The following is a 42,203-nucleotide window of genomic DNA, read 5'->3' on the forward strand; positions in this document are numbered from 1 at the left end:
GTTTGTATGGATGAATGGATCATGCCGGAGGCCAGCTCGTAGGCCATAATTAATGCCACAGAATTAAATGAGCGATTTACAAAAAAGGTCGCGGCTCCAGGATTGACGACCACCAAGTTTCGAAGCATCGATCCGATACTTTGGGGTAGAGAAGCCATGAACGCCTGTTCCTGCTCAGTCAACGGGACAGTGTTGGCAGCCATCTTTGGCAGTATGCCAGGAGAAGCAGGCATACCGCCCGATCCATCATGACCCAACAGCATTCTTCTAAATAGCTCTGCTAGGCCTATAAAGTTGCTGATGGTCTTGGTGTCACCGCCACTGATATTGCACTCTTCTGGATCTGATGAGCAGTCGTAGACGGTTATATCGCCAGCCTCCATAAGATCTTCAAGGTTTAGCAGGTTGCCGGCTAAGATAGAGATCGCTTGCTCTCCATCGGCATCATACTCACCAATAATCGTTGAACCACTGATCGACATAATGGCTTCCAGTAATGCCAAATCTCCACCAGGGAACCAAGAGTGAACGGCATTCCGGCGCAACTCTTTCCAGACCACATTACCACGCAGCTCAGCTCGCCGGCCTGAGCCGGTGTTATCCAGGGCCTGGCCGGTACTTTGTCCTGTGCGTTCTGAAAAGCTATCGAAGAAGCCGTCTACGAGACCGGCATTTGTTGCTTCGGTCATACCCTGAACATGCTCAGAAAACTGTAGGGCGTTGATCGTGTCATTGACCACCCCTTGCCCAGCCTCACAGGAGTTGAGCATCGCCCCGTTCATGGCCCTAACAACCTTTTGGAAGTTCTCCATCCATTTGGCGCCCATCGGGAATACGGTATCTAGCGCCAGCTGAAATGCATAACCCTGTGCATTTGCCGCAATTGAGCGTAAGAGCTGGACCATCTGGTCAGAGTTGATAAACGAGAATGATCCCATGTGCATATCGACCCCCCCGCAACCTGCAGCCCAAGAGGGGGGAGTTACTCTGACTAGGTTCTCGGTCATGATGCGGCTTTTGGCGGTAATACGGCCGCCAGAAATAACCCCACGACGCTGGGTGTTCCAAACGCCAGGAGGCGTCGAATGGGTCATGCCACTAAAGATTCGATCCATTTGAGTTTGTAGACCGCTCGCCTGCGCACCCGTGCAGGGTACGATCAGTACAGTGGCGAAGGTAACAGCCAAGGCGGTTTTACGCAGTGCGAACCTGATCGGTTTAAGGCTCATTTTAGTATTTCTCCGGGGCGGATCGTTCTGACGACTGACGTAAGGCGTCAATCACATCCGAGGGCTCTATAAATCCAGTGGGGTCATCTGCTGGTGCTTGAAGATTTAGAGAACGATTGGTCAAGTTCAGGTGTAGGTTGTTGACAGTCCGCGTGCGGTTGTAATCGTCCTGACTCACCAGTCCCATTTGCATAGCGCCTAGTACTATCCGCTCGCGTAGATCGGTCAGCGATACGGCTCCTTGTGCTAAGGGAATAAATTCTGCATCGGGGGATACAAGGTAGATAGCGGGAAGTGATTGCACCCCAAGTCGCTCTGCATGACCTTCATCTACCCGCATACTCGGGAAGGGGTTGCCAGGAAGGTCGGTACCATCCAGCGATATTGGGGTCATTTCAAACTGTCCGTCTAAATGCTTCAGTACGGGCGCCATTGTCTGACAAAGCTGACATTGACCCGTGTAGAAAACGAAAAGACCGGCCTGAGTGGATATATCTTGGAGTATGACATTACGGTTCTGACCTGCGATACGGTCCAAGTCTTGTGCCGCCGACGTCGAGAACGGGCGCCGACTGGACTCATCGAGCATGGCGTTACCCATGGTCACTTGCTGAGCGACTTCAGCGAATTCCCCGCTCCGGTCCATGGCATAGCGTTGGAGATAAAAGAAGGCCTGGACGTTTTCAGGAGAGGGATCGTCCCATGCACGGTCCATATACTTCGGTAGGTTCTCTCTCATCCATTCGGCAGATAGCGCTTGCGGTGGAGGCGCCGAAGGAGGTTCCGGGGGCAGCGCTGGTGCTGGTTTTTGTTCAGGGGGAGGAGTAGCCGTGACCGTTGGTTGAGGGTCGAGTGGCTCATCAGGCTCTATGACCTTCTCCTCAAGCTCGTTGTAGAAAAACCATCCCTCCGATTTACGATCGGTAAAGTTTGTTTCTTCAGCTGTGCCGTTACCAGAAATCAGTAAGAGAGCAAGAGCCAATCCCACCATGGACATCGGCTTGACGTATGTTTGAGCTAGCATGTAATTTCCGCGCGGAATTTGCAGTTCTCCACATGCTAGAGTAGGAGGAGCCAAAGCAAGGGGTCGCTAACGAGCCCTTAAGGGACTCATTAGGTCCGCCATGGAAAAAAGAAAGCGTCCGCCATGTTCGACACTTTTAGTTATACCGGTGGGAAGTTGAGTTAAGTGGCGACAGGGATCGAATGGGGTGTTTCTAATTGGAATTGGCTGACACGCTTTATGACATCGAGCGCACTATCGTTAAGTACCAACATTTTGGCAGCGCGGGTGACTGCCACGTACATCAGATTTATTTCCTGCTCCAGTTCGGCGTCTGTGTACGGTTGATCCTCATCGAATAAGTCTGGGAAGTCATCAGTCAGGTAAACGGTATCAAACTCCAACCCCTTTGATTTGTGTACGGTGCCCACCATGATATCGCACAGTTCAGGGGCGGTGACTTGCTGCCGTAGATCGGCGAGCATGGCCGGGAGGAAGGGGTAGTCGCTAATGATGCGACATGTACGAAGCATTTCATTATCACGTGTGTCTTCGGCGAAGGCTTCGTACTGCTGGTAGGTTGGAAACTCCCGAAGCAGTCGGGTGCCCTTAAGTTTATCCATTTGTCGCATGAACAAGTAATGCACCTGCTCAATGTAGTCAAAGCCATAGGACTCAAACCCGCCAACGAACCCTACCTTTTTTCCTTTCGCTGAGAAGTATAGGGCCACAGCTAAAACAGTGGCCACTTTACGGCTCAACAGGCATACCTGGCCTTGGTGCTTAGCCCAAGAGAACTCTTTATGGGAGATCGCCTGATCTTCCCCACCTAGCCCCTTAACCCTGCGCTGTTCACCACGAAGTAGCAGAAAGGAATTGGCCACAGTGGCCACCGCACTTCCAAACCTGAAAGACTCGGTCAGGGTGAGTTGCGTTGATTCGGCAAGCGCCGGAGAGGACAGGGCGTCTACAGCATCCCGAAAAAGGTAAATGGACTGCGCAGGATCGCCAATTATGATGACCTGACAGCGCTGGCGCGCCAGAACACTAATCGTAGAAGGAGGGGAATCCTGGCCTTCATCGTAGAGTATGCCGTCATAGGTGCTGGACAGATCCGGGGATGATAGTTCGAAGAGCTTTGAACAGGCGTTGTGGTGAATCGAGGTAGGGTGATCTACATCGATCATCTGAGCCCACAAGCCCAGGGCCCCGGCGACTACCTCACGCATATAGTGTTGACTCACTCGTTTCGCGCTTGTCCGGAAGTGTTCCAAACCCAGTACGCCATCATCGCTGTTACAGAAACAGTCAATGGTATTGACGACATCCCGAGCTTCTATGGCATTGCGAAGGCCCAGCGCTCCCACTACTTCGGTCAAGCGTAGAGAAGACACCAGCTTACCTCGATAACGGATTCCCACCTGTTGATAGCAAAGCTGATTGTAGGTCATGCAGTCTACGTTTGAGGGGAATTTCTGGACCGCCTCATCGCGCACTGACCGGTTGAAGGCCAGATAAAGATAACGTTTATCGGGATTGGCAAGCGCATATTGGACCATGGTAAAGGTCTTGCCGGTACCCGCGAAGGCCTTAACTATCAAGCGATGACCTTTGAAATCAATGATGGCCTTTTGCTCGTTCGTAAACGTTATGGAATTCACGGGATAGTCCTTGGCTAAAATATAGTGATGATACGTTATAAACAGAGCTACTCCCGTGCGTGCTCAGTACCTTAATAGGGGCTCGAACGTAGTTGCGTCATAAAAAAACTGTTCACAATAATTTCTACTTGTAGGTCGGGCACTATGTAAGGTTGTGGCATTTTAGCCAATCGCGTAGGATAGAGGAGTGATGGTTTAAAAACCTCTCTTAGGTTTGCTCAGGATGGGCTAACCGAAGTCGTAACGAAAAAGGCTGGCGCCGTTAAGGCGCCAGCCTTTTTTTATATAATCTTGGTCAGTAATTTATTTGAGTTTGCAGGAAATTTCGGTATTTCACGGGTTTTGCCTTTAAGGGCCTTTTCCCTGCCGTGGTCCTAGGACAGCAGGCACGTAAACTATGTCTCAATACGATATAGCCAAGGCACTAATACGTGAATTCAATTAGCAGTTTAGAGAATCAGCTCAATTACACCGCCAGTCATCGCGTAATATTAATCAATGCCGACGATTATCATCGTCCGAAAGAACTCGCTTACCTTAATGTTGAGCAGGATATCATCATCATCGCTGGCGATCTTAGCCGCTTACATCGCTGGAGCGGGTTGCATTACCCCAAGTCTGATATTTTCCGGTTTGTCGTAAGGGGGTGTGACATGACCACGCCAATGGCCCTAGCGGCCCAAGGGCTGGCATTGGTTGCTAAACTTCCCCGGATCGCGACGATGCCCTGGCTAGTTCTCAGCAAAGAATGTGGTGCGGTATTGGAGACCTTGAAGATCAATGGTATCCGTCACTGCAAAGCTTGTTTGCTAGATCAGTCCGGTGGAAATGTAGAGCCATACAAAAATGTCGCTACGGTTAGGACTGGCCCGTCTCAGGTTACTCCACTTTCGTCCTCGAAACCTAGCAAGATAATCACACAAACGAAAAGCGACAAGCTAATGGGTGGTGGCGGTGCCGAAAGCCGTAGGGCTTTCAAGTACTCTTACCCTGAAGCGCTAACAGACATTGGGGAAGTCCTGAGCAGGCTCATAGTGCAAAGTGGGGGCGGCTATCCTATTACGTTTCAAAAATTAAACAAGTTGATCGATCAACAAGCCAGCTCACTGCCAGATAGCGTACTCACAGCGGTCCAGGAGCAACGCCAGCGCTACAACACTGTTGGACCAGCCATGCGATTGTTAGCAAAGCAACATGGCTTCATCACCGGAGACGTACAGGTAGTTGGTGTCCCGGATGCATAGAGACACACTTTAAGGCAAATCGAACACTTATACAGGTATATTATACCGATATCATCATTAGGGCTAAAAAGTGGCCAACTTATGAAAAGAGTCATCAGCGGGCAACGAGCCAGTTATCAGCCTGATATGGCCGGCACCGTAATGCTGGATTATTCGATTTACTTTGACGACATTCTGAAGGAAACCATCGACGTTTGTGTGCTTTTTTCTCCAGAAGGACATGAAGGTACCAAAATATGGGGGGCGTTCCAGTGGTGGCTTAAGGACTTCGACAGTCGCTGGTTGGCTAAATTCTGGGACCAGTTCCTGTGTAACGAAGTCTTCAGACGGCAGGTCAAACGGTTTTATGGAATCAAGTCTCCTAAATCCCGTGCCAGCTACGAGCTGTTGATATCCGAACAGTTGGATCGGGCCGCTTTGATGATGAAAGCTCAAGGGTTCCCACCCCTGAGATACCTGATAGGCGGAGCTTCAAGCAGCACAGTCATTTATGCGGAATCCCTACCCAAAGAGGTGCTAAAGGCATCTTATGATGCATCGTTCGACGTGCATAAAGACCGAGTTGCGGCCGGCATTTTCCAATGTCAGCCGATCGCAAACCTCAAAGCAGGTGAGGAGCTGGCCCGTCTTATGGATGACTGGTGTGCCGGGAGACTCCAGCCGGGCTGTAGTTACTCTGGCTGGCGCCAGGAGATACGTTCGATGTCTTTAGTGCCAAGTGATATTAAGATAGCGGAGGTTAGTCGTGTAGAACAGGTGCAGCGGATCATAGATCAAAGCAATAATGGCACCATAAGCTATGCAGGGCTTTCTCGGTTGCGTTCTGGCAGGGACCAATACTCGACCGCCGATACAGAGTCCATGTTATCAATGCTCGCGCTGAAAGAGAAAACCGAAGTTATGGCGGCTTTCAATGAAATCGACCAGCGCAAAATTTTACGGTGGATGTGCCGCGGATTGCCTGAGGGGTTGGCTATTCAGAAGGTTCTCATCGACAACCATGCGACCGAGAATCAAAGACTGCGTTCTAAAGCGGCTGCAGCAGCTAAAGAGCATGAGGATAGTTAGAGAAATAGCTACGAAATTTGAGCGACTGACTGGGTGTGAAAGGAGCAAGTTATGGAGGCTGAAGGTTGTGGCACAAATGAGCCGGTGGACTATTTTTATCAAGGCCGTGAAGCGTTCCAGAAGGGGAAAGGCAAGTGTGATATGCCACAAACCCTCACTCATGATGAGCAACACTACTGGTTAGCTGGGTTTCGTAATGCTGAGCATCTGGCAGAGAATCCATTCCTTCCCGTGGAGGAATACCATCGGATCGCGGAATTAGCGTATAGCGCGGGCAGGTCTGACCGGCAAAATGGCACTGTGCGCAACAATCCATTTGACGCTGACCGGGAGCCAGAGCAAAACGGTATATGGGCATCAGTCTATTTCGATGGGTTTGGCAGTGGTTACGAAGATTTCAAAGTGCTAGGTCGTCCCAGGAAAGTCATTGATGTGCAGTAGCTTGAATGGTGTATCGCGGCTATATCTAAAATTACGCAACTTAATAACCTCCGGTCCTCCGGAGGTTTTTTTTGTGCTTTCACAGCTTATGTCAGTTGAAATGAGGCGCTCTCGCTCACTCATCGGTGGAGAGCTCTTCTGGCTCGGACATGAACGTACCACCGTCCTTATACCGGAAGACACGGATCGATGGCAGAAAAGGCTCAGCCTCCAGCTTGACATCGTTCCTGACCGATCGAACCCTTTCTTTTCTCGGCTGGGGTGGCGGCTGGTTATGACTAGGTAAGTCGCCAGTGCTGGAAGGGATAAATAATGGAAGAGGCAAGTTCATTGCCCGGCGCAGGCGGCCATCCGGTAAAGGGGCTGCGTAGAATATGTTGGCTCGCATAGAGGGAGTGTGATCCTGGACAATTGCCAATGGCTCTCCCGATGGTATTGTTGCCAGCGCTGAGAGCTGCTGCTGAATATGCGCAGCCTCTGTATTGAACGAACAAAGCTTCTCTTCACACTCTTGAACAGTGGTGCGTACGATAGAGCGACCACTAGTGTACCAGGCCAAACGCACCCGGCTTGCCGCTTGTTCCAAGGTAGGTAAATGCCGCCACGTTTGTTTAAGGTGTAGCCGAACGAGGCCGGAGCGCCGTAGGTGCTCATTCAAGTAGGGATAACGGGTTTGGCGCTGAGCAAGCTCATATTTCATGACACTGATACGGGAAGGTAAGCGTGCCTTAATTTCGGCCATGGTGTCGAAGAAGTCATCCTTGGCAGCGTTGGCGGTTATCACTGCCGCCATCAATTCTGGTTGTGCAGCAATGAGGCCTACATAGATTCGTGTAGATCGGCCGTCCTGATCATCCTCGTACCAGAAGTCGAAAAGGGCCTGCGCCAGCCAGTCGGCATCGGGCGTGGGGTGATGCAATGCCCATGCCTGGCCACTTGTGGTCCTGTACGCTTCTATGACCGCCGCGATTGCGTGGACCACATTGTCGAAGGCGTGCTCACTCTCTTTAATCAAGCGATACTCAAGGTCCATGGCTTAATCCTCCTGATCTATGTCACTGCGCATCCTATACAACGTACGCTGGGTGTTGCGAAGCTCGGTTGTAAGAGCATTCAACTGGCCCGTCTGTTCGGCATGCCGCTGCTGCATATCCTTGAGCTCATGGTCGAGTGTAGTATACGCCTCTTGGCTCTCGATAAGCTGCCGCTCGTATCCTTCCGAAATCGCCTCGGCTTTAGCGATTGCTTTGTTTGCTGCGTCAAGCTGTGTACCCATCGTTGCCAGCTCTTCTTTTTGGAAGGCCTTTTGTTGCTCAATGTCCGTAATGCGTTGCAGCTGCAGCGCACTATCTTCACGAGCTTTGTTCAAATCGTCCTTAATAGCTTCGATAGTTTTCAGCGCAGTGTCGCGCTGATCGGCCTTCTCTGTGCACCGGTTTTCGAGACGGTCAATGTCACGATGAAGGTGCGTGATAGTGCCCTTAAGGTCGGCACAAGTCTCCTTAAGAAGCTCATTGTTGGCCTGGTGGATTCGGGCTTCGGCCTGGGCAGATGCCAACTCTTCCTTCAGTCTTTTATTGTGAGCCTCAGAAGTATCAAGCGCTTCGCTACGAGCTTCGAGATCGGCACGAAGTCTTTCGTTTTGGGTGTGAGCTTCATCGAGTAACTCTTCGCCTTCCCGTTTTTGAGCCAGCGCCTTATCAAGTTCCTGTCGGGTGGAGACGAGGCGGTCCCTGTAATCTTCCTCTTTTCTACGGGCTGTCGTTACTTGTGCTTCAAGGTAATTCGTGTGTTCCTTCTGAGCTTCAGCGGTGGCGATGGCGCGATCAGTTTGCTTGTGCAAAGTCTCACGATCACGAACCAGTTCAGATTTTTCAGCCTCAAGACAATTATTCGCTTCTGATTGGGCAAGCTGCCAAAGCCTGGCGGCGAATGGAAAAATGAGATCCGACACCAATGATGATAGAGAGCTGGGAAGGTCGCCTCTGGTTTCTATAGGGTGTAGTTCTTGATTTTTTTTCCACTCCTCCAGCATTGCCTGAATAGTTGTGTAGGAACCTCGGCCGAGGACAGTGCGCACGGACGCGGCTGAAACAGTTTTATTATCCGCGACCAATTGATTAGCGGCATTGTAAACCTCTTGCTCAGTGATGGTCGCGCGGCTCATATCAGTACGTTCCTTTAGTTTTGAAAGATGGTGTAACTACCGTATTATTGATAATACGAGTTTGGCATATAAGGGCATGTCTCGCCACCTTCTTTTCTAAGAAAGTGTGCCTGGAGGTAATAAACCCCATAAGGGCGCCGTATTGGCGGGGCTGTCATATTTGCCGCTGCTATGATCCAGCAATTAATTTTGGGGAAGGAATCATCGATGAAGGGATGGTTGAAAGCGGTTCTCGCCTTAACCGTAGCTGGCAGCATGACGGGCTGTGCGAGCAAACACCCACTTGGCATGGACGAAACCGAGTGGAATAGCCTGACGTTTGAAGAGCAGATAGAGGCGAATCAGCGTCAGGTGGCACTAGACGCTGCAGATCGATATCAACGTGATAATCGTCGGCGAGAGCTTGCTCGCTTGAAGATAGCCAGTTCTTCAGAGCCCAAGTTTGGTCACATGGCGTACATCCATACGGACTACTTCTACAGCGACAATAACCAGGCAGATTGCCTAATACAGGGAGAGGTGCGTAATAGTTTCGCCTGGCAGAAAGCTTACCCAGTCCATTTTGTCGTTCGAAATGGATTCCCACAGGTCATTAACATTGAAGCTTGGGACGGTGGCTTTTCGCGTCGCGCAGTTGTGGCCTTCGACACTATAGGCGTGCAGCTCTGTGAATCGCATGACGACTTGGGTCCAGCCAGCAATCGTTGTCTGGAGGCTGAGCGTTCTAGCAAGTGGCTGGAGGGGGGCGAAATTGTTGCCGGCGAGGCCTATGGTCTGTTTCGTGGTACCGCACAATGCCACATCTATCAAGATGTTTGGAAGCCTAATCAGGGCACTGGAATATTCTAACCTGGCCATGGCCTATCCGTTGTCCCTCCACTGACCAAGGGGCAAGGCCGGAAGCGACAGTCCGCGTATACAATCCGAGAGACAACATGCAATCCAATATTCTGAGAACGGCCAACTCACTTGTCGTTATTACTTTTTTCGCTAGCGCCAGCCCATTGATGGCTGATGTTCGTATTGGCACCTGGAATTTAAAAAATCTAGGCTGGGATAACGACAAGGATATCGCCACGGTAGCCGAAATAGCCAACTCGTTTGACCTGGTGGCCGTGCAGGAGATTATGAGTGAGGAGGCAGCCGCACATCTACACCAAGAGCTTGAGCAGATCAGTGATTCATCATGGGGATACATGGTCTCGCGGCTTATAGGGCGGGGTAGCTACCAGGAGGCTTATGGTTACTTTTATCGAGAGGATGCCATCACTTATGAAGATGGCGCCGTGGTGTTTCTTGACTCCAGCGATGTCTTCGCACGCGAGCCATTCTCAGCCAGGTTTCGAACCCTAGAGGACGATAACATCTATGCGATCGGGAACATACACGTACTCTATGGCGACGGTGTCAGTGATCGACTTCCGGAAATAGACGCACTTTCAGATTATTGGCAGTGGATGGGTGAGATCTACCCCGAAACGCCGAGGATACTGTTAGGCGATTTCAACCTCGATAGTCGGCACCCAGCATTTCAGGAGTTATACGCCCAGGGCGCAACTGCGGCAGTACGTGATGGTGATGGGACTACCATATCCAGCATTAATGGTCGTTACGCCAATCACTACGATCACATCATGGTAGAGGAGGGCGCATTCAGTTATGACAGTGGAGTTTTCCGCTTTCCGGCCGTCCTTGGCATGCCACATGAGCAAGCAAGAAAGACAATCTCTGATCACGTCCCTGTATGGGTGTCGATTCATACTGCTACGGATGCAACCGTCACTGATCGACGTAGCCCGCGAGCTCCTCAGCCCCAGGTCAGACAGTATCGAGGCACAACTGCAGTCGATGCTGGCGCCACCAAGGGTAGCGATGACTGCATCGACTTGAACCAGAGCTCAGCGGAGCAATTGGTCAAGCTTCCTCATATTGGAGTAGCTCGATCCCAGGACATAATTGGTGGGCGCCCATGGAATAACACGAGCGCCCTGACTGCAGTCAAAGGGTTGGGTAATAGCAGAGTAGCCGATATTGCGAACAGCGAACTGCTATGTGATGCGTAATAAGGTGGTTCTGGAATGACGTAGCACGTTACAGCAGTTTTGCGCTGGCAGGGTTCATTTTTTTGGCTAAACTTACAATGGACGTCGCTGGTGCCGGATGTTGAAGGTAGATCGGAGCTGAGCGACTCGAATACAACTGCGTTATGCAGTCCAAGGCTGCCGTCGAGTGAGCCAGGCGGTGCGGCCAAGATGAACATGCCATATTGGCGTTAAAACCTATGAGGAAGGCAACAATGCAGCACGATGAAGAAGAGTACCAAAAACGTAAGGCAGCCTTTATGGAAGCCTCCCTCGCAACTATTAGTGCGGCATATGATCGTGGGCACTACGAGGGGTACGGGAAGGGTATGAATGATGGTAAAGCTGTCGGTTTTGTAGCCGGCGTCCAAAGCACCCAAGCGGCTCTGTCCGAAGGGCTTCGGCTTGGTTCTTCAGAATGCGGTAAGGCCCTGAATGGTATCAAAAAACTGGGCATCGATCGCGACTTTAGTGAATAGCTCTACCTGAACGGCCATCTAGGCACTCTCAGCCTGACTAAAGCCCCGTGGCACATGGCCACGGGGCTTTTTTATGCGGATAGGTGAGGGTAATTGGAATAGCCATTCCTAATAACAGGAATATCTGTTCACGAAAGCGACACCAGCTAGTAATGCCTATTCTCGCCGGGCGGGTTTGTTTTAATTCAAAGAGAGAATAATCTTCTGGTCAGATATAAACACGGCCAGAATCACTCAATCACAGTAGTCCGCATGAACCAAGCGCGATGACGACCAGGGCTGCTACGATAGAAAGCGGTTTTATGATCATACAACCTGAGCTTCATCCCTCGACGGCAGTGCAAACGCCTGGTTGAAAATTTCGGCCGCATCGTCCCGGTATCCAGCGGTGTCATCGAAGAGGTAAGCTTCCGTCGTCGCAATGCTGGAATGACCTAATAACTTCTGAATGGCTCGGAGCTGCAAGCCAGCTTCCAGAAGGGTGGTTGCGTAGGTTCTACGATAGTCGTGAGGTGCTATCTCTATGTGCTGACTGCCCAGCTGCTGCGAGAGGCGTTGGTTCACCTCTTTGCAGATCGCCTCCAAACGTTTATTCACCATGGCCACCGACAGGGGGCGGCTAAGGTTTTTCGGCCGGCTGCCGTTGCGCCAAATCGCTGAAAATAGGTAGCCAGGATCTCGACCGCGATAGTTATCGAGGTGTTGGATAAGTCGCTGCCATGTACCGTCGGAAAGCTTGAGCGTCCGGTCCTTATTTCCTTTGCCGGTGACGTGGACATCACGGGTGGCCATATCGATGTCCTTGAGCTGGATACCGCAAGCTTCGGCCCGACGAAAACCACAGGTGGCCAGCATGGAAAACATCAGGCCGTCTCTAACCCCCATAGCAGAGTTTAAGCTATCGCAGTAGCTCAAGATTGCCTCCAGCACAAAGCGGGGGTGCGCCTTGCCACGGCTAGATTTCTGTGACTTGGCCAGCTTCACCGATTTGATGCGCTCCAGCTCTTCGCGCTCCATGGCACCGAGCATGACGGCTTCTTGGGCAACACCACGGAGCAAAGCGCGATAAGCGTTTCTCGATGCGGCGCTCAGCTGATAGTCAGGGTGGTCACGGAGAAATTCCAGCACCAATTGAGCCAGGTTCCCGGTCAGATCTTCCCAATGTACAAAATCAATGCAGTGAAGCTGCTGGGGATACACCTTACGCTTATCTGGTTTTTCCTCGCCCGGTGGTACGTATCGAGGAGGCTTCGGCACGCCAAAAAAGTGCTGCGCTATCCGGTTAAGCTGGCTACGCTTATTATCACGCGACACTTTAGATTCTTGCGCCTGGATATGTCGCCACGCAGGATTACGGTTTCGCGGTATCGGTACCTGAGATATCCGAATGGGAATGGCGTCGTGAGTAATGACGGCATGATCGCTGGCGCCAGCAATAACCGCCGTTCCCGGAACGCCGGCATTATACTGAGTTGCAGTTGTAACGATTGAGGAGCTCATTAATAGCTAGCCCTATATGTCTTTTTCAAGCACATCAAGATCCGTACCGCATGCGGGACAGAGATCCAGTCATCGTCGTTGCAGCTGGAAGGATGCCGTTCAGAATGATCGTCCATCTTGCGAAACCTCAAAGTATCTATTAGGAGTATTATATATAATTTGAAAGCTTCAGCAACGGGGACTCCCCCCTTAAATGTCCACGCAAAGTACTTAATTTCCACATAAAGCGCTTAAGCTGGCATAAATGCATGCCGCAAGGCCCTAGGTATTCAATTTCGACGTCACTCATATTTTGTATTATTAACGATAATCGCAGTATATTCAGACACTTACCTTAAGAAACGTCAATTAATAGGTCGCCAGATTTAAAATCTGGGAAAAAATGCTGGCATTGCCCCTGCTTCTGGGCAGAAATAGGTGTCTTATGAAGTGCGTTTTCAAGCTAAATCTAGGCGTTGCCATGGTTCGGCTACCCTTTGGGGTCAAGCTCAATCCGGATTTGTTTTTTCCGAGGCGCCGGCTCAAGCTCTGGGTTGCTCTTTGCTTGGGTCATTTCTCGCCAAGCCTCTTCTTGAGCCTCACGCTGCAATGTTTTTTGGCGCGCAGTGACAGGTTTAATGTTGGCCTCAAAGCATGTCGCAAGGACCTTTGAGCCAGGCTTAATAATCATTATCAAGTAAAGATGGCTACCAGGTTGCTTCCACAATTCAACGGGATCGTTAGGACCGTACTGTTTGGCTTTATGGGCCATTACAGAGTCAGGGAAATCCATTTTCTTGAAATCCTCGCGCTGAAGGAATTTCATCAAACTCCGGCGAGGCGACTTTATAAAATCGGCATTTCTTTCTTTATACCTTTCGACAGCATGTGGTGTTATCCGCACCTTACCAAATGTAGGGAATTCAAAAAGAACGTTACCAGAGTGATTATATTCATCGAACTCTAAACGTGTTTCAGCTCCCCGAAGAGCTACATCTAACAGCGGACTAGATGGGTCAACAGGAAGGAAGGTGGCACCTGGTAAATCGTCGATGAGATAACGCGCGAACGGCAGAATATGTTGACTAATTCGCCCGCATTGGCCGTACTCAAAGACCTCCTTTTCATTTGCCTGAAGTGTAAATCCCTCCCCGGATAGGGGTAAGCGATCAAAAACTTGAACAACAAACATTAAGTGACGTATAGCCACGCATTCAGCAATGGCGCGGTAGCTGGCCATTGGTTGTGGGAAATCGACAACGATAGTTCCGCCATTTTTAGAGCCAGTAGACCAAGCAAGTCGAACTGACTCCAAAGTAGATTCGAGAATCCAGGTATTGAGAAACATCATGGTGTAATCCTCTTCTAATTCTGAGAGCAGTAAGGTGTAACCACATAACTGCCCTGCTTATGTATTAAAGAATTTAATAATTTATAATTCTAACACTAATTGCATTAGCAACTAATTTAATGTCGGGTATTCATCTATAATAGACACGACTTCATGCTTTCGTTTACGATTAGCCTGTAAATTCATATTAGTGAGTATCCAATGTCCCTTATAGAAAAATATCTGTCGAAAGAAGAGCAACTAAAGAATTTGCGTGCCGAACTTGAGTCACTCGCTAATGATCCGAGGTTCCAACATGAAATGGAATTCAAAAATAAGCTCGAAGCGCTTATGAACGAGTATGATAAAACCCCGCGCGATATCATCGTTCTATTGCACCCAGAATACTATAATTCAGGCGATTTTAAGAATAAAGCTTCACTTGGTGCAAAACGTAAGCTCCAGATCTACAGAAACCCCAATACTGGCGAAATAATTGAGACGCGCAGCGGCAATCATAAAGGTCTTCGCGCTTGGAAGGAAAAATATGGCGAGGAAATGGTAAAAAGCTGGTTAGTCGAGGCTGCTTGAGTGTAGGAACTGCCCGCCAAAGGCTACTCGGCTCAATGCGCTAACGATCGCGGCCACCGAGCCAAGACCAAAAAAAACCTCCCAAACGCTAAGCGCTGGGAGGTTTTTTATGTGCAGTTAAGCGTATCGCCTTACTGATTGTTGCTTCAAAAATCGTAGGTCGGGAAACCCCAGAACCCCCTGACTTTTGAGAACATCGTTCCAATCGACGCTTTTGTGGCCTTTTGGAATTGGTATTGACGGTTCAAATACAATCACACGGTAGCCTTTGGCTTCCAGTTTTTCTTTCAAAGCGGCAGCGGCAGTCATTCCAGCTTTTGAAACATCCTTATCAGCCCAGATACAGAAGGTATGAACCTCATCAGCAATATCATTGGGTACTTCGTAGCCTTCCATCAGAGATGTGTTGGCCAGGCTGTAAAGCCCCATGCCTGTTGCCGAAAGAACGGACCATCCCGTTTCCTTGCCTTCACAAACGCCAACAATGCCACCAGTGGGCTCGCTGAGCTTGATAGAGCAACCATTGACCGGTAGGTCACTAGGCGGCACCATCATCTTACGAGGCGAGTCAACCGGAGCTTTGGCGCCAGCATCGGTAAGATAGGTGCGGTGAACAGTTACCAGTTCCCCCTGAGCGTTACGAAGCGCGCCCAAAATGGCCGGAAACTCCCCTAGGCACACCCATTTAGATACCTCTTCGCCATCTTTCTCGACGAGAGTTTCTTCGTAGTAGCTCAATCCAGGATGAAAACGCAGGTTATCCATGTGAAAGTGCTTAGGATTAAGGCGAAGCCTTATTCCCCGATCGTTTTTTAGGTAGCGAAGGAAAGCGACTGCCTCTGGCGAACAGAGCGAAATGCCCTCCTCCCAAACTTTCAGGATTTTGCTTTTAGCGCGCTCAGGTGAAAGAGCTTTGCTGCTCGACATGCGGTTTTGCAGACGTTCAGCCCACTTGGGCACGGCTGGAATAACAATGCTCGGCTTCACAGTGCGTTTCTTACGACTCGTACGAGGCTCTACTTGAAGAAACTCACCTACGGCCGTAAGAGCTTCAGTAAAGTCCCAGCCATTGGCCCATTGGAGCACTTCAAGTCCATCACCGAATGCACCACAGCAATTACAGATCGCAGAACCACGCTCGTTCAGTGTATCTCTGAAGAAGCGGAAGCGGGTCTTACCTCCATTTACAGGACATGGAACTTGCTTGCCTGGTCGTTCAAGAGCGTCCTTGAAATTATCAGGTAAAAGCGTTCCTAGTACGGTTGGCCAACGACCACGAACCACTGGTTTGACGTCTTCAGCGCGGTAGTATTGGTTATCATCTAACATTTCGGTTCTCCAGAGCATGATGGGTATGGGACTTCCCTTAGCCCAGCAATGCATAGCCGGGTTAAGAGAAGCCCCATAGCCCACGGCAAAGAGAACGCGCCCCTAGCGGGAGACGTTCCCTGCCAGGGTGGGTATAAGTAGCAAAAAGCCAACAAAGCAATACGCCTAAACGATTGCTAAGTAGGTATTTGCATAGAGAATGCGACGGATGTCGCTAGAAAATACTGATTAGTTTACAAGGCCAGTGCTACCTTGATTACTCTATCATCGGATAGAGAATGGAGTAAGAGTGGCATTTCCGCTACAGCTTGTAAAGCGATAAGGAGTGTTTTTAGTGGTAGGCCATGGAATAGATATCGGTATAATTTATCAGTATAACCTGAGTGTGGCTTGTACTACTTGGCATAAAAAAAGGGGCCACACAAACGTGTGCCCCCTTTGGATTTTTACGCGATCATGCCGCGCTTCGTTCTAGTTCTTGAGTGTTCTCTTGGTAGATCTTGTTGATGGCCGTGATCATACCTTCGAACGTAATTTGCCCAGAATTGAACAAGTCCCTGATGCTTTGGGCTTCAGTTCCCAAGCGCCAGCTAACAGTGTCACTCAAGGCCTCCAATGCACCGGGGGCCCTAACAGTATACCCTTCGAAAATGGCCTCCCTGAGGGCCCTCTGCGGATCGGGGTATGTTGAGTGGCCACTAAAGCCTTTCGGGTCAAAGTATTGAATGCGATACTGCCCCACCGCGCTAGGGTCAGGAAGGATGGCAATATAGCGTTCACTAAGGGGTGATTTTAGCTGTACCCCTATTGGTTCTTGACTCAATTTATTATAAAGCTCTTTGCGTTCAACGATACGCTGATAAGCAGCTGTATTGGGGTTCATAGAGGAAAGCATAGATATCTCCTAAAGTTAGCAGCCAGCTACCAAAAGGTAGCTATCCGCTTGGATGAACGAATGTTAATGTTCGCAGTAAGATAATGGCTATTACCTAACGTAAAGCCATGTCGTTTATTCTGAGTCGGGCTTTCTTAATAGCCCTAATAGCGACAGCGTTTACATCCTTATTAAGGTCCATCCTAGTTAGCGTGTTAATACTAGAAGGTCTCGGAACATAACAATTGATGTGTTCAGCGACGCCTATAACCTTAGCTTGATTCCAGACGTCAGTGACCTCGGCTTTCAGTGTGAAAAGCTCGCCATTACCAAACGCCTGTTCCTCAAGATGGAGTTGAGAATAGCCACGGACCCTTTCAGAGGTTTCTTGCCAATCAACTGGTACGGCAAATACTCTTACCAAATAATTCTGGGTTTCAAAGGACCAAAGAATTTTACTATCCGTTCTGCCGACATAGGACCTGATCAACTGCTTAATCTCATCCTGTAGCGTCTTTTGAACAAACTCTACATCTTTGATCAGCCAGCCAAGATAAGAGTTTACTAGCTCAATGCTTGATTTAATCCGCATCAACTCCAAAGCTGTAGGTACTTTATTACTCTTACCTAGAGCCAGTGAGTTCAAATCGTCTATCGGATTAAACTCATGAATGACATCTACATGTGGAATACCGTAGTTGTCTTCGATATAGAGTACAGAAGCATTGAGCTTGCTCTTAGGAAAGACATCCGTCAAAAGGTCGTTCATAAGGTTCACTTTGAACTGGTCTCTTAACTGTCCATATTTACCTTCACCACTAGGGTTATGTCGAAGGAAACGTTCACACACGACCGAGCTTAACTCTTCTATGCTTCCTCGTAGTCCAATAAACACTTCGTCATCTTTGACGATAAGCACTGCGTTTATATTCGGATAACCATAGAAGGTAAGCCGTCGCGTCAAGTAGAGCTCTAATAAAGACATGGTAAAGACCTATTCGTTATCAACGGTTCGAATTAACAGCCTTCTCGCGTACGATTGATCAATTGCAACCTGAATTGACTCAAGCATTGCAATAAGCCTCTCATCGAGTTCAGCGGGTGAATTGCTTTCTAAGCAGTAACCGCTGATGGCAGACAGTACATTCCGCCCTTCACTCATGTAGTTACCCTGGAATATGAATTGCCCATCACCAGAATACTGCAGGTAGAAGTGAGCGGTTTTAGGTCCGACGGCCGTATCGAACTCACGTGTGGCCAATAGACCTGTAAGGCTCTGTTCTTTAGGACTAGCTGGTAACCAGCCTTGTCGTTCTAGTGTGCTAGTGAAACACTGGGGGGAAAGTGCTGTGTTCATGGTAGGGTCTCATAGTAGACGAGCTCACCTACCCATGGGCAGATGAGCCCAGGAGGGTTGGAAAATACTGATTGGTTTGCGTGGCCAGTGCTACCACGATTGCTCACGAGGTGAGAATGCCTACACTATACCCCGGCCGGGCGGTCATGAACAGTTCGAAGCTACCCCTTCTCTGTGGGTGTTGAACAAAGCATCCGTACAGGATTCTGGCCTGCTTATTTTTTTAGCCGCAAGCGTATGTATTTTTCAGAGGTCCAGAATAGACATTGCCGTCGATTATATCAGCGGTGATACCAGGCCAAAAAAAACCCCGCCAAGCGGGGTTGCTTTTGGGATCGACACGCTTTAAGCGGCCATGATGTTGCCAATACGAGAAGCGAAAAGCCGAGACATACGGGCTTCGCGTTCCAAGGCATCGGCATGAGCTTGAAGCCAGGCTACATGCGCTGTCTTCTCACGTAGATCGGAATAGAAGGGTTTCTCATCCTTGAGCCGACGATTAAAGGCATATTCGAACTCGGTCAGGAATTGGCTGATCCTGTAGCTGTTCAGCCCCCCTACTGGTTTCTCTGGGAGATCATAGCACCAGTCCTTCCCCCCTTCTGTATAGCAAATACGAACAACATGAGGCTCGGGCTCCATGGAGCATTGTTCGAGCGGTTGCATGCTTTGAAGCGTGGTAAGTGAAATTTGCATAGAGTAAGTCCTTGAAGATTTACCTAAGCCGCTACTCCAAAGGAATAGCTGGCCCTGGTGTAATGAGCTATCGCTCAATGGAAAGCTACGCTTGTGCGTAGCGAAGTAAGGTCAGTACTAAAGAGCATTGGCCATTTTGCGTATCAACCGCTCCATCAAGTCACGCTCCGCAGTACGTACATCATCGTGTGGGCCAGCCATACTTTTGAGTACGCCATCTTGAGGAAGGATGCCGGTGTTCCATAAGTCAATCAGCTCTCTGCAAGCCGATTTCTCAGTGGCGGACAGCCCAGCTTCAATTTCCGGTGTCGGGCTAACAGGCACAGTCGATGACGCCTCAGATACTGTTCCGGTAACCCATTGCGTACTAGTAGGCTCAAGGCCTTCCATCAGGGCTCCCAGCTCGTCTTCAGTTTCACGAAAGGTCAAGTTAACTGCCTCGGAGTGCTCAAGCTCGATAACGCGCTTGAATACTCGAACCTCGGTTACTTCGACGCTCATTTTCATCATCATAGACATGGTTTTTCTCCAGGTAAGGATAGACACAAGGAGACAGCCCAAAGGCAGCCCTTGTGTGAGATAAGGCGCTAAGCGCCAGGTGTGGGTTAGAGTGAGTCTATGCCGCGAGGGTATAAACTCCGGTTTCAACGCGCTCGAAATAGCGCTCATCTTGCAAGCATTGGCGAACCTTAGCTTGCCAATGCTGGTTGCCCCGCATGGCTGCATAAGGGCCCATAAACATGGAGATTCCTATTTACACGCACAGCTAACAGCCAGAGCCGAACGGCCCAGCCTGATATCAATGCGAGAGGGTTTAAACAGCAACAGCTGATTTCAAGAGAGCCGATAGCCATATCCACTAAAGGCAGCTTTCGTGTTTCATTAAGTGCTAGGCACTAGGTGGGATTTGTAACGATACTTGATGTTACTGTGATGTTTCCAAAGTATCAGCGAGTCGAAGCCCCGTCAGTTGGTAGACATCTGTCCAGTCTTCATCACAATCCAGGCACATTACCCTTTGCGTGGCTTCACCAGTGTTAATGGTTATGTCCCGCCCTTCCAGTAAGTCGCTCCCACAATGGGGACAATGCGTGCCATTGCTCGCTACGTAATTTGCTTGGGACGTTATTGAAAGCATGGTCTTTACCTTTTTTACACGCACAAAAACAGCCATAGCCAAAACGGCACGGGACTGATATCGATGCGACATGGAGGAAGTGAACAGCAAGGTTGCTGTCGAGTATAGAGAGCCAAAATACAGTGCCACAGTATTGGGCAGCTGCGCGGCATAGGGAGAGAATGCTGGTTGGTTTACGTGGCCAGCGCTACCACGATTGCTCACGAAATGTGAGAATACGTTCAATATACAACGCATTATGTTTCAAGGCCAGACTGCTGGATTGCACGCATAAAAAAGCCACCCATAATGGTGGCTTAATTTGTGATAAAGGCTTTCAGGTCTTATCGAGGCCCATTAACCCGACTACGCTAACGTCAGGATGCTGGCTATCAAACCATTGCCAAACGGACTCACGGTGTGTTCCCGCGGGGAAATGGCGCCAAGGGTTTTCCAGAAAGTCATCCGTATCAACGGGTGCCTCTCCAAAATGTTCCCATAATAGCGTCAGCTCTTCTCGGGTGAGTAGGTTAGAATCTTCACGGTTTTCAAACCTCAGTTCGCTTGGAGATACAGCGAACCAATAGCAGTCCCAGTCCAGATATACGTAGGATTCGGGTCGAAAATTCGGGTCTATTTCCGGGACAAACCCGATTATCTTCTGGCCCGGAAATTCCACACCATAATCGTTTGTCACTGACACGATATCACCACGTATAAATTCACATTTAACGGGTGAAAAATTCGCGACCTCTTTTTCGATAAAAAGGGCCTTTTTTCTTTCTCTTATAGTTTCATGAAACATATCGACTCCAGATACACACGCAGACTTGTCCCCTATTACCGGGAAAGTACTGATGGTGTTATATGCGGTAACCACACCCACGTCCGCTAATCCTATTGCCTAGGGCGATAGAGTTTCCGATCCGCTTCGGGGTGAGTGAGTAGTGGCTCAATAAAAGCCATTGAATGGTTTATCTCCCAATAACGCTGGGAGAAAACTCAGCTAGCTGGCGCCAGCAGTGAAAACAGTTGAAGTGAGTTCAGAGCAGCATGCCTAATTGGCCATTCGCACCTGTAATCACGTCATCAACGATCAGACTGGACTGATGACTTTGGGCATCTTCATAGGGAAGATCATTTCCAAGAGTCATAGTCGCGATATGCCCATCTTCTTTACGATAGTAAAGATGGCCATAAGCCCCGAGTGTTACTGGGTGCCCTTTGTAGCTTTTCCAGACATCCGATTGGTCCTGGTGTGGCAAGACCACAGCATCTTCGCTTTTGGCTTCCATAAGCGAAATCGGAAACTCCGGGAGCCCTTTCACCAGGATGACCAGCTTTGAGCAAACCCATTCGTGACCACGGACCCGCACAACTAAGCCGGTATGGTCACCCCTTTCCTGATCATTGCGCTCATAAGCGCTCATGAGCTGTTCATGATCGTGGACACGACCTTGGTACTGCTCACGGGGAGTTAATTCCCATGCGAGCAATTCTGAAGAGGCTGCCTCAGTATAGAGCCGATAATAGATGGCAAAGCTAGTAAACAATCGCCCTTGATATCTGGCTGAAAAGACACTCGGCACCGGCTTTTTGGATTCACTGACCAACATGGCTGAATAGATGTCAGTCAGTGATTCCCACTGGGGCGCGGGGACGATTAAGCGTTCACTGGATGATTTCATGGTTTATTCCTGTTAATGAGCCCACCTCACCCGAATGGGAGAGGTGGGCGCGGATTGAAGGCCATTTGGCCTTTGGGGACAGAGCGCTTCTTGTTAGAGGCGCCCTCGATAAGCGTTTAAGAAGAGATTATCGCTTCAGGCCAAAGTTACCGGCCAATTCCGAAAGCTTGATTTCTTCTGTGAGCCAAATAGATTCAGGGCCAACATGCTTTTCGTAGCCTACGAATTTGACAGTCTCCGTTGCGATACAAATCTCCAGTCGACCAGCCTCTGGGCGAAATGAAGACTCTGTATCGCTATCAGGTAGAGAGCTCAAGTCGACCGTATCATCGAGCAGGTTGAGAAACTTATTGGGCGAGTCATACAAAGTCAGAGAGGCCACTTTGTTCTCCTTCCCCACCTTATGAAGCTCGCTCCAACGATGGTAATCCTGAACACTGATAGCTACCGAGACATGTGTCACGTCAGCACAGTACTCGCCCTCAAATATCACGGGCAAAATAACGTTTTTCGTGCTGGACTCTTTGTCCTGCTTAGCGAACAGATCGCGCCATGCCGCTATGCGCGCATCTAACTCGCTTGAGTAGTCTTCGGACCCGCATGAATCAGTCTCAAAATACCAAGCAGGACCATATCCTTCATGGGGTCGACGATCATCGCCGGGGTGATGAAAGGTTACTTGGTACCCTTCCGGTTCCGGGACTTCAATTCCGACGTACACGAAGGTCTGCGGTCGAGGTTCGGCATGTCCATTCGTCTCAGCCAAATCCCAGGCAGCACAATAGGCTTCCGAGGCGTTTGGCCAATCCGAATGAATATCGAGCAACGGAGTAATGACGAACCATTACTCTGTTCGCGGATGAGGTCTGACAACATAACCTTCTGCAGGGGAGTTATCCGGAGACAAATCGTTAAACGGTTTATCCGACAACGTTACTTTGTCGAAGAAACCATCGATAGCTTCAGAAATATCCAGCTCGTTAAGGCCCTGAGGGAAAGTACCCACCAGGGCCTTACGTTTGCATAGCATCTTGTAAAGCTCCTGATAGGAAGTTCGGGCATCGGCCGGCAGCTTGATCATGTCCTGCATATTGCAGAGGTTTTGGGTAGCTTCGAAAAAGCTCATGATAGATAGCTTAACGGGCACCGAACGTTCTTCGCAGTGGGCAGTATGGAGTTGCATAGGTCTATCCTCTTAATATGCCCTCTCTAGGCTGCGAACAACCAAAGGTTGTGTCGCTGCCTAGATCAAGCGATTAAAGCCGCTGAATGCGGCTCTGAAAGGTTTACGGGCTATGTCCGATAAGGGGCAGAAACCCAGAGTAGGCGCCAGCTATGCCGCAAGTGTTTGAGTGAGGTCCGACCGTAAGGCCTGGATTACTTCGTACACCAAATCCGCAAGATAACCGGCTGTTCGGCCGTTCGTCTCGCTTAAGCTGGCGTCACTGTGGATACCGCCAACGGAGACGCTGTTGAGAAGACTGCCTGTATGGCGGCAGAATGCTGTTACCGTCAATGAGTAGATACATCCCTCACCTCTAGCAAAATTGCGCAAGGTATCAATCGACAGAGAAGTGTCCCAATTATCTATAGCATCCAGGTCACCACATAACTGCGCACGAAACCGTACGTTAGTCGTGGTCCGCTCCCAGACTGTTCGTGCCTCAGAAGTACCAGCCTCACTGATCGCGTAGCCTTCACGTTCAAGCTGGCGCGACGTGGTTTTGATATCTTCCTCCAGCCAGTCCATGAACTGCTCCCATAAAGGCTCACCGTGTTTCAAAGCACGCAGCGTCCCATCGAAAGCATCCTCGTCTTCAAACTCCTCAATGAGCTCCCCCACCGTTTTGGCATCGTGAGATAACTCCATCGAATTGAAGTGGTTGTAATGGTGGGAACCGATTCGCGCAATCGTTAGATCCGCCGTGTCCCAATTCTGATAGACCTCAAGGAACTGTTTGAGCAGTCCTCCTCGTTGGCGGGAGCGTAAGCGCTGATAGATGGGCATGTCGGATGACTCTACGCCGGCGAACCGACATATGAGTTTATCCAGATCGTTGCCTTCCAGAGTCCCATAAAACGCGAGACCGTCGCCTTGGCAGTAGGATAAGCTGTAGTGAACATCAAGCTCACTGCTATACCCCATTTCTTCCAACCGGTGCTGGAAATAAGTCTGTAGTGCAGTCATAAGCCACCTTTACTAAAAAGGCGGACTACCCCCAGACGGGAGTTAGGCCGCCAAAGGGATCGCGACAAGCGCGTGTAGAAAAGCCGTTACTTACGGAGTTCGGCGATAAGTGCAGAGTAAGCTTCTTTATTCAGCAGACGCTGGCGTTTATCCAAGTCTTCCTGGGTAAAGCCATCAGAGTCCTGTGCCTTGAAGGTTTCTATATCCGTCATACCTTCATAAAGAATGTACTCGATGTCCTCCCATAGTGTTTCTGGCAGGGTCACCGTCCGGTTAGTCACAGCGCCAGCATAAGCCGGTACTTGATAGAAGCCTTCTTCAGCCTGTTCAAGCAATTGATCAGAATCGGTAGTTTGAGAGGTTGCTTTGATTGACATGATTTGTCTCCATAGGTCATAGGTGAGGCGATCACCCCATAGGGATTAGCCTCAGAAAATCGAGATGAGACCAATCGCAAAGCCCAACAGTCCCAGGCCGGCTCCGAGGAGGCCTAGCTGGATGCTGAGTCGAATTGAAAGGTCAGGGAAGGTCGCGAGCCAACGAATTACTTCGAGGCGTCGCGCTCGTCGAACAACGATATTACCGGGTTGATTGATCCGTAGCCCGAGGGCATCAATCCCATCGTAGTCCAGACCAACTACATCCTTACAAAGGCCTTTAACACCCCCTCCGCCCATGGCGTAACGGATGATCCAGGCATGGTTATCGGTATTCGTGATGCATAACGCTTCGCGTCGAAAAAACCGAGTGCGATCCTGTCGTTTCGAGTCGATGTAATGGTTATGCAATCGCGCTATGCCCAGCTGCAATCCGGAATCGGCTGCGGGTAGCTGGACGACACGCTCAACATTGAGCATTGCAAACTCCTCATTAGGAAGCTAACAACTGAGCCTCTTCCATGGCGTTGAGCAGATCATCTGCCCGCGCCTTGGGAACGGCACCAACATAGATAACATCAGCACCAGATTGGCTTTTGGAAAGAAACTCCGGGAGCAAGGGCAACCACTTTGCACGTTTGAAACAAAACTTGGTGTCTTGTTTAAGCGTACACATTTCATCGTGGGTCACGATCACTTCGCCAGGGCCTCGGACGTCGAGTCGTTGGGTTGTGCCATAAGCTATCAGCACTTTCTTTGCGGCAAGATCAAGATCAAGCACGTAGCCAGGACGATATTTCGGACCAGGTCGGTTCGGATATTCGTCCTCTGGCCACCACACGAGCAATATTCCGCCCACTAGGGCGGATAATGGGCTGTTGGCCATATAGTCCACCCAAGTGTCTATAGGATGAGAGGAACTACTAGGCCGCTAATGCACCATTGCGGACCAGAAGATCTTGCATGGATGTGCCGAGCGAGCCAGGCTCACCGTGTTCTGGCGCATGCTGGCGCATCCCTTCACTGATGAAGCGATGAACCAGCTGCTCAGCCGTGATCCCTAAACGAGAGGCATGTTCGTTCAACCGTTTCGGCATAGTTGCCTTAGGGTGAAAAAACAGCTCTAACGTAGGTTTCTGAGGGCTTTGGCGCCGAAGTGTTACGGCAGATATAGATGTCATGGGGATGTCTCCAAAGTAACGGGACACCCCCCATACGGGAGTGTGGCCCGTCGGGGTAGGAACTGCGATATGCAGGTTGAGAATACTGATTAATTTGCGTGGCCAGTGCTACCACGACGATCGCTAATGCGATTGAAGGTTGAATATACCACGTCATTGAGAGGTTGCCAGCCCCCCGCCGCCAAACACTCAGTGTTCACGGGTGCTATCAGGGCCTGCCAGCGAGCTTGCAACTGGTAGTCATCAATGCAGTTATCAAGGTTAATGCATCGCTTGCACCGGGTAGCCGGCCCCCGCCTGGCATTCATCCAGTTCGATCATTTCTGAGGTAGAATTAGAGCGCCAGCATACCAGGAGCATAGGAGAGCGTACCGGCGCAGTCGGCTCTGAATAATACACATGACCCAGCCCCAGCATCAGATCCCCTACGGCCTCAAGGACGGCCGTTGTTACCATATCAGCGAGATCCAGGCATCCGCCCGCGGACTAGATTGCGGTTGTACGTGCCCTGCCTGTGGCCACCCACTCATCGCGCGAATGGGCGCTAAGAACCGTCATCACTTTGCGCACCATCGACAAAGTGACTGCGCCTATGCGGCAGAAACCGGTATCCACTACCGCGCAAAGGAGATCCTGAAAGCTCGCTTGGCCTTGCGACTACCCGAGAAAATGGTCAGCGTCGTACGCCAGTACCAGCACAAACAAGTCAGCGCTGAACACCGAATTGTTGAAGAAGGCATGAAGGTACGATTCGATCGTGTCGACCTCGAAGCCAGTGAGGCAGGGTTTCGTCCCGATGCCACCGGCTACCTTCAACACCGCCGGCTATTCATCGAAATACGGGTTACACACGCGGTTGATGATCAGAAGCGGCTCAGGATCGGCCAGAGTGGTACGTCCTGCCTGGAGATCAATCTAGGGGGAATCGACCGCTTCGCCACGCCGGCTGAAATTGAGTCGGCCATGAATGACACCAGAAACAGCTCCTGGATTTTTCATGGACGTGAGAGCGGGTTGCAGCAAAAGCTACATCATGATCTTGAAAGCGAGTATCAGGCGCTTGTCAGGGAGCTGGAGAAAGCTCAGCGGGAGCTGCAAAGGGAGCAGGCCCGCAAGGACCGGTTCAAATCACGGCTTACGGAGCTGGCCAGTCATATCAGCCATCGCCTGGCCGAGAGCCCGGTCATCCTTGGTCACCTCGCCCCAAAGGACGTACGTGCTTCTTTGACGCATTTTGACGAGACAATCAATACCGCCTTCTTTGAGCTACACACACAAACTACCGGGTTTAAGGAAACTGTAGCCATTGCATGGGGCTATAAGCAGGCACCCCGGAAGGTACATCGTGAGCTTCGACTTGAAAAGCTCCCCTACTGCACCTTCGATTTGGCACCCGTGCTGACCAGACCGCCGTCGATCGACGAATTTTTGATGGACGTCGTGGCGCCAGCGTTGGGTAAACCAGCGACTTGGCACTACCCACTCGGCTGGATGCGGCAGCTCGAACGAGATAGACGAGAAAAGCAGCGGCGTGAACAGGCAGAGCGGGACCGAATTGCCCACGAACGTCGCGTTGAGGGCGCTCGCCAAAGCCGTTTGAAAGCGGTCGCCATTAAGCATGAAGAACTTGATGGTATTGAGAAGCGACTTAACGCACTGGTGATCGAAACACGTCGTCGTGCAGAAGAGATTGAACTAGCGCGAGGCCTTAGTGATCTTTCCGTACAGCAACGCTGGGCGAGTTTGACGCGCAGTGCTGATATCAGCGTTGAAGCCTTCAAACATATAACGCCCGCTCAACTCGACAGCGATTTACAGCCCTTATGGTTCCCCTATCACCATGAGTGGGCCTACGCTGTACATCTGGATTACATTAAAGCCAGGCTGCTCGATGAAGTGATTGAACAGACACAACATGATTGCACTATCTCAATCCGACAGATTAGGACAATCCACCTTGGTATACTTGCCTCACTCGCCCCCCGCCCAAGCTACCTGGTTAACGGCGCGTCATCAGTGGCTCTTTCGTGGCATGAGCTTGCCGAGGGGGTTCATGATCTGTCCCAAAGTTGTTTATGGCTTGATGATGACAACCAGAGCGTGAGCAATCGCGTGCACCAGATTCGTAAGAAAATGGTCCCTTTCCGAGGGGCTGACAACATGGACATCATGCCTGGTGACCACCAGGTCCAAAGTGAGTTTCTCGCTCTATGGTGCCAGGACCTGCAGCAAGCTGGCATATTGTTGGCGCAACCGCGCCAGCGCGAAAACGATGTTCAGCGCTTCCTATACGGTGGCTTTGGTCGCGAGTTACACCCCTAGCCTGACCTGGATAGATTACTTGGGTCGTACTGACTTGGTCGGATCGGCACATACCCGAAGGATATCTCCCCACCCCAGCTTCACGGTGGGATTGCTTTCCGCACAGATCCTTCTGGTTATCTCCGCACACGTAAAGGCAAATGCCGGCCCTATCCAGAGGTGGGGCAGGTTCATGAACAAGGCCAGCGCGAAGATGACGATGGCGAGAGCCAACAGACCGACCAAACGGCGATACCAAACTCGCGCACGAGCGGCGCTCATGCCTTGAGGGCTTTTATCTTCAGTGCAGGAAATATGTTCCGAGCCGGATTTTTCTTCGATCATGCACTACTCACAATTCTGCCTGTCATTATCAGCAATTGATGTGACATAAGTTATTTTGCATCAATTGCTTACGCTATGGTTTTCAGAATATAAAGCGATAAAAAAACTAGAATTTGCAGCGACTGTCCAGCGAAACTTTAGAAATTGGTGCGACGAAGGCACCAGTAGCCTTTTCCTATCAGTTTGTTCTATTAGCTTCTTAGCTTCAGCCAACCCGTGCCGTATCCATCACGGAGAAATCGACCGGCGCTTGATCACCATATGACTCGATGACCGTGCCATCGGCCTGGACATCGACATAGTGCACTCGGCGCATGCCGGTGGCTCTCGCGCAGTAGAGCACGGATACGGACTTGCCGGCATACTCGCGCCGGAGTGTCTCCTGGAGGGCGGCGATGCTCGGGCACTCACGGTCGTTACCGAACTCTCGTATCTGGTACATCACACTACCTCCTCCGGTTGTCGCAGCATTTAAAAACCTCGCAACCATTACTGAAAATGACACAGCCACGTTGGAAGATACGAGAGCGCCATCTAATAGCTCTCCCAATCGATGATATAGGTAACAATAGGCCAGCCGGCATCAAGTGCTGCCTTTCTTGCTTCTATCTCAGCCTCTAATTTAGAGACTTTAAGACTTTCGTGGACAAACTTTTCATCGGCGGCTAACTGCTTTTTCCGGACACAGAGGGTTACTTTGTGGTTGGGCTTTGGCTTCGAGCGCCACGGTTTCTTTTTATCTTTACACTGTGTCGATGGTGCCTTTTTATCGGACGGTAAACTTTTGGCCTTAAATATTTGTTCGGAATTTGTTGAATGGCTTTTCGTAAATCTATCGATATCAGCCTGGAGGGTTTTCTCGAAATCTTCATGCAGTGACATGTTAAATTCTCGGGTTCATGTTGGGATTGAAGAGATAGACTGCGTGTGAACACGATCGCCCAATCCCAAACATAACGGTGAAGTCTCAAAAGCAGCGTTACGATACAATAGCCCGGATACGAGGGTAAAGGCACGGCTTGCCATGCACATGTGATGGTTACCGGATCGGCTTGTTAGACATACCCAAGTAGCAACCTGCCCCGGCCTGCTTGGGCTGCTCACCTTCCAATGAAACGTTAGCGACCGCTGCGTAGAAATCGGAGAGATCGCTGGCCCAACCGCTTAAGACATGCCCCAAAAGCTGTTTTTGAGTTTCCAAATCTACTTCGCGTGACCACACGGACACGCCAGCTATGTAGTGACCGGCAATTGGCAGGTGGGTGATGCTATCTCGCCGAAAAAAATCCTTTCCGCCACGTGGGGTTCTATCGCCCGTAAATAGAGCAACAGCTGAAGGGTTGCCTGCTTGAAATTTATGCCAATGTATTAATTGAGTGGGACTGTTCTGATTGTCGGGTATGCAGGCGACAATCATGCCTTTGTCGTTTTCAGACTGTACGTAGTGCTTCTGCGCATGCAATGAAATAGTGCCACTTTGAGACAAAGCGGCCGTGACGCGATGTACAAAGGGCTCAGGGGTGGTGAGGTTATTCATTAGGGTCTTCGGCCGATTGCGCAGGGTTACTCTTGAGCGATTGTTGCTTCTCTTTCTTACGCTGCCGAGCCATGGCTAGCCTTTCATGGTTCGCCTCATTGTATCGCATGCCTTTAAGGCTCACTTCCTCACCGGAGGTGATCGTTATCTTAATCATAGATACCGGAGCCGGCGTATCGTCATCAAACCTTTTCTCCAAGAGTAGAACTTGCTGAACAACGCAACGCTTATTGTAATTAACCGCAAAAGATTTAGCTGCAGAGGATATCCGAGCAACACTCAGTTGGGTGCGACCATCCTCGTCTCGTGCAGGTACGTACAAGCCGAAGGTGCCAACAGGACTTTTGGGCAGATCTTTGAGGGGAACAGATTCAAGTTCTATGTGTTTGCTTCTTGACGGTGTCATATTACCAATCCTGAAAACGGTTGCTGACTCTATTATACCCGTCAAGGGTATAGACCCTAATTAATGGCGAGCCGAGAAGCTGGCTAGGGGAATGGCACACGTTGCATATTCGCCCCCCAGTTTCAGGCAAAAAAAACGCCCCACTAGGAGGCGTTATAGAACTGATTGTGTTGAATCCAGTAGTGGTTAACCTAGACGGATCAGACAGGGTTGATGATGGGCTGTCGCTTGAGCGCAGAAAGTACTTCGGTCTCTCCGTTCTCATGCAAAGCCTTAGCCAAGAGCTGACGCGCGCGCCCTCTACCAGATGATTTACGAGTCGAGTAATGCCTTGATCGTTTGTCACTGGATGTAGCGAGCACAACTCCAGTGGCGACATCGATTAGCCAGGTTTGACCATAGCCTATGAATGTCGCGAGAAGTCTTTGTTCATCACCAACAAAGTCCTTGAAGGTGTGAGCGGTAACAACCCTAGTCGTGTCACCGAAGAGAACCGTAATTTTCATACGTTCCTCCTACGATGCAACGGCGAGGGAGCTGCCGGCAGCAATCGGCGAAGTCGCAAAACAGCTTGGCTGTGGGGGAGTACGGTGCTGTAACCCGTCAAAGAACCCAGCCCGATAAATCCGCTCCAGGGGAGTGGCATGGAGAGCAGCCGGGATACAGGTGTAAGGTGAGGAGGATACAACGCCAGCAGCGAATGCTTCGTTATGCACGTCGCTCTGTAATTGCTCCCACAGGGTATCGACCGTTGAGTCCTGTTCAAGCATTGTGAGTGCCTGAAGATGGCTCAGGGTCTGATTTACACGAGCGTTGAGATTGAAACGTGATGTCATGGTAGTGCTCCAATTAAGAACGAGCACTACCCCCTGACGGGAGAAAGTGCCCGTAGGGGTATGCCGGCAAGCCGGTTAGTGGAACTGACCCGTGTGCAGGCCTGGTTTCAAGGTAGGACCGATAGGTACCTGTAGATCGGGTGTCAGGTCGTTATGACCTTCTCCCAATATCCGCGGTAGGTTTCGGATACTTCATCCTCACCGGACCCAGTAGTGACCCGATAGCGCTGGAAGAGCTCGCCTTCGCGGTACCCGTCCTGGATCATCGAGAAGATACGTTCATGAGCAAGTTGTTCAAGGTCCTCAACATGATCTTCATGAACCTCTTGCCCCGATACGGTCTGGATTTGATAGCGAACCTCGAAGCTACGTTTCATGAAGAAACCTCCGATTGTTGGTTATGAAATTCGCATGGTTTCAACCACGTGTCAGGGTCTTTGTAATAAACGAATCTACTAAGGTAGATATCGTTCTTTACACCGCACATGCGATAAATACCCTCTTCAACGGGCTCTGAAGATATGAAGTACTCCATACCATCATCGTTGCCCATGCGAAGAACCGGCAACATGCCGAGGTAATCGTGATAGTCAACGCAGTCGATCACTTGAGCAGGCACATCGAAATACGTCTTGCGGTAATACTTCAAGAGCAGTGCTTGATAGCCGGCTTCGTCCAGTACGGTTAGATGCTGCTTATCTTGGTCAGGTCCAAGCTCAATGTACTCGGCCAAAGTGAGGTTGCGATCGGCGCCAGGGGAATGGTGCCGGGTGTATAACACTAGCCCATCTTTAACAAGGGAAACGGGTATGCCCGTGAAATTCACAGGATCAACGAGATAGCCATTAGCAGAAATCATGGTGGTGCTCCAGAAAGTCGAGGCACCTTCCCCAAAGGGGTAAGGGGCCCCAAGGGGTAGAAGGCTACAGCGCCGTTGCGCGACGTTTAGCCAAGATAAAGAATCCGACACGGGCGATGCATCTTAGTAAGACACATCAGTAAGCGAAGGATGAGTTAGGTTTGTGACTAGTAGAGAGCTGTAGTCATCGACTACAGTGATGGCCTCATAGGGTCAAAGGCAACCGCTCAGAGGTAAGGAAAATGCTGATCAGGTGTCGTGGCCAGCGCTACCACGTCAGTACGCTCAAGAGCGAATGAGGGCCCAATATAGCATGTTCAAAAGGCGATTCCACCCTTGCTTTTGTACTCTTGGAGATTCGGGTGAGGCGGGCTTACTTTTCGGGAGCTGGGCCACCTGGCGTAACAGCAAACGACCCATCACCCTCTTCTAATTAACATCACTAAGCGTTTGTTGGGGCTCGTCTACTGTTGCCCAGTAGATACAAGATGGGCATGAACAAGGTCTTTAAGCTTAAGCGGCTTAGAAGCATTCGCGATGATCTTGTCATAGGCGACGATATCACCCTTTAGTTTCACGGCATCTTCGCGAAATGATCGTATATCATGGTCAGTCGCCTGGTTCTCCTGCATAGAGATCAGCTGTTGCGCTGCCTCCTCCCTAATTAAAAACCACCGTAGCACAATGCAAGAAATGACCATGAGTAGGGATAACGCCAAGACAATGTAGAGCACGGGCAGCGGTATAGCCTCGGGCAGCTCATAATAAAGCGTGAGGGTTATTAAAGCCGGTAATAGGCCTAACCCCGCCATGCGTGTTACACGTGCCTTCTGTTCTTTAAGATGACGAATTTCTTTGGAATCGGTAGTATCCATCATCCGCTTTTCTAATATCCGATATTCTACTCCATGTACCTTTTGGCAAGCAGCTTCTAGTGCATCCAGCAGGTTTTGGCTGTTCGGAGATTCCAGCTTTGAAGTTTCTTCAAGGTAGGCTTCTAAGACATCTACTTCAGATGCTCGTTGTTCAAAGTGGTTTTTTGTTTCCTCATCGGGATTAAAAAGGCGCTTCTCAAAGTTACTCCACTCTTTATTAATTTTTTTTGCCAAGACAAGCTTAGTGATTGTAGCTAGAACGGCTACCACAAATATAATAATGGCTAGAGTATTAAAATTGAAGAAGTACAGAACCAAGGAAAGAATGAAGCATAGGTCTCTAAGAATAGAAATTCTTTTAGAGGCAACATGTAGTAAAAGCATATAGTACCTATTCGTATCTACTTAGGAGGTTATGAGAAAATAAGTTATATTGGGTTAATAGCTAACGGTTAGCACGTCAAAAAACAATTTAGCTGTTAGCAACATACCGACGATGACAAGCACTGGAAGAACAATCGGCATCTTCGAGTGTTCCCCTGCGTTTTCTACCTTATTCATACCGGCAAGGGCAATCCATCCAGTTAGAGCCAATGAATACACAGCCGTTACCAGGTCAATTGCTAGCTTCTTATCAACTGTATAGAAAAGGATTGCGGCCACGAGGATGGCAAAACCAAGAACTTTAAAAAAGAAAAACTTCAAGATATCTAGCATTCATCACCTTTTATTTAATCGTGTAGTCTGTAAGTCGTCTTAAAATTTGTGCCTGAGTTAGTTACTCGCATAGGGTTTTATTCTCACCCATCACAGCACTGCCCATGGCGGTGGTAGATGCTTCACAGGCTGTGCCGGGTGCTCGTTTGGCTGAACCTCACCTCTATCTCAATGCACATGAGCTGTCCATCCCATTCAGCCTCCATAAGCCTCAAAGCCGCCCTCCACTTGCCGTACGATCATCGTCAGATAGGGCTCATTCTAATTGATTCGCCCAGTCATCCCTAATTTATTCGGGATCGTCAACAGCATTATTAGAGCAATTGGAAGCCGGCTCCACGTAATAGTGGAGGTTAACGAACACTGGGTGATATCGCTCACAAAAAAACCCCGGAGCCGAATGGCTCAGGGGTTTTTATCAAACTGCTTATCTTTCAAGCTTTTTTTTCGTAATGAACGTGCTTATCTTTATGACGCGCCCAAAGATAACAAGCTCCGAAGAGGGCTAACGCAGAAACCAAGATACCTACTGGTAGTACAATTTCCGCCGAAAAAGGCATAGCTTATTCTCCCCTATCATTGTACGACTTACGTTTAGCATAGGCTTTGTAGGCCACAAAAGCAAAAATCAGGCTAACAGTCATCATCAAGCCTGCAACAAGCAAGGATGAACCACCCACATGTTGGGATACCGCCGTTAGAAAGGTTGCAATCGCAAGATCAATTGCCAAATCAGTTATACCAATTAGCATAGCTATTGTATAACGATTGGCGACCTCCCTTTCACGAAGACGTTTAGTTTCCAAGCGAACAATATTCGCAAAAGCTATTGTCATCATGACGAATCCCAAAACCACAAGCATGTAAAGCACAGGGTTTAACTTATGGAGCAAGGATGTTACTAATCCAACGATAAGCATTCCTTGACCCAGAACACCCATCTTACTAAGTACTTTATTCATAATTACCTCCGTTTTTGTTGTAAGCGAAGGCAATTTCCCCAAGAGGGCATGATTGCCCCCGCAGGGTTATAACATCGGTGGAATTACCGATGTTGTATAGAAGATTAAAAGTTGAGTCAGCCTTTAATCATCCTGTTCAGCGAATAGCTCTGACTATTCCGGGAAAATAGGGAGAGCATCCAAGTACTCACCGTCAGCATCGAATAACACCCAGGGGTAACCAGCATTGCCGGCTATCTCAAGCGCCTCTCGTAAACGTGGCAATGGACACTCACTGATCTGGGTATAAAATAGGTAGCCTTCATCACGCCTGGCACCAATCACCCATTCTTCTTTAGTTAAGAATGCCTGCTTTATTTGATCGATCTCAGTCATGGGTAAATGCCCTGTACTGGCTACAACCATTTCTTCGACGGGAAGGCCTCCAGTGGGCATAAAGTAGAAGGTTTTCCGATGGAGCGTAGGTTCACCGACTACCTTAGCCACAAGCTCTTCCGGTACATACGGTGTCGGGTAAAGTGTCGCCTCCTCCTCCGTTCGCAGCTCAATCCCTTGCGCGCTGATAAACAACGCGGTCACTGTTTCACGGTGAATGGCAGCTTGGCGCATTAATGCGTAAACCGTACCGATCATAGGATGGGTTGTTTCGCCCAGCAGCGCCTTTTGGCAGTACTTGGCTGAAACATCCTCTCCCTGGTAATCAGCAACAACACCACGAAACTTGCATCCCTTACAAACGCAGAGTGAATTATCATCCCACTCATGTTCAAAGGTCTCCTCCACGCCGTCGTCATAAACAACCGCGCGACACGTAACAACAATTTCAAACGCTTGATGATCGCCACAGGACGGACATTTGAAGTCGCTTAGGGAGTTACTGGGTAGTGTCATCATTGTTTCCTCGTGTGATATAGGCCGAATGGCGCTATTGAGCGATCCGTTTCCCGCTACGGGAAAGGAACGCAGTAATAAGCTCGGTGAGCAGATGGTCTAGCAGTTAAGCCGGACTAGTCAGCGACCCAGACCCAAGCCTGCACGTAGCACCCTGCATCTTCGCCACGGCTTACCAGGGCATTATCGTCAATCTCTATTTCCCCATCACTGTGATGAAGCTGTTGAGCCTTTTTGATTGCTGCAATATCCAACTCCGAAAGATCTTCTTCGGAGTTATCATTCTTTGCGTCGTCATTTTCGAACATAAAGTTCTCCTTATTGGTAAAGCTCGCCTATCGCGAAATGAGATCTCATCCGGGTGCGACGACAGTCGCGTACGCTTAGGCTGCCTGGTCGGAAGGCAGACGCTGGATCGATAAGCTTAGCTTTAAGCTCAGGAAATCAGCCTCTTCACGCTTGCGTTTTGCAGAAGCATCACAGTCATTACGCATATCTTCAGCCGCTTCGCGATGAAGTGACTGAATTTTTTGCTGCGTCTTTGACCATTCCAGGGCAGTCATGCACGGCTTGCACCACTCCCCTTTTTCATACAGCGCGATGACACCACCACCAGGGGCAGTGATACTGATGTAAAGGGGGTAGAAAAGTCCGTCATGCTCTTCGTGCTGACTGTACTCTCTACTGAGTTTTCTAAACTCGCGATAACTTACATCACGAATCTCATGGAACTCTGCATAGTCGGGCACTGCCACGTGTTTAAGAGCACATGTCTCGTAATACGCCAGGCCAGGGGCATGATCGTACATATCGTTCAAGCGCCAGCCATGTATGGTGGCGTTAACATCCACCATCGGCTCAACGTCTTTCCCTGTAATTTCATGAAAGATTTTTGCGCACTGAACCCGAATATCGCGTTTAAGCGTTTTCAGGAAAGCGCGATCTTCACTTGTCAGGGAATCGTAATGCTGGGCCTCAAGAGACTCATAATCAGTTAAGTTCATCATTGTTTGCTCCTTCGGAAAGGAGTCCACCCCAAGGGAGTGGACCCTTAGGGTGGTAGTGGGGAATCGTTAACCGACAGTGGGGGTAACGGTTGCACTGGTGGCTACCGGTGCGTACTGCAACACAAAGTCCTTACGACACTCCAGGCACTGCCGAGTATGCTCAATGAACAACGTCTCGGCATTTAGCTTAGGTGCATCGTCAGACGCTTTGTGCTTATTTGCGCCGCAATGCGGGCACAAGTTCGGCAGCGTTGATAGTTCCTTCGCAAGAATGACCTGACGCGCTATCGTTGTGACATCAGAATCACCCGGCAGGGCTTTTTGCTGTGCTACGAAACGCACGAGCCGATCGCCAACAGGGATCACTACATCCTTCGTGTAGTCACCGGCAAACTCTTCTATTGAAGAGATACTGGCGAAAGTCTTTGCTACCGCATCGGAAGTATCAACCAGTGTTTCTACCAGGTCAGCTTCAGACATGTTGTACTTGCTGCTAGCAACATATAGAGCACTATCCCAGCAGGTTGATTGCATGGCACCAATCGTGAGGTAGGCACCTGTTACTTGAGAGGAAATAGGCTTAGTCATGGGACGTTCCTTGGCAATGCCAAAGACACGTATCCCGCAAAGCGGGAACGTGCCCGCTTGGCGAGTTTAGAAAAAATACTGGTTGTTTTACGTGGTCAGATCTACCACGTCAGATCGCTATAGAGCGAATGAGGCTAGAATATACCACAGAGGAACTTGTATGCCACCTGCAAGGGTTACTGTCGAACATCATACGGCATCACCCGTGACGAACATCTTCAGCATAAGTGGTTTCTATAGGCAGCGGAGTCATGCAAAGATAGCCATCCATTTGAATCATTGCTATCTGTGCCACCTGTGCACGTTGTAGCGCATGGACTAGTCGTACAATAGCCCCATAAGAAGATTTTATATCAGCTCTTATGAAGAATTGGATTCGTTGATTGCTATGAGTATCGTAGAGCGCCTGACGAGTCACTTCAGGAAGCCGGAGTCTCTCTGTTTCTGAATCCCATCGAGAATAGTAATAGTTATCTTCAAGGTCTACAGTTAAGGTGATGACGTGTCCCATCATATCATCAGGGCTTGGCAGGCATTCGTCTATGTGTTGCGCCTCCGCCATTCGAAGCCCGACTGTAAGAATGATTAGGCTTATTGCTGGTAAAATTTTCAACACTGATATGTACCTTTTACTTGACCATCGCTTAACGAAGGCACTCAGGCATGTACTTAAATACACGTCCGAAGTCTTTGCTGTGCATTTGCTGACGTTTGGGCCTCAGCGGTCAGTTGGCGTTGCATCCTGCTTTGATGGGCAACACAAATAGCGTAACAAACACCGCCGTACCCGCGCTTAAAGCAACGACCCATGCGCCTGCTATATATTTACCCATCGGCGTGAACTACCTTGCTGCAGCATCGAGCAGATAAAAGTCTACTCAAATGCTCAGCATCATTGGCTGCATCTACACAGTCGCGAGTTATCGCTTGTTCTAAGCTTTGGCGAAACCAAAAACTGGTCACAGGGCAAGCTAGCACCTCTGCAATATCATCGGTTTCATCATTCATAAAGCTGCTGCATCGTGCAGCTAAAAGATTACTCAAATGCTCAGCGTCGTTAGCTGCGTCTACACAGTCGCGGGTTAGCGCTTGCTCTAAGCTTTGGCGAAGCCAAAAACTGGTCGTAGGGCAGACTAGTGCTGCTGTAATTTCATCGGTTTCATCGTTCATAAAACCTCCTCAGCTGAGGCGTCGTAAAGGAATTGAGCTGGTAGCCAAGCCAATGACTACCCGAATATCGTGTCGCTCATCGCATGTTTCTGCTGGTCCCGGCCTGATAGTTTTGCATTCATCCCTGCGCATCATATGCCGTCTTGGAAAACGCTCTTAAAACTGGGATTCATCTTGAACCCAGGCTCATCTTGAAAAAGTAAGGCCCCGCCGGCAACGTACTCTGCCATACACTCAGTCGTCACCCAATGGCGGTTCAGGGATTGAGCTGCTTTGCCGGTCATTCCTCGGCCTCCGCAACTATCAGCTACCAAATCCCCCTCTTCTGTCAAAAATGAGATCAAGAACTCCGGTAAACGATGCGGCATGCCTGCGCCGTGAGTCGGCAGGCCGTGTTCGATACATTGTTGGCGATGTTTACGCCCTACGGGACAGGAATGGCCCATCTGAAGCACATTTTTGGGTATAGCGCCCGGCGTTGCGGTGGCGTAGGCACCGGGGGTGATTCGATAGGCACCATCGCCATAATTGGTGTAGCGCTGCTCTCCGCCTTGAGCAATTAAGCGCTGCTGGCGCTGGGAGTGCGGCGCCAATACTCGTCGGTTATCGGCTTTGCAGCGTAAGGGGTCTTTGGCGAACCACAAAACGGGCTCCCAGCCAACGTTAAGTTGCTGACGTGTGCCAGAGGCATAGCGGATAGGTCCAGGTGGTTTGGAAGAATTTACCCACGGTATACGATCCATGAGCGAGAGCCCCAGCTGATCTTCCAGTGCAATTACCACACGCTCAATATATGTCGATCGCGCAGGCGACTGTGGCATAAAAATATCTTGGCTAAGGTTAAGAACCACACTGCCTTCAGGTGCCAAGCGCTCCACAATGGGTGCCAATATTTCCAGAAGAAAGCCGACCATTTCAGAAGGCGCCGGGTTGCCGTACCGCCGCGCCGATGCGAGCGGGTACGGTGGTGATGTCAGCGCCAGCATGATGGGCTCATTGCTTGGCCACTGGCCGAACACATCCTGGCCGTACCCCCATATTGCGACGCCGGTATCTGTGCTAAATGCGACCAATGACATCGGCCGACGAATCGGGTGCAGGCCTCGCTTTGCCTGATCGGTCAACTCCCATACCCCTCGCTTTCCCTGGGTTCGCTTAAGGAGTCCCATATCGCGTAACGTCTGCTGATGCCACCGCAAACGGCGTTTGTAGACATTACGTGCCGCCCCGGACGTGCCAATAGGCTGGCACTCCTGGGTTTGTTGAGCTGTGAGGCTAGCGCGTTGGGCGACCGCACGATATAGATATTGATTATCAACTGGTCTGTCCGCAGCTCGATATGCATTCAGGGTTTCTGCAAGCAAATCATATTGCTGGGGTTGTTGTGGTTTGGTCATAGCGACTTTTTCAATTAGTGAGGTTTCCTAATAGGGTAACGAAAAGAACAGATTCACCTAATTAATTCCCATCTACGGCGCAAAAAAAACCGGCCCCTTAAGTAAGGGGCCGGTAAGCGGTAATACGACGTTATGCCGCGTCAAACATGTCCATCATACCGCGGTCATTACATTGGTCTTTCTGTAACGACGCCAGTATCAGATCATGTTCTTTGGCTGAAATAGCCCCCGACTGAAGGACCTCTTGAACGTTGGTCGGCCACGAATGAAACGCTAAGCGTTCAAAGTAGTGCTTGCGCCGCGCCAGCGAATCAAATATTGAAGCTTTACCCTTTGGGAGTTTCACGATGCCCTGATCTAAATAGACGCGGGCACTATCGACTCCTGGATAAAACGCTGCTGCCAGGTAACGGTCTTCATCAAACGCATCAACAAACAGCATTGCCTCCATCGCATCAATCGTGAGCTCATCAGCTTCCTCGAAAAAGACGCTTTTGGTGGGTTGGCCGGTATATCGGTTTTGAATCGTTCGTGACGCCAGCGCTCCAAATGAGTCAACTCGATCAAACGGGGTTAGGCCCATTTCATAAGCTGGCCCTTTGCCGTCCGGGATTGGATACCACACCATCGGCGGAACGCTCTGTTTCTCGACAGGCGCTACGTCTGGAATGGGGTAACGCTTACCCATCACACGCACTTCGTACCAGACTTTCAACGCAGGGAATGCCGTTGGAAAGCCATACGATAGCGACCATGCGAAATCAATTGCTATTAGCTGACGCGGAGTGATGAACTGAAACGTGCGCCCAGAAAGCACATCCTGAGCTTCCGAAGTCGCAGCCGGCAATTCACCATTGGCCCGTGCTCCATCATGCTCAATCGCACGCTCCTCTTCTTCAATGTCCAGCGTCAACAGGTACCTAAGCAAATCGAGTCTCATTTCAGCTGAGTAGTTAGTCGGTGCTACACCGATATACCCTGCGTCGCTGACCTTCCTGCCAAGATTTTCACGTCGAGACATATCCCATCGTGTATTGAGCAAGAATTGACGTAGCCGATTAACGCCTGCCAAGTGGCCATGCGTTTCAGGTGCCGAACTAATCATCGCTTCCATGCTCCGATCGTTACTTCCCGTAGCAAGACACAAGGAGCATCCAAAGCGTGCCTGGCACGGTGATCTCTGGGTCTGCTCACCCGCTAGCAGGCCACAAACACCCTCATTCCCATCACGATAAAGCTCGAAGGTCCAGGAGAAGTCTCGGCAAAACGTCGGGTATAGAGCATCCCTCCGTCGATCAGCCGCAAGTAACAGGCTCCAAACATCACCCACTTCCCAATCTGCAATTGGGGCGAAGGTGAAATGCCCGCCGGGCTGCTGAACAAGGCTGGATTCGTTCTCGCCACGTTCAACCATGCGTTTCTCTCGATCAGCACTTTCGGCATATCGAGTACCAATCAGCACGACTAGATTACCCGGAGACTGCTGGCGCGAAACGAGCTGCTTGATTGCTTTCTGCTGCGGACGCAACTTCCAGTCAATCGAACATGACCGGGAAGCACCAGCAAACACAGGCAGCTGTCCACGGCCGATCGTTGAGTATGCAAAACTCGATGCTATAGAGGGTTCTACTTCAACGACGGTGACCGGAAGGCCCTGGCGTTGGCAGTAAGAATCGAGTTCAGCGTTCATAGCCTCGGTATAGACAGACATCGCGGGGTTTTCGATTCCTGTGTTGGAATTCGTGACGTAATGGTGCGTAGTCACTTCTCCGGCCGCCTGGCAGCGCCTGAGAGCTTCCAGAAATAACACCAGGACAGTCAGCGAGTCTTTACCATAGCTCTCGGCGACACCCAAGGTGTAATTCTGCTGTATCAGCGCCTGTATGCGTTGGATGACGGCTTCCGCCTTGTGATGGATCGCTGCATGGCGCGTTGCTGCATTTGCCGAAACGGTAGTTAAGGTTGCATTCATCATGGTTTCTCTCATTGGAAAAGAGCCCCGCTGCCGGACGGCATGAGGGCTCAATAAGTGGCAATGGCCACAAAGGATTAAAAGTATGGCCAGGCTTAAGTATTGGGTTGGACAAGCCGGCGACATGCTACACGGGAGGAACTATCACACCTGAGGAGACTGTTTTAGCAATCTCTCCGGAGCGGTCCCGTTGTAATCGACCATCAAGCCATGATCACCTTCGACCAACATTAGCGACAGCATAAGGGCGCTCTGGTACGTGAGGTGGCTCATATAAGAGGCCTCTCGGGCCTTATGGGTGAACTCTCTCATCAAGTACTCAACATTGGCCCGCTCAGCTGGGTTCTTCACAGGTTTGACCCACTGAATAGCACTAGCCTGATCCGTCAGGTAGCCACCCAGTAGATACTGCCCGTGTCGATAGAGACGTACGGCCTTCAGTTCGCAATACGCCAGACGTTTGCCGATTTTCACCTGCTCTTGGACCCAAGCCAGTGAGGGTTTCTTGAGCAGTCCGAGTATTTCACTGGCCGAACTTACCTGGCCTGCTTGATATCGAACAGGGTAATGGGTTGAGGTTCCCGAATAGGAGCATTCGGCAACGACTTCAGCATCACAGTAAAGGTCAAATTGCATGGATTTCTCCTTGGGGTTGGACCGTGGGCCGGCCTCCCCGAAGGAAGGACGGCCCACCATGTGGGTAATAGGAGCATTCGGCAACGACTTCAGCATCACAGTAAAGGTCAAATTGCATGGATTT

Annotated in this window: 50 protein-coding genes (1 of these 50 cut by a window edge); 8 read left to right on the forward strand and 42 right to left on the reverse strand. The window is 50.0% G+C overall.

Translation table 11 applies throughout. The features are described from left to right. The 3 genes from ACT3T7_RS08780 to ACT3T7_RS08790 form a co-directional block, all read right to left on the reverse strand. Positions 1 to 1,229, reverse strand: the 5' portion of a protein-coding gene (locus ACT3T7_RS08780; protein WP_444630754.1) for a conjugal transfer protein TraH. Its footprint begins 205 nt before the window's first position; only the first 1,229 of its 1,434 coding nucleotides appear in the window; it begins with the start codon at positions 1,227 to 1,229; the stop codon falls past the left edge of the window. Position 1,230: 1 nt separating this feature from the next. Beyond that, complete coding sequence (gene traF, locus ACT3T7_RS08785; protein WP_444630755.1) at positions 1,231 to 2,253, reverse strand: conjugal transfer protein TraF; 1,023 nt, start codon at positions 2,251 to 2,253, stop codon at positions 1,231 to 1,233. A gap of 161 nt (positions 2,254 to 2,414) precedes the next feature. Further along, entirely contained in the window at positions 2,415 to 3,893 is a 1,479-nt protein-coding gene (locus tag ACT3T7_RS08790) for a 3'-5' exonuclease (protein WP_444630756.1), read from the reverse strand. A 431-nt stretch (positions 3,894 to 4,324) separates the two neighbouring features. Between ACT3T7_RS08790 and ACT3T7_RS08795 the strand changes: the two genes are divergently transcribed. The 3 genes from ACT3T7_RS08795 (at position 4,325) to ACT3T7_RS08805 (ending at position 6,646) form a co-directional block, all read left to right on the forward strand. After that, positions 4,325 to 5,137, forward strand: a complete 813-nt coding sequence (locus ACT3T7_RS08795; protein WP_444630757.1) for a hypothetical protein — start codon at positions 4,325 to 4,327, stop codon at positions 5,135 to 5,137. An 81-nt stretch (positions 5,138 to 5,218) separates the two neighbouring features. Continuing rightward, positions 5,219 to 6,205, forward strand: coding sequence for a hypothetical protein (locus ACT3T7_RS08800; protein ID WP_444630758.1), 987 nt, complete (start codon positions 5,219 to 5,221; stop codon positions 6,203 to 6,205). Between the two features lie 51 nt (positions 6,206 to 6,256). Then, entirely contained in the window at positions 6,257 to 6,646 is a 390-nt protein-coding gene (locus ACT3T7_RS08805; protein WP_444630759.1) for a hypothetical protein, read from the forward strand. A gap of 115 nt (positions 6,647 to 6,761) precedes the next feature. Here ACT3T7_RS08805 and ACT3T7_RS08810 read toward each other — a convergent pair whose 3' ends face one another. Together ACT3T7_RS08810 and ACT3T7_RS08815 are read right to left on the reverse strand one after the other, a co-directional pair. After that, positions 6,762 to 7,679, reverse strand: coding sequence for a DNA replication terminus site-binding protein (locus ACT3T7_RS08810; RefSeq protein ID WP_444630760.1), 918 nt, complete (start codon positions 7,677 to 7,679; stop codon positions 6,762 to 6,764). 3 nt (positions 7,680 to 7,682) lie between these two features. Then, positions 7,683 to 8,813 (reverse strand): DNA-binding protein, encoded by a 1,131-nt coding sequence (locus tag ACT3T7_RS08815; RefSeq protein ID WP_444630761.1) that lies wholly within the window; start codon positions 8,811 to 8,813, stop codon positions 7,683 to 7,685. Between the two features lie 207 nt (positions 8,814 to 9,020). Between ACT3T7_RS08815 and ACT3T7_RS08820 the strand changes: the two genes are divergently transcribed. The 3 genes from ACT3T7_RS08820 (at position 9,021) to ACT3T7_RS08830 (ending at position 11,373) form a co-directional block, all read left to right on the forward strand. Further along, entirely contained in the window at positions 9,021 to 9,662 is a 642-nt protein-coding gene (locus ACT3T7_RS08820) for a hypothetical protein (protein ID WP_444630762.1), read from the forward strand. 86 nt (positions 9,663 to 9,748) lie between these two features. Then, positions 9,749 to 10,876, forward strand: coding sequence for an endonuclease/exonuclease/phosphatase family protein (locus ACT3T7_RS08825; RefSeq protein WP_444630763.1), 1,128 nt, complete (start codon positions 9,749 to 9,751; stop codon positions 10,874 to 10,876). Between the two features lie 233 nt (positions 10,877 to 11,109). After that, positions 11,110 to 11,373, forward strand: coding sequence for a hypothetical protein (locus tag ACT3T7_RS08830; protein WP_444630764.1), 264 nt, complete (start codon positions 11,110 to 11,112; stop codon positions 11,371 to 11,373). A gap of 306 nt (positions 11,374 to 11,679) precedes the next feature. Here ACT3T7_RS08830 and ACT3T7_RS08835 read toward each other — a convergent pair whose 3' ends face one another. Beyond that, a complete protein-coding gene (locus tag ACT3T7_RS08835; protein WP_444630765.1) occupies positions 11,680 to 12,873 on the reverse strand; it encodes a tyrosine-type recombinase/integrase in 1,194 nt (397 codons plus the stop codon). A 469-nt stretch (positions 12,874 to 13,342) separates the two neighbouring features. After that, positions 13,343 to 14,203 carry a hypothetical protein gene (locus ACT3T7_RS08840; protein ID WP_444630766.1) on the reverse strand — a complete coding sequence of 287 codons (861 nt, stop codon included), beginning with the start codon at positions 14,201 to 14,203 and terminating at the stop codon, positions 13,343 to 13,345. 201 nt (positions 14,204 to 14,404) lie between these two features. Here ACT3T7_RS08840 and ACT3T7_RS08845 point away from each other — a divergent pair, with 201 nt between their 5' ends. Continuing rightward, the gene (locus tag ACT3T7_RS08845) at positions 14,405 to 14,773 is read left to right on the forward strand and encodes a histone-like nucleoid-structuring protein, MvaT/MvaU family (protein WP_444630767.1); all 369 of its coding nucleotides are present in this window, start codon (positions 14,405 to 14,407) and stop codon (positions 14,771 to 14,773) included. A 117-nt stretch (positions 14,774 to 14,890) separates the two neighbouring features. Here ACT3T7_RS08845 and ACT3T7_RS08850 read toward each other — a convergent pair whose 3' ends face one another. From ACT3T7_RS08850 to ACT3T7_RS08915, 14 genes are all read right to left on the reverse strand, one after another. Further along, a complete protein-coding gene (locus tag ACT3T7_RS08850; protein WP_444630768.1) occupies positions 14,891 to 16,102 on the reverse strand; it encodes a DUF7146 domain-containing protein in 1,212 nt (403 codons plus the stop codon). A 454-nt stretch (positions 16,103 to 16,556) separates the two neighbouring features. Next, on the reverse strand, positions 16,557 to 16,997 hold the full coding sequence (locus ACT3T7_RS08855) for a hypothetical protein (protein ID WP_444630769.1): 441 nt from the start codon (positions 16,995 to 16,997) through the stop codon (positions 16,557 to 16,559). Between the two features lie 94 nt (positions 16,998 to 17,091). After that, positions 17,092 to 17,961, reverse strand: a complete 870-nt coding sequence (locus ACT3T7_RS08860; protein WP_444630770.1) for a hypothetical protein — start codon at positions 17,959 to 17,961, stop codon at positions 17,092 to 17,094. Positions 17,962 to 18,678: 717 nt separating this feature from the next. Next, complete coding sequence (locus tag ACT3T7_RS08865; protein ID WP_444630771.1) at positions 18,679 to 19,029, reverse strand: hypothetical protein; 351 nt, start codon at positions 19,027 to 19,029, stop codon at positions 18,679 to 18,681. A gap of 117 nt (positions 19,030 to 19,146) precedes the next feature. After that, on the reverse strand, positions 19,147 to 19,548 hold the full coding sequence (locus ACT3T7_RS08870) for a hypothetical protein (protein WP_444630772.1): 402 nt from the start codon (positions 19,546 to 19,548) through the stop codon (positions 19,147 to 19,149). A gap of 935 nt (positions 19,549 to 20,483) precedes the next feature. Continuing rightward, positions 20,484 to 20,849, reverse strand: coding sequence for a hypothetical protein (locus tag ACT3T7_RS08875; RefSeq protein WP_444630773.1), 366 nt, complete (start codon positions 20,847 to 20,849; stop codon positions 20,484 to 20,486). A 340-nt stretch (positions 20,850 to 21,189) separates the two neighbouring features. Next, a complete protein-coding gene (locus tag ACT3T7_RS08880) occupies positions 21,190 to 21,834 on the reverse strand; it encodes a hypothetical protein (RefSeq protein WP_444630774.1) in 645 nt (214 codons plus the stop codon). Between the two features lie 127 nt (positions 21,835 to 21,961). Next, positions 21,962 to 22,660 carry a hypothetical protein gene (locus tag ACT3T7_RS08885; protein WP_444630775.1) on the reverse strand — a complete coding sequence of 233 codons (699 nt, stop codon included), beginning with the start codon at positions 22,658 to 22,660 and terminating at the stop codon, positions 21,962 to 21,964. An 18-nt stretch (positions 22,661 to 22,678) separates the two neighbouring features. Continuing rightward, positions 22,679 to 23,017: a hypothetical protein gene (locus tag ACT3T7_RS08890; protein ID WP_444630776.1), complete on the reverse strand. Its 339-nt coding sequence runs from the start codon at positions 23,015 to 23,017 to the stop codon at positions 22,679 to 22,681. A gap of 150 nt (positions 23,018 to 23,167) precedes the next feature. Further along, entirely contained in the window at positions 23,168 to 24,022 is an 855-nt protein-coding gene (locus ACT3T7_RS08895) for a hypothetical protein (protein ID WP_444630777.1), read from the reverse strand. A gap of 86 nt (positions 24,023 to 24,108) precedes the next feature. Further along, a complete protein-coding gene (locus ACT3T7_RS08900; RefSeq protein ID WP_444630778.1) occupies positions 24,109 to 24,399 on the reverse strand; it encodes a hypothetical protein in 291 nt (96 codons plus the stop codon). Positions 24,400 to 24,450: 51 nt separating this feature from the next. Further along, complete coding sequence (locus tag ACT3T7_RS08905) at positions 24,451 to 24,879, reverse strand: hypothetical protein (protein WP_444630779.1); 429 nt, start codon at positions 24,877 to 24,879, stop codon at positions 24,451 to 24,453. Between the two features lie 13 nt (positions 24,880 to 24,892). After that, positions 24,893 to 25,285: a hypothetical protein gene (locus ACT3T7_RS08910; protein WP_444630780.1), complete on the reverse strand. Its 393-nt coding sequence runs from the start codon at positions 25,283 to 25,285 to the stop codon at positions 24,893 to 24,895. 37 nt (positions 25,286 to 25,322) lie between these two features. Then, entirely contained in the window at positions 25,323 to 25,580 is a 258-nt protein-coding gene (locus ACT3T7_RS08915; protein ID WP_444630781.1) for a hypothetical protein, read from the reverse strand. Between the two features lie 399 nt (positions 25,581 to 25,979). On the opposite strand from ACT3T7_RS08915, the gene ACT3T7_RS08920 reads away from it, so the two are divergent. Beyond that, positions 25,980 to 27,902 (forward strand): competence protein CoiA family protein, encoded by a 1,923-nt coding sequence (locus ACT3T7_RS08920; protein ID WP_444630782.1) that lies wholly within the window; start codon positions 25,980 to 25,982, stop codon positions 27,900 to 27,902. A gap of 15 nt (positions 27,903 to 27,917) precedes the next feature. On the opposite strand, the gene ACT3T7_RS08925 is transcribed toward ACT3T7_RS08920, so the two are convergent. From ACT3T7_RS08925 to ACT3T7_RS09025, 21 genes are all read right to left on the reverse strand, one after another. Then, entirely contained in the window at positions 27,918 to 28,226 is a 309-nt protein-coding gene (locus tag ACT3T7_RS08925) for a hypothetical protein (protein WP_444630783.1), read from the reverse strand. Positions 28,227 to 28,431: 205 nt separating this feature from the next. Beyond that, positions 28,432 to 28,668 carry a hypothetical protein gene (locus ACT3T7_RS08930; RefSeq protein WP_444630784.1) on the reverse strand — a complete coding sequence of 79 codons (237 nt, stop codon included), beginning with the start codon at positions 28,666 to 28,668 and terminating at the stop codon, positions 28,432 to 28,434. Positions 28,669 to 28,760: 92 nt separating this feature from the next. Next, positions 28,761 to 29,108 (reverse strand): hypothetical protein, encoded by a 348-nt coding sequence (locus ACT3T7_RS08935; protein WP_444630785.1) that lies wholly within the window; start codon positions 29,106 to 29,108, stop codon positions 28,761 to 28,763. Positions 29,109 to 29,265: 157 nt separating this feature from the next. Further along, complete coding sequence (locus ACT3T7_RS08940; RefSeq protein WP_444630786.1) at positions 29,266 to 29,763, reverse strand: hypothetical protein; 498 nt, start codon at positions 29,761 to 29,763, stop codon at positions 29,266 to 29,268. Then, positions 29,756 to 30,169: a hypothetical protein gene (locus tag ACT3T7_RS08945; protein ID WP_444630787.1), complete on the reverse strand. Its 414-nt coding sequence runs from the start codon at positions 30,167 to 30,169 to the stop codon at positions 29,756 to 29,758. Before ACT3T7_RS08945 ends, ACT3T7_RS08940 begins: the two co-directional genes overlap by 8 nt. A gap of 200 nt (positions 30,170 to 30,369) precedes the next feature. Beyond that, complete coding sequence (locus tag ACT3T7_RS08950) at positions 30,370 to 30,675, reverse strand: hypothetical protein (protein ID WP_444630788.1); 306 nt, start codon at positions 30,673 to 30,675, stop codon at positions 30,370 to 30,372. Positions 30,676 to 30,684: 9 nt separating this feature from the next. Further along, the gene (locus ACT3T7_RS08955; RefSeq protein ID WP_444630789.1) at positions 30,685 to 31,005 is read right to left on the reverse strand and encodes a hypothetical protein; all 321 of its coding nucleotides are present in this window, start codon (positions 31,003 to 31,005) and stop codon (positions 30,685 to 30,687) included. A gap of 143 nt (positions 31,006 to 31,148) precedes the next feature. Next, entirely contained in the window at positions 31,149 to 31,382 is a 234-nt protein-coding gene (locus ACT3T7_RS08960) for a hypothetical protein (RefSeq protein WP_444630790.1), read from the reverse strand. Beyond that, complete coding sequence (locus tag ACT3T7_RS08965; protein WP_444630791.1) at positions 31,379 to 31,864, reverse strand: hypothetical protein; 486 nt, start codon at positions 31,862 to 31,864, stop codon at positions 31,379 to 31,381. The genes ACT3T7_RS08960 and ACT3T7_RS08965 overlap by 4 nt, the downstream gene beginning before the upstream one ends. 464 nt (positions 31,865 to 32,328) lie before the next feature. Further along, the gene (locus ACT3T7_RS08970; RefSeq protein WP_444630792.1) at positions 32,329 to 33,123 is read right to left on the reverse strand and encodes a hypothetical protein; all 795 of its coding nucleotides are present in this window, start codon (positions 33,121 to 33,123) and stop codon (positions 32,329 to 32,331) included. A gap of 54 nt (positions 33,124 to 33,177) precedes the next feature. Then, entirely contained in the window at positions 33,178 to 33,456 is a 279-nt protein-coding gene (locus ACT3T7_RS08975; RefSeq protein ID WP_444630793.1) for a hypothetical protein, read from the reverse strand. 563 nt (positions 33,457 to 34,019) lie between these two features. Further along, on the reverse strand, positions 34,020 to 34,418 hold the full coding sequence (locus ACT3T7_RS08980; protein ID WP_444630795.1) for a hypothetical protein: 399 nt from the start codon (positions 34,416 to 34,418) through the stop codon (positions 34,020 to 34,022). A gap of 153 nt (positions 34,419 to 34,571) precedes the next feature. After that, complete coding sequence (locus tag ACT3T7_RS08985; RefSeq protein ID WP_444630796.1) at positions 34,572 to 35,312, reverse strand: DUF5983 family protein; 741 nt, start codon at positions 35,310 to 35,312, stop codon at positions 34,572 to 34,574. 113 nt (positions 35,313 to 35,425) lie between these two features. Beyond that, positions 35,426 to 35,617: a hypothetical protein gene (locus tag ACT3T7_RS08990; RefSeq protein ID WP_444630797.1), complete on the reverse strand. Its 192-nt coding sequence runs from the start codon at positions 35,615 to 35,617 to the stop codon at positions 35,426 to 35,428. Between the two features lie 75 nt (positions 35,618 to 35,692). Beyond that, on the reverse strand, positions 35,693 to 36,316 hold the full coding sequence (locus ACT3T7_RS08995) for a hypothetical protein (RefSeq protein WP_444630798.1): 624 nt from the start codon (positions 36,314 to 36,316) through the stop codon (positions 35,693 to 35,695). 66 nt (positions 36,317 to 36,382) lie between these two features. Further along, the gene (locus ACT3T7_RS09000; RefSeq protein WP_444630799.1) at positions 36,383 to 36,904 is read right to left on the reverse strand and encodes a hypothetical protein; all 522 of its coding nucleotides are present in this window, start codon (positions 36,902 to 36,904) and stop codon (positions 36,383 to 36,385) included. Positions 36,905 to 37,103: 199 nt separating this feature from the next. After that, positions 37,104 to 37,520 carry an ExbD/TolR family protein gene (locus ACT3T7_RS09005; protein ID WP_444630800.1) on the reverse strand — a complete coding sequence of 139 codons (417 nt, stop codon included), beginning with the start codon at positions 37,518 to 37,520 and terminating at the stop codon, positions 37,104 to 37,106. Between the two features lie 209 nt (positions 37,521 to 37,729). After that, positions 37,730 to 38,074, reverse strand: a complete 345-nt coding sequence (locus ACT3T7_RS09010; protein ID WP_444630801.1) for a hypothetical protein — start codon at positions 38,072 to 38,074, stop codon at positions 37,730 to 37,732. 131 nt (positions 38,075 to 38,205) lie between these two features. Continuing rightward, positions 38,206 to 39,471, reverse strand: coding sequence for a DNA methyltransferase (locus tag ACT3T7_RS09015; RefSeq protein WP_444630802.1), 1,266 nt, complete (start codon positions 39,469 to 39,471; stop codon positions 38,206 to 38,208). A 130-nt stretch (positions 39,472 to 39,601) separates the two neighbouring features. Next, positions 39,602 to 41,446, reverse strand: coding sequence for a phosphoadenosine phosphosulfate reductase domain-containing protein (locus ACT3T7_RS09020; RefSeq protein WP_444630803.1), 1,845 nt, complete (start codon positions 41,444 to 41,446; stop codon positions 39,602 to 39,604). Between the two features lie 141 nt (positions 41,447 to 41,587). Next, on the reverse strand, positions 41,588 to 42,203 hold a 616-nt coding region (locus tag ACT3T7_RS09025), incomplete at its 5' end, for a hypothetical protein (RefSeq protein ID WP_444630804.1).

The sequence above is a fragment of the Halomonas sp. 111 genome, from assembly GCF_052379685.1.
GTDB classification, from domain to species: Bacteria; Pseudomonadota; Gammaproteobacteria; order Pseudomonadales; family Halomonadaceae; genus Vreelandella; species Vreelandella citrativorans.

What these genes read in the sequence shown, in the direction of transcription:
- traF (WP_444630755.1), bottom strand. Translation starts at nt 2,253, where the DNA reads ATGCTAGCTCAAACATACGTCAAGCCGATGTCCATGGTGGGATTGGCT.
- ACT3T7_RS08800 (WP_444630758.1), top strand. Translation starts at nt 5,219, where the DNA reads ATGAAAAGAGTCATCAGCGGGCAACGAGCCAGTTATCAGCCTGATATG.
- ACT3T7_RS08805 (WP_444630759.1), top strand. Translation starts at nt 6,257, where the DNA reads ATGGAGGCTGAAGGTTGTGGCACAAATGAGCCGGTGGACTATTTTTAT.
- ACT3T7_RS08810 (WP_444630760.1), bottom strand. Translation starts at nt 7,679, where the DNA reads ATGGACCTTGAGTATCGCTTGATTAAAGAGAGTGAGCACGCCTTCGAC.
- ACT3T7_RS08815 (WP_444630761.1), bottom strand. Translation starts at nt 8,813, where the DNA reads ATGAGCCGCGCGACCATCACTGAGCAAGAGGTTTACAATGCCGCTAAT.
- ACT3T7_RS08820 (WP_444630762.1), top strand. Translation starts at nt 9,021, where the DNA reads ATGAAGGGATGGTTGAAAGCGGTTCTCGCCTTAACCGTAGCTGGCAGC.
- ACT3T7_RS08825 (WP_444630763.1), top strand. Translation starts at nt 9,749, where the DNA reads ATGCAATCCAATATTCTGAGAACGGCCAACTCACTTGTCGTTATTACT.
- ACT3T7_RS08830 (WP_444630764.1), top strand. Translation starts at nt 11,110, where the DNA reads ATGCAGCACGATGAAGAAGAGTACCAAAAACGTAAGGCAGCCTTTATG.
- ACT3T7_RS08835 (WP_444630765.1), bottom strand. Translation starts at nt 12,873, where the DNA reads ATGAGCTCCTCAATCGTTACAACTGCAACTCAGTATAATGCCGGCGTT.
- ACT3T7_RS08840 (WP_444630766.1), bottom strand. Translation starts at nt 14,203, where the DNA reads ATGATGTTTCTCAATACCTGGATTCTCGAATCTACTTTGGAGTCAGTT.
- ACT3T7_RS08845 (WP_444630767.1), top strand. Translation starts at nt 14,405, where the DNA reads ATGTCCCTTATAGAAAAATATCTGTCGAAAGAAGAGCAACTAAAGAAT.
- ACT3T7_RS08850 (WP_444630768.1), bottom strand. Translation starts at nt 16,102, where the DNA reads ATGTTAGATGATAACCAATACTACCGCGCTGAAGACGTCAAACCAGTG.
- ACT3T7_RS08855 (WP_444630769.1), bottom strand. Translation starts at nt 16,997, where the DNA reads ATGCTTTCCTCTATGAACCCCAATACAGCTGCTTATCAGCGTATCGTT.
- ACT3T7_RS08860 (WP_444630770.1), bottom strand. Translation starts at nt 17,961, where the DNA reads ATGTCTTTATTAGAGCTCTACTTGACGCGACGGCTTACCTTCTATGGT.
- ACT3T7_RS08865 (WP_444630771.1), bottom strand. Translation starts at nt 19,029, where the DNA reads ATGCAAATTTCACTTACCACGCTTCAAAGCATGCAACCGCTCGAACAA.
- ACT3T7_RS08870 (WP_444630772.1), bottom strand. Translation starts at nt 19,548, where the DNA reads ATGTCTATGATGATGAAAATGAGCGTCGAAGTAACCGAGGTTCGAGTA.
- ACT3T7_RS08880 (WP_444630774.1), bottom strand. Translation starts at nt 21,834, where the DNA reads ATGAAATCATCCAGTGAACGCTTAATCGTCCCCGCGCCCCAGTGGGAA.
- ACT3T7_RS08890 (WP_444630776.1), bottom strand. Translation starts at nt 23,017, where the DNA reads ATGCAACTCCATACTGCCCACTGCGAAGAACGTTCGGTGCCCGTTAAG.
- ACT3T7_RS08895 (WP_444630777.1), bottom strand. Translation starts at nt 24,022, where the DNA reads ATGACTGCACTACAGACTTATTTCCAGCACCGGTTGGAAGAAATGGGG.
- ACT3T7_RS08900 (WP_444630778.1), bottom strand. Translation starts at nt 24,399, where the DNA reads ATGTCAATCAAAGCAACCTCTCAAACTACCGATTCTGATCAATTGCTT.
- ACT3T7_RS08905 (WP_444630779.1), bottom strand. Translation starts at nt 24,879, where the DNA reads ATGCTCAATGTTGAGCGTGTCGTCCAGCTACCCGCAGCCGATTCCGGA.
- ACT3T7_RS08910 (WP_444630780.1), bottom strand. Translation starts at nt 25,285, where the DNA reads ATGGCCAACAGCCCATTATCCGCCCTAGTGGGCGGAATATTGCTCGTG.
- ACT3T7_RS08915 (WP_444630781.1), bottom strand. Translation starts at nt 25,580, where the DNA reads ATGACATCTATATCTGCCGTAACACTTCGGCGCCAAAGCCCTCAGAAA.
- ACT3T7_RS08920 (WP_444630782.1), top strand. Translation starts at nt 25,980, where the DNA reads ATGACCCAGCCCCAGCATCAGATCCCCTACGGCCTCAAGGACGGCCGT.
- ACT3T7_RS08925 (WP_444630783.1), bottom strand. Translation starts at nt 28,226, where the DNA reads ATGATCGAAGAAAAATCCGGCTCGGAACATATTTCCTGCACTGAAGAT.
- ACT3T7_RS08930 (WP_444630784.1), bottom strand. Translation starts at nt 28,668, where the DNA reads ATGTACCAGATACGAGAGTTCGGTAACGACCGTGAGTGCCCGAGCATC.
- ACT3T7_RS08935 (WP_444630785.1), bottom strand. Translation starts at nt 29,108, where the DNA reads ATGTCACTGCATGAAGATTTCGAGAAAACCCTCCAGGCTGATATCGAT.
- ACT3T7_RS08940 (WP_444630786.1), bottom strand. Translation starts at nt 29,763, where the DNA reads ATGAATAACCTCACCACCCCTGAGCCCTTTGTACATCGCGTCACGGCC.
- ACT3T7_RS08945 (WP_444630787.1), bottom strand. Translation starts at nt 30,169, where the DNA reads ATGACACCGTCAAGAAGCAAACACATAGAACTTGAATCTGTTCCCCTC.
- ACT3T7_RS08950 (WP_444630788.1), bottom strand. Translation starts at nt 30,675, where the DNA reads ATGAAAATTACGGTTCTCTTCGGTGACACGACTAGGGTTGTTACCGCT.
- ACT3T7_RS08955 (WP_444630789.1), bottom strand. Translation starts at nt 31,005, where the DNA reads ATGACATCACGTTTCAATCTCAACGCTCGTGTAAATCAGACCCTGAGC.
- ACT3T7_RS08960 (WP_444630790.1), bottom strand. Translation starts at nt 31,382, where the DNA reads ATGAAACGTAGCTTCGAGGTTCGCTATCAAATCCAGACCGTATCGGGG.
- ACT3T7_RS08965 (WP_444630791.1), bottom strand. Translation starts at nt 31,864, where the DNA reads ATGATTTCTGCTAATGGCTATCTCGTTGATCCTGTGAATTTCACGGGC.
- ACT3T7_RS08970 (WP_444630792.1), bottom strand. Translation starts at nt 33,123, where the DNA reads ATGCTTTTACTACATGTTGCCTCTAAAAGAATTTCTATTCTTAGAGAC.
- ACT3T7_RS08975 (WP_444630793.1), bottom strand. Translation starts at nt 33,456, where the DNA reads ATGCTAGATATCTTGAAGTTTTTCTTTTTTAAAGTTCTTGGTTTTGCC.
- ACT3T7_RS08980 (WP_444630795.1), bottom strand. Translation starts at nt 34,418, where the DNA reads ATGAATAAAGTACTTAGTAAGATGGGTGTTCTGGGTCAAGGAATGCTT.
- ACT3T7_RS08985 (WP_444630796.1), bottom strand. Translation starts at nt 35,312, where the DNA reads ATGATGACACTACCCAGTAACTCCCTAAGCGACTTCAAATGTCCGTCC.
- ACT3T7_RS08990 (WP_444630797.1), bottom strand. Translation starts at nt 35,617, where the DNA reads ATGTTCGAAAATGACGACGCAAAGAATGATAACTCCGAAGAAGATCTT.
- ACT3T7_RS08995 (WP_444630798.1), bottom strand. Translation starts at nt 36,316, where the DNA reads ATGATGAACTTAACTGATTATGAGTCTCTTGAGGCCCAGCATTACGAT.
- ACT3T7_RS09000 (WP_444630799.1), bottom strand. Translation starts at nt 36,904, where the DNA reads ATGACTAAGCCTATTTCCTCTCAAGTAACAGGTGCCTACCTCACGATT.
- ACT3T7_RS09010 (WP_444630801.1), bottom strand. Translation starts at nt 38,074, where the DNA reads ATGAACGATGAAACCGATGAAATTACAGCAGCACTAGTCTGCCCTACG.
- ACT3T7_RS09015 (WP_444630802.1), bottom strand. Translation starts at nt 39,471, where the DNA reads ATGACCAAACCACAACAACCCCAGCAATATGATTTGCTTGCAGAAACC.
- ACT3T7_RS09020 (WP_444630803.1), bottom strand. Translation starts at nt 41,446, where the DNA reads ATGATGAATGCAACCTTAACTACCGTTTCGGCAAATGCAGCAACGCGC.